The following is a 54,764-nucleotide window of genomic DNA, read 5'->3' on the forward strand; positions in this document are numbered from 1 at the left end:
TGAAATTGAGGTGATTGCCATTTTTGATTCGCGCAGGGACCCTGGAGAATTGAAGCTATAAAGGCAATGTTTCCTATGTCTGACATTCAGCTATCCGCACTAAATTGCATACTCTGAAGTAATCGACCACTGCTGGAATCGCGTTTTTCCGGAATTTGACCAGCGCGAGAACTTGTTGCCGCTGTTGGACAAGCTAAGGAGTGAGTGGTTGAATTAAAGAGGGAGGTGAAATTTTATCGTACCAGAACTACACTTCCATCATTTTGGTCGGGTTCTGACGGCAATCGAATACATGTGCAACATAAACACAACCGTGCAGTTTGTCAATCCAATAGATGATTTTGTGATGGTTGCAGACGAGGTATCTGAATTCTTGAGGCCGATGCGACAACAATGATTCACGCTGGCCCATGCGTGGGTTTTTCTCTAACAGCATGGACTTTTCAATCAGCTCATTGACTACTCCGTCTGCAACTGAACGATTGGCGGTAACATCATAATAGTCGAAAATATCTTTTAGTCGTTCTTCGGCAAAAGCTGTCCAGTAAACGGCTAACCCCATCGTTTAGCTTTCGATTTAAGCTGTTTGGCAGAAAGGTGTTTTCCTGTTTCTGCATCTTTCAAAGACTGGTCAATATCATCATTCAGTTGCTGCTCGCTCATTGGCTTCAGGTTTTGCTCGTAGCCTAAGGCCTTCTTCTCCCTCAACAATGCCTCAAGTGCTGAAATGAGTTCTTCATTTTGAAGACGAAGAAACTCCTGAACAAAATTTATTTTTCGGGTTTGAATATCCATACCGGCAGTTTAGTGTACTAAGGTAGTTAATTTCGATAAGGATTGAACTTCAAGTTGGTCATGTAGCTCTCAATTTCTACCCATTACCAGCGAAGCTCTGCTTCGTGGGCTCTTATTCCCAACGCTCACACTCCATCCCTTTTCCTACATTAGCACCAGCCTATGAACCGCAACGAGTCACTGCGCCGTTTGAGCGCCCGTACAGGTCCTTTTGATATCGCCATTATTGGCGGAGGCGCATCAGGTTTCGGGGTGGCACTGGAGGCCCTTGCACGCGGCCTCAGCGTGGTGCTGCTCGAAAAAAGCGACTTTGGCAAAGGCACCTCCAGCCGCTCTACCAAACTGCTGCACGGTGGGGTGCGTTACCTCGCCCAGGGCCAGATACGCCTGGTGTACGAAGCCCTCGGCGAGCGCGGACTGCTGCTCAAAGCTGCTCCCCACCTGAGTTCTGTTGTGCGCTTTGTGATACCCGTTTACAGCAACTACGAGCGGTTTAAATACACTGCCGGCCTCAAAGTGTACGACCTGATGTCCGGACGACTGCGCATTGGCCGCTCCCGGTTCGTAACCCGCGAAGATACCCTGCGCCGCCTTCCCAATGTGAAGGAAGAGGGTCTTCTGGGCGGCGTAATCTACCACGACGGTCAGTTTGACGACGCCCGCCTCCTGATCTCTATCGCACGCACCTGTTTCAACATGGGCGCCTGCCTCCTGAACCACGTCAGGGTGAAATCGCTCGTGAAAAACGCCAAAGGACGCATCACCGGACTTACGGCAAAAGACGAGCTCAGCAACGAAAAATACGAGATCAAGGCGCGTATGGTGGTGAATGCCACAGGGGTTTTTGCCGATAAAATCCTCCGCATGGATACGCCCGGGGCACCCCGCAGCATCAAAGCCAGCCAGGGCATACACCTGGTGCTGGATCAGGAATTCCTTGGCGGGCAGGACGCGCTGATGATTCCCGATACCAGTGACGGTCGCGTATTGTTTATCCTGCCCTGGAAAAACAAACTTATTGTGGGCACCACCGATACCCTGCGTGACAAGCCCAGCCTGGATCCCGACGCGCTTGAAGAGGAAATTGATTTTGTGTTGGATAATGCGGCACAGTTCCTCAAACGCAAACCCACACGCGCCGATGTACGATCGGTTTTTGCCGGCCTCCGACCCCTTGCGATGCCCAAGGAGGGTAGCACCAAAACCAAGGAAGTGTCGCGCAGCCATAAGGTCATCATTTCCAATAGCGGACTGGTAAGCATTGTGGGTGGCAAATGGACTACTTTCCGCAAAATGGGCGAAGACACCGTACTGGCATTCTCCAGGATAAGCGGAACTGCACTTCCTCCCCGCAGGTTCTTCCCCACGGCCTTTCACGGAGCAACACCCCACACCGACGACCCCCTGAATGCCTACGGGAGCGACGCCCCGGCTGTGAAAGCCCTGCAGGGCGAATCGGCTGAATGGGCCCAAAAGCTTCACCCTGACCACCTCTATACCGCCGCTGAAGTGGTATGGGCCATTCGCTACGAAATGGCCATGACCATTGAGGATGTGCTCTCGCGACGCATTCGGCTTCTGTTACTCGATGCCCGTGCCGCGATTGAAGCAGCGCCAACAGTAGCCACCATTCTCGCCAAAGAACTGGACAAAGACGCGCAGTGGGTTCAAACCGAACTGGAAGATTTTTACAAAATTGCGCGTAAATACCTCATCCAAAAACCATGAGCCAAAAGCCCACCTATATCCTCGCCCTCGACCAGGGAACCACCAGCTCGCGCGCATTGCTTATTGACCGTGCCGGACGCGTTCACAGCAGTGCTCAACGCGACTTTAAACAGCATTTCCCGAAAGGGGGCTGGGTGGAGCACGATGCCATGGAAATCTGGGCCACCCAAAGCGCCGTGATGACCGAAGCCCTTGCAGCAAAAAATGTAAACGGATCGCAGATTGCAGCCATCGGCATCACCAACCAGCGCGAAACCACCGTGCTGTGGAACCGCCTCACAGGCAAACCCCTGTACCGCGCCATTGTGTGGCAGGACCGCCGCACCGCTCCGCGCATTGCCGAACTGATAGCACAAGGTCATGAGGCCATGATCACGGACAAAACCGGACTGGTTCCCGATGCTTACTTCAGCGCCTCTAAACTGCAATGGCTGCTCGACCACGTAGAAGGCGCCCGGGACATGGCTGAACGCGGGGAACTGGCCTTTGGCACCATCGACACCTGGCTTGTGTGGAAACTCACCGCAGGTGCCGTTCACGTTACCGACGTAAGCAACGCCAGCCGTACCATGCTTTTCAACATGCACGAGCGATGCTGGGACACCGAATTGCTCGATCTCTTCGATATACCTGAATCGGTACTGCCTGAAGTGCGCTCCAGCAGCGAGGTTTACGGGCATACATCGGGGCAGTTGCTCTACGCCAAAATCCCCATTGCGGGCATTGCCGGCGACCAGCAAGCGGCCCTTTTCGGACAGTGCTGCTTTGAACCCGGAATGGCCAAAACCACTTACGGCACCGGCTGCTTTATGGTGATGAACACCGGCTACCAACCTGTGGTTTCCGATAACAAACTGCTCAGCACCGTGGCCTGGGAAATCAACGGCCAGATGACCTACGCGCTCGAAGGCAGTGTTTTTATCGGAGGAGCTGCTGTGCAATGGTTACGCGACAACTTGGGCTTTGTAGGTCATGCTTCCGAAACAGAGCGACTGGCCACCCAGCTGCCCGACAATGAAGGCGTGTATTTTGTGCCGGCCATGGCGGGTCTGGGCGCACCCCACTGGGACGCTAACGCGCGTGGGGCTTTTTTCGGAATCACCAGGGGCACCACCATCGCCCACATGACCCGCGCCACCCTGGAAGCCATTGCCTACCAGGTGCACGACGTGCTGCGCGCAATGGAGGCTGATAGGGGAGAAGCTTTGCGCGAAATGCGGGTGGACGGAGGAGCAGCCGGCAACAACTTCCTGATGCAATTTCAGGCCGATATGCTGCGCTGCACCGTGGCCCGTCCGGAGAACATTGAATCAACAGCCCTGGGCGCTGCCTTCCTTGCCGGACTTGCCGTGGGATATTGGGAGGATTTGGATACCCTGAAAAAAATCTGGCAAAGCGATCACAACTTTGAAGCGACCATGAACCGGGAGCAATCCGATGAATACCTCCGCTTCTGGCACAAAGCTGTGGAGCGGGCTAAAAACTGGTGCGAATGATATGGATACACTTGTAGCTGAATTTGTAGGAACTTCCCTGCTCCTGGCCATGGGTTGCGGCGTGGTGGCCAATGTGGTGCTCACGGGCACCAAAGGGCATCAGGGCGGTTGGATTGTCATCACTACCGGATGGGCGTTGGGCGTGTTTATCGGCGTGGTAGTCGCCGGCCCCTACAGCGGTGCGCACCTCAATCCCGCCGTGAGCATTGCCCTGGCTGCCGTTGGCTACTTTGATTGGAGCATGGTGCCCGGATACGTGGGTGCACAAATCCTAGGCGCCATGTTCGGCTGCGGACTGGCGTGGCTGATGTACCGCGACCATTTCAACATCACCCCAGAATCGGAGCTCAAATTTGCGCCCTTCGCCACCCGACCGGCCATTCGCAATCTGCCCTCCAATTTTTACTCCGAAGCCCTGGGCACATCGGTGCTGATTATCGTAATTCTTTACGCCACAGAGCCCGCCCTTGCCGACGGAACACCCATAGGCCTCGGCGCCCTGGGAGCACTTCCGGTGGCGCTGCTGGTTTGGGTGATTGGTCTGGCGCTGGGCGGTACCACGGGTTATGCCATCAATCCGGCCCGCGATCTGGGTCCGCGACTGATGCACCAAATCCTCCCCATCAAGGGCAAGGGCACGAGCGACTGGAGCTATGCTTGGGTTCCGATTTTGGGGCCCATTGCAGGAGCGCTGATTGCAGCCGGCATATTCATGTTGCTGAGCGCCGGGAGTATGGTGTGATGAAATGAGTCATGAGCCGATTACGCCCTCTAATCGGCTCATATATGGTGTATATCTGAGCCGAATAATGCGTACATTTGGCTCATGCTTTACAACTGGCAGCTACCTGATTGGCCTGATTTCTCTTACAATGAGGACGAAATTATGGGCAATGTTCTCGCGTACACCGAGCGTATGGGAAGGGTGAGTGGCATGGTGAACGCACTTTCTGATGAAGTTGAAGCGGAGGTGGTTATTGCAGCCCTCCTTGCAGAAGTCGTGAAGACATCAGAAATAGAGGGGGAATACCTCAGTCGGGAAGACGTGATGTCGTCCATACGAAACAACCTCGGCATCAACGCCACTCAGCAAATTGTGAGAGACAAGAGAGCCAATGGAATTGTGAAGATGATGCTTCATGTGCAGAAATCGTTTACGCAGCCCTTGAGCGAATCGGAACTGTTTGCATGGCACTACTTGCTGATGGAAGGCAATCAGTACATCAAGGCAGGGGCATGGCGCTCATCTGCCGATCCCATGCAGGTAGTTTCGGGTGCTGCCGGAAGGGAAAAGGTGCATTTTGAAGCTCCACCGTCAGCGAGCGTGCCGAAAGAGATGAAAAAATTCATCCGCTGGTTCAACGATACGGCACCAGGTGGACAGTCGGCCATCGCGTTTGCGCCGGTACGGTCTGCCCTGGCGCACCTGTATTTTGAAAGCATTCACCCGTTTGAGGATGGTAACGGAAGGATTGGGCGTGCACTGTCAGAAAAAGTACTCTCTCAGCACGCGGGTCGGCCGGTGATACTGAGTCTTTCACAGGTTATTGAATCCAACAAAAAGGCTTACTACGCTGCATTGAAAAACGGACAACAATCGAATGAAGTGAGTGCCTGGCTTCGCTATTTTACCGGTGTCATCAAGGACGCACAGCACGCCGCCGAAGAGCAGATTGCATTTGTGATCAAGAAAACCCGCTTTTTTGACGAACACCGTGAAGCCCTTGAACCGCGCCAGCTCAAAGCGCTCAAAAAGATGTTGGACCAAGGACCTGATGGCTTTGAAGGAGGAATGAGTGCCGGGAAATACTCGGGCATCACGGGCGTATCTAAAGCCACCGCCACCCGCGACCTTCAGGAACTGGTAGAAAAAGGAATCCTCGTTCCGTCCGGTGAAGGCAGAAGCCGAAGGTATTTGTTGGTGATTTGAGTTGTGGAGTGATCGACAACCAAGCTCTACCCCTCCACCTTCACGCTTTTCACATTGTCGCTTACCACCCGCTCAATCAGCATTTGCCGGGGGTCGAGTGCCGCTTTTGCCGGAAGACCTTCAACCGTCATTACATAGCGCGCCGGACTTTGGGTAAGACGCACCCGTTTCCATGCCATGAGGTTCTTTTCCTCCTTGTCGCTGTACACACCAATATCAATCCACTCGTGCAGGGGTTGTTCTGTTTCGTTTCCGAGACTGTCGGCATACAATTTACGCGCTTCAAGTTGAAAGGTAACTTCGTAAAGATCGCCGGAAAGCTTGCGCGCAGTAGCTTCTTTCAAACGAAGGTCGTACAGCGTGATTTGCTTGATCCAATCCTCAACAAGGTACGAAAGAGAATCCGCCACACGGGGCTCAAGGTGACGCAGATAATCGAGCGAGCTCGGGTAAGGCGGCTCTGCGTAGGCATATTCTTCCAAAAATGTTCGGAGCGACGCATTTACGCTGTCTTCGCCAATGTAATCCTGTAAAGAATACAGAATCACAGCACCTTTTCCGTAGTGAATATAGTCCTGATTTTCTACCTTGTACAAGGGCAATTCTTTCACAGCCTCCCCGCTCCGGCCCCTCAGGTAGCGATCATAATTGTATTTGAGGAATTTTTTCATGCGCATGTCGTCACCCTGCAAATCTTTCTTCATCACCATTAAGCTGCTGTACTCTGCAAAACTTTCCGTAAGCATGGTACCTCCTTGCATTTTGGCCGGTATTTCCTGGTGTGCCCACCATTGGTGCGCCATTTCGTGCGCAATAACAGCATCCACGATGTTGTTATCGGTTTCATCTTCGAGGTTGATGATGAAACCCAAACTCTCTGAATAAGGCATGGTTCCCGGAAAAGCCTGTGCAAAACCTGCGTAACGCGGAAACTCCACGATGCGCGCCTGTTTGTGGTAATAGGGCCCGAAATGTTCCTCGAAATACTCAAAGCTTCGCCGAACGGCATCAATCATCATGGCCACATTTACATGGTGCGCGTGGTGATAGTACACCTCAATATCAATGTCGCGGTACTTTTCGCGGGCCACCTCGTAGCGGGCACTCATAAAGCTGTAGAAGTTCTGAGATGGTTGATCGAGTTCGTAGTGAAAGTAACGGCGGTCTCCTCCGCTCCATTCCTTTACCAATGACCCCGGAGCCACGGCAATCTGGTCAGAGCTTGTACTGATTACAGAGCTCACATTTACCCAATCGGCCAGACCATCTGTCAGGTAATTGCTCATACATACATGGCCGCAAGGATACTGCAGCGGAGGCATGCGGTCGCGCTCGGGCAGTCCGTATTTCTTCCGGTCGTTTTTACCACTCAACTCCGCTCCTTCGCTGTAGCCCATGGTGGGGAGAATCTCAAAATTATTGAGAAAAGTTCCATTGCGAACGATGTTGGTATTACCCCTTGTGTTTTGAAACCCTTTGGTGATGTAGGCAGTTTTGATGATCATTCTCAGGCTGTCGCCCGGCTGCAGTGCTTGATTAAGCGCGTAAATCTGAAAACCAAGCTCTTCGTCGTTCAACACAAGGTCGGCATTCGGAATGAGTATTTCATTCTTCCACTGCTGATTCAAATTGAAGTACAGCGAATCAATGGGATGATTGGTTTTGTTCAGAAATTGCGCTTCCGCCTCCACATATACATCACGTTTTTCGGGAAAAATGTCAATGTTGTAATGAATGTCTGTGAGCACCGGCAAGTGCCTGTCTTTGTACTGCCTGTATTTCTTTTCGTATTCTACAGACTCCAGCTTGAGCTGCTTGCCACTTTTGTAAGGGTTCAGCACAATGGTATTGTAGTACACCCAACCTGCCACCAGCAACCAGCAAACCCCAACAACTGCAAACGCACGTTTTGCTCCCCCTGTGAAGCTACTTTTTGCCACGAGCCATTTTTCGCGCATACTGCTCACCACGCTGCGGGGCCAGAAGAATCCGGCAATAAAAATCAGCAACACAGCAAACAACACCCAGTAGGCATTGAACCACAAGGTTCCGACCAGCCCCGGACCAAAGCGATTCATGTCTGAATAGAAAATACCCGGTGATTCGCCCGGCAAGAGCATATTACTCTGCCATTCCAAAACACTCATCACAATACTCCAAACCGTAATAAAAAGCAGTCCGATAAAATAACCCACATAACGATTGTTGAGCAGGGTTTGGATGACCACAAAAAGCGCCGCCAGGATGATGTAACCGGGAAGATCATTAACCAGAAAATACACAAGGTACACGTCCAGCTCAATGCGGGTATAACCCCTCAGCAATTGTGAAAGCATCCCTACTAAAATGAATGCAAATTGCAGAAGCACCGCAACACTCACGAGGCTTGCCACCTTTGCAAAAATGCTCACAAAGCTGTGATGCGGGGTGGCATTGATTACTTCGTGAATGTGGCTCATACGGTCGCGCCATACGAGTTCGCCGCTGAAGAAAATAACCACAATAAGGAGAAAGATTCCGGTAGAGCCGTTGATGTCGTCAATGATTTCGTAGGTAACGGGGTAGGTTTGCAGGCCGTAGTATTCATATCCTTGTACCAGGCTGATGACCAACAATAAAATCCCAAAAAGCGCCACTATTTTGAACACCACACTTTTTACAATACTGCGCAGGTTGGCCATGAAAAAGCTGGTGAATTGCAAACGATTAAGCTTGCTGTTAAACTGCGAAAGCACCGTGGGTTTGTCGATCGCAACTTTTTCGTAGTGTGCTACTTCCTGTATTTTAATTTTGCTTTTTCGGCTAAAACGAAGTTTTTCCTGAAAGCGAAAACTCCAGTAGCTTAAAACCGAAATGACAATGCCAAGCGCAAGCCAAAACAAGCGGTTGTAGAGAATGATTCCCTCAAGCGCAGGGCTCAGCGTATTGCGCTCGGCGGGGGTCCAGTACTGCGAATAAACGCTGTAGGTTCTTACCCCGAAGGTATCGGTGATAGCTGCAAGGGTCTTGTTGTCAATATCACTGAGAAGTGTGCCCGATGCGAAGTAAGCCACAATGATGGCCAGCGCACCTACAAAACTGATGATGGTGTTTTTAAACTTATGGGCCAGAAAAAAGATGATGCTTCCGGCAAAAAACATGTTGGGAAGCACAAAGTAGAAGTAGTTGCTGAGCAGGTTGGAAACGTAGAACGGCCCCATTCTTTCGCTGTCCATCCATCCTGCCAACGGACCGATGACACTTCCGAGCCACGCTCCCACAAAAACTCCCAGCAAAGGCAAGGTGCTGAGTAACCAGGCCCCAAGAAATCGCCCCCAAAAAAAGCCGGCTTTGCCAATGGGCAGATGAAAGAGAATCTCATTGAACTGGTTGTTGTGGTCTCGCAAGGCCGCATTGTTGAAAAAGGCTGCCGCGAACAACAGTCCCAAAATGCCCATAATGAGCGTAAACTGGGTCAATACATCGGGGGCGTTGCGGTGCACGTTTCCGATGGCGCCGCCAATCTGCACATTATCACTTGCCACCGCGCCAAAAGCAAACAGGGCAACCATACCGAAAAAGACATAGAGCATCGGGCTTTTAAAGGCCGAGCGCATCTCGAGTTTGAAAAATTCGCTAAACATCTTCGTGGCAGATTCAGGCCGTTACGGCGGGGTTGATTTTCACGAAAAACACATCTTCGAGGTTGGGCTCAACAGACGTGAAACCATCTCCAGGGTGGCTGTCGCTCAACACGTGTATGTGCGGACGACCACCTACCATTTTGTCGCTTATCACGTGGTGCGTGGTTCTGTAGGCATCCACTTCTCCTCGCTCAAGTGCCTTCATCCAAACTTTTCCGCGAAGCTCTTCGAGTACCGAAACCGGGCTACCGCTGTACACTATGCGCCCGAGGTTCATGATGGCCATGGCAGAGCAAAGTTCGCGCACATCATCCACAATGTGGGTACTCAAAATCACCACCACTTCGCGACCTACATCGGCCAGAAGGTTGTGAAAACGGTTGCGCTCTCCGGGGTCGAGGCCGGCGGTGGGCTCATCCACAATAATCAGACGCGGATTGCCAATCAGGGCCTGCGCAATTCCAACCCGCTGTTTCATTCCACCGGAGAAACCTTTTACGCTTTTATTGCGCTGCTCATAAAGATTTACTTTCTGCAAAAGGTACTGCACCAACTCTTTGCGCTCCTTTTTGGCGGCAATACCCTTGAGAATGGCCACGTGATCGAGCAATTGCTCGGCGGTGATGCGCGGATACACGCCAAATTCCTGGGGTAAGTAGCCCAGCACCTTGCGCACCTCGGCAGGTTGTTTCAGAATGTTTATATCGTCTAAAAATGCACTGCCGCTATCGGCCTCCTGCAGCGTTGCCAGCGTTCGCATAAGGCTTGATTTACCGGCGCCGTTTGGCCCCAGCAGGCCAAACATACCATTGCTGATTTCAAGGCTTACATCGTCGAGGGCTTTTACCCCGTTGGGATAGGTTTTGGATAGATTTTCAATGCGCAAAAGAGCCATAAGGGTTGGTTTAAGGTGTCACAATGTAGATGTAAGACGAGGAGAAGTGCCGTTTTACTACACCAAAGGCATAGAATACTGATTAGTGGTGGGGTAGGGTCCACAGTGAGGCATTCGATAGAAAATCATCCTCAAGACACTACAATAGCCACACAATTGTGACTTTAATAAAAAAAATCCGCACGAAGATTTAGTTTCAACCTCCTGCTTGAAAATGAGATGGAGGGTAGTTTGGTGATTAACCACATTGAATTACGAGATTAAACCATCGGGGTACTCTGGCCCGGTAATCTCCTCGTTTTATTCAACAAGCAAAGGCGCTCCTTGCGCGACATGGGCCCGGAAACCGTGGTGGCAGAATTGGGTTAGGGCAAATGGCGACAGGAAAAATTGCAGGATAAGCGGGAAGAACGCTAGCTTCAAGGAGACACCTACCCATATGGGTGATTGGCATGTCCCTTGGCGGCACCACGGGTTATGCCATCAATCCGGCCCGCGACATTGGCCCGCGACTGATGCACCAAATCCTCCCCATCAAGGGCAAGGGCAGCAGCGACTAGAGCTATACGTGGGTTCCGATTTTGGGGCCCAATGCAAGAGCGTTGATTGCAGCCGGCATATTCATGTTGCTGAGCGCGGGGAGTATGGTGTGATGAAATGAGCCATGAGCCGATTACGCCCTCTAACTGGCTAATGATTGAGTTGTATTTGAGTCGATTCAAGTTTAAATTTGGCTCACGAGCCACAACTGGTCATGCCGAGAAAAACGGAAAGCTTTATCCACCGGCGTCGTAGGCATCATCCAGATTCCGGTTGCGGTTTCCGAAACGAAACACCAATCCTCCAGACAAATCACCCTGTACAATCTGGCTGCTCGCTCCTACTCCTACCCCACAACCACTCGCTGAATCGCAGAAAATACCCGCATTACCGTACTGCAAAGGTGCCAGAATACCCACCGAAACACGCAAACCAATCATCTCCGTAAAAAAGTAGTTAAAACCCCCGCGCATGGTAACGGCAGGTCGGATTTCACTGTTTATAGCGGTGGACAAAGGCGTGATTACTCCTATTCCGAGTGCAATCTGCCCGAAGGGATTAAAACCTATTCCATTGTCTCGGCCTCGCGAAACACCCAGTAAAAAGTACTCAATGTTGGCATCGAAAAGACGCTCCCGACCAAACAGCCCGCTCTGCACAAAGTCGATGGTAGATGACTGCCGTGAATATGCAACCAGCAACGCCGAGCCACCTACGCGGTAGCGAAAATCAGCAGAGAATGCGCCCGAATCCTCTACCTTGAGCTTTCCAAACTGATTGTCCACGCGCACAGGCAAGCTGCCTCCAAAGCGATAGCCATAGCTCACTCCTAGTTCCATTTGTGACATTCCAAGCTGTGCGATGAGGGTAAAAATAAGGCCCGCAAAAATGGTCTTTGTATGTTTCATTGTAGCTTTATTTACGAAGCCAATCCAGGCCGATTTTAATACTCCAGAAAGAGGTGGTAAGCAATCCACTACCTTCGGGCAGGTAATGGTATCCACCAGCAATGTGCAAGCCGAGATCATCGCTCAGTGCAATACGAACGCCGAGCTCAGGATTCAGGGCAAATTGCCAGCCTTTTTCACCCACCGAATAAAGGCCAATATCTTCCTGCTGATTTTGATAAGCCACACCAGCACCCAATCTCAGAAAAGGAATCACATCTCCATCGCCGGCAAGATTGTACTGGTTGACAGTTTGAATCGTCAGTATATTAGTGTAGCTCACCATATTGGCGGTGATCGCGCTTGCACCATCGGTTCGGGTAATGCGTCCGAAGTCATGTTCAAAATAGCTCCATCCTATTGCACCACCAAATGAATAGCGATCAGTAATTTGCTTACGTGCCTGATACTGAACATTCCAGAATCCCACGCTGGGCGCAAAATCATGAAACGCTCCATCAGAAAAAGCCAACCCGTAATTGAACTCAGAGTGCCACTGCGACGACGCACTCAAGCTCAGTAGCACCCCCAGTGCAGTTAAAAAACGCTTTGCCATACCTACTTTTTAAGAACTTGTGATTGACTGAACATTTGGCTTAAATTCACTTCAAGACGCGTTGCAATAGAAGCGTCGGAGCCTTGGAGAAAGCCGTTTACCACTCCTTTCCAGGCCACGGGAATTTCCTCTGCCAGGTTGTTTGCGTTGTTCGGATCAGAGAGCGTAACAAAGAGGGTTCCGGTTCGGAAATCGCTGCAAGCCATTGAAGGCGGGTAATACCAACCCCAGCCGCCACCCCAGCCACCGGGGTAATAATCCCATCCTCCCCAATAGCCCCAGCCGCAATCCCAGCAGGGCATAAAGCAAGAAGAGTACTCGGTAGCACTGATCATGGGAAGCATGACCAGGTCTGCGAGCTGCGAAGAGTCAGGCGAAACCCGCTCCCAGCCCAGGTTGATCATGTGTCGCGAGAGCGCCTCAAGAATCAAGTCGTCAAACTTGTGCAGATTGTTATCAGGTTCTCCTTCGCCGATCACAAGCACTGAGTCGGGCAGGGCGAATGTGCTCTTCACCGAAAAGTTGTAATTCACATCATAAGAAGTGTATACAAGATCAAAATCATCTACAAAGTCGTTGGGTGCAGGGCGACATGCTACAAGGCTCAAAAGAACGAAAGCGAAGGCTCCGAAGCGCAAAACCGGGTTCAGTGGCATCATGGTTAAATTAGAATTCGACATAAAACCTATTAGGTTGGCTGATGGTTCAGGTTGCAAATATGTTTTTTTTTCGTGAAATGACCTCATAGTAAATGTCTCCGTTTTCAATAGACATTTATCCCAAATTATGCAATAGGAGGAGCGAGTAGCTCCGAACTACTTGCATGAGTTGCCCCGAAAGCTTTCGCACCAATTGACCTGCCTGCCTTCAAGAACTTATGACGGCACGCGGGAAAAATCTCTACTCAGCCCCGGGCATTGATGGTATTACCGATCTGGACGCAGCACTTGTGCTTGATGTACTGCTCTAATGCGTAACCGAGGCCGAGGGCAGGCGTGCGGCTACCTGCTGTTTTCAAAGCTAAAGACCCGAGCACGGGTAGCTTGATGAAATCTTCAGCAATGAAATCCCTGCCGTCCTGATTTCAACCCATGAAACCTTGAAAAAAAGGTTAATTATCTTACTTTTAGCCTTGAAATAAGAATCACTATGCTGAAAAATGTATTGAAACTCAAATATGAATTCCAGAACAAGGAGGAGATCATACTGCGAGATTTCCTGGCACTTGAGCGCACCCGGCTGGCCAATGAACGCACCTTGCTAACCTATCTTAGAACATCACTGTACATGGTACTCGGTGGTCTGGGTATACTACAATTGCGCGACTTTGAAAACATCCGATGGCTGGGTTTTGTGGCTTTGGGATTGAGCGTAGTCTTTGTTGCCATTGGGGTTGTTCGTTTTTACAATCTGAAGCAGGGGTTGCGTGAGTACTACCAAACCACCGGAAGACCTCAGCCCTAAACCAATATAGCCTACTGATGAGTACCGAAACCCTTATTGTTTTCATTGTACTCTTGCTCACCCTTGTAGCATTTATCTGGGGGCGCTTTCGTCACGACATCGTTGCCATCAGCAGTTTACTTATACTCATCGTCACCGGCAATATTGAACCTGAACGCGCTTTTGAGGGTTTCGCGCATCCTGCTGTAATTACCGTGGCAGCCGTGTTGATAGTAAGCGCCGGATTAAAGCACTCAGGACTTATTGATGTGATCGGGAAACTTCTTACACGCATTGGAGACAAACCCACTCTACAGGTAGCAGCCTTGTGCGCGATGGTTTGTGTGGCCTCCGCCTTTATGAACAATGTGGGTGCACTTGCCGTGCTCATGCCCGTGGCCATACACATGGCCCGTAAAAGCGGGCGTCCACCATCGCTTCTACTGATGCCTCTTGCCTTCAGTTCATTGCTGGGTGGCATGATTACGCTCATCGGTACACCGCCTAACATTATCATTGCTGCTTACCGCGGAGATGAAGCGGGGAAATCTTTCTCCATGTTTGACTTTGCGCCAGTTGGGATGGGTTTGGCCATTGTCGGACTACTTTTTATTGTGCTCATTGGATGGCGGCTCATACCCCGAAGAGAGGGTGCGGGCAAAAACCAGCTCAGCTTTGAAATTGACGATTATATCACCGAAGTGCGGGTTACCAAAGACTCAAAAATTCTTGGTCTGAACGTGAACGAATTAAACGATACGAGCAAAAGCGAAGTAATATTGCTGGGGTTTATTAGAGACAATCGGCTGATGCACGCACCCAGTAAGTGGAACAAACTACGCGAAGGCGACATTCTGATTATTGAAGCCGATTCGGATGAGCTGAAGAAGTTTGTAAACGATTCGGGTACAGAAATGGTGGGCACCGATTTGCTGAGAAAAGATGCGGAGGGATCTGACGAACTGCGCGCTTTTGAGGTGGTGGTGATGAACGATTCACCCATTGTAGATCGCACAGCTTCGGGCCTTCAGTTGCGCGAACGATACGGGGTAAACCTGCTCGCACTTGCACGCAGCAACATCCAGCGACGCAAACGCATTGACCATATGCAATTCAAGCCCGGTGATGTACTGCTTATACAAGGCTATGCACAAGGTATTGATGAAACAGTTGCTGAAATGGGTTGTTTGCCCCTGGCGGATCGCAACTTTACCATCGGTAAAAAGCAGAATATCATCCTTGGCGTAGGTATTTTTGCAGCAGCCATCGCCACAGTATTGCTGGGTTGGCTGAATGTTGAAATCGCCTTTATGGGTGCGGCGCTCGGAATGGTTCTAACACGTGTTCTTCCCATACGACATATCTATACGAGTGTAGACTGGCCGGTGATTGTTTTGCTCGGAGCGATGATTCCCGTAGGTGCGGCACTGGAAGACAGCGGAGGGGCAGAATACATTGCCTCGCTGATGCTGGATGTAGGACATCAACTCCCGACCTGGGGATCCATCGCTGCTCTGCTCGTCACTACCATGTTGCTGAGCAATGTCATCAACAACGCCGCCACTGCTGTGCTGATGGCGCCCATAGCCATCGGTTTGGCGTCGGGGCTCAACCTCAGCAGTGATGCCTTTCTCATGACTATTGCCATTGGTGCATCGGCCACCTTTCTCACTCCCATCGGGCACCAAAGCAATACCTTGATTATGGGCCCCGGGGGCTACAAATTCCGGGATTTTCTCAATATGGGCATCCCGATGACCATCCTCGTCGCAGCACTGGCGGTTCCGCTCATTATGTATTTCTGGCCAGCTAATCTCTGACCCATATACTCACCGACACCGAATTGGATATTTTTTAACGTCCCGGCCTTTCATGCCCCTATCGCAACAAAAAGCGATCATATTTCTGAGGCACTTGCGCTTTCACCTCTAATTCTGTTCCAGTTACCGGATGCACAAAACGAAGCATTTCTGAATGCAGGAAAAGCCCCTTTCCTCGGAGGGTAGATTCGCCTGCGTACCGAAGATCACCCAACACAGGGCAACCCAATGAAGCCATGTGAATCCGCAATTGGTGTCGTCTGCCCGTATAGGGAACCAGACGCAGCAAATGAAGCTGCCCAAATCGCTTGGAATCTAATGAATACACAACCTCGTAGGCCGAATGGGCCGGTTTTTCGGCGATTGGGAGATGTATTTCGCCTTCGGGATTTATACTCCCGGCCACCACGGCCACGTAACGCTTTTCAATCTGCCGGTCCTCAAACATTTTATTCAGCGCTGCCAACGTCTTTTGCGTTTTGGCCACCAACAAGGCCCCGCTTGTGGGAAAGTCCAAACGGTGAACCGGCTCCGGGTGCAGCAGGGCATCCGGCATGGTGGATTGCGAAAGATTACCGGGCAGTGCGTTCTCCAGCGTACGACGTTGGTTTCCACTTACAGCGATTCCGGCGGGCTTCACAACGACCGCGAGGTATTCATCTTCGAAAAGCACCTCAAGCTTCAGCGCAAATTGCGGCTTGTTAACCACTTCCGGACGGCGTAGCTCAACGCTTTCACCACCATGAATCCAGCGACCGGTGTCTGCCACTTCACCATTTACAAGCACCCAACCGCGGTCAATGGCTTTTTTCATGCCCTTGCGCGAGGGTATGGCCTGAAACCAACCCGCACAGATATCCGAAAGCCTGCGTGGCTCAGCTAAGGGCGGCACATGGTATTGTTCTGGTTGAGGCAATGGTATTCTGCAATTTGATTGCGAAAGTTGCGCACTGGAGAGTAGTAGAATATGGAGGGCTTGGAGGTGGTGTAACAAAAAGCGTGTAAAAAGCAGCCGAATCTTCTGGTGGTTTTTCAAAGTTAAAGATTTTATTGGTGTGGTAAGTCCTGAAAGGAATCATGCCAGGAGTTTTTCACGCACTTTGACCATGCCTCAGAACTTTGTATTTTTGACATGATTTGTCAAAAAACAAGAAAACGTGTCTGCACACAAGAACATAGAGAGCTTTGGTGAAACCATCAGAAGGCTGCGCAAGGAACGGCGTCTACCCTTGAGAGCGGTGGCTACCGGGTTGGGAATTGACCAGGCGGTGTTGAGCAAGATTGAGCGCGGACAGCGGCGTGCAACCAGAGATCAGGTAAACGCTCTTGCTGACTTTTTCGAAGTCAACCGGAAAGATTTAGCCACGTTGTGGCTTACGGACAAACTGGTGTATGATTTGGCTGAAGAAGATCTCGGGCCTGAAGTACTGCAATTGGCAGCGGAGAAAATGGCCGTTTATGTACAGAGCAAGGGCAGTTTGGCCGGACTAACATCGGATATAGTCAAGGTATTGCGAAAAGATGGAAGGGTTGCAAAGGCTTGGATATACGGCTCAACCGCTACCCTTCAAGCCAAACCGGAAAGCGACGTGGACATCATTGTAGAATTGAACGATGCGAAAAAATACTCGATGTTCGACTTGCTCGATATTGCTCACATCATCGAGCAAAAAATCAACAGGAAAGTTGATCTGGCTGAAAAAGGCCAGTTGAAAGATTTTGCATTCAAGACGGCAAGGCATCAACTTCAAAAAATCTATGGATAAGCCCACCCCCAAAGAAAGATTGGAGCATGTGCTGGAAGCTATTCGTCTTATCAGATTGTTTGTGGCCGACGTATCTGAAGAACAATTCCTGCAAGACGAAAAAGTGCAGAGCGCTGTGCAATACCAATTTCTGATTATTGGTGAAGCCATTAAGCACATTGACGAAGAAATGCTGGCTCGCTACGACTATCCATGGCACATCCCCCGCTCTTTCAGAAACTTTATCATTCACGTGTATCATGGCATCAAACTGGAGCGGGTGTACTACGCAGCGCATGACCTCGACCAACTGGTAAGTGTCATCAAGATGATGGTAAAGTCCGAGTACCGGTAATTAGAGGCAAAGTGCAACTGGCGCAATCACTTTTCCTAATTTCGGGGCTTAACACCCAAGTGCCAAAGCCATCATCAAAAAACTCCGTTTATGACCGTTGACACAACCCCACAACTCAATGAATCTCAAATTCGGGAGCTGATTGATAGGAGCGAACTGTTTGCGCTTCGCCGCCAGTTAATGGAACTTGACGCCCTGGAAGTAGCCCGACTGATTGACGAATTACCTGCGGAACTCGATGTGGTTGTATTCAGGCTGCTGCCCCGCGAAGAAGCTGCTGAGACCTTCCAGTTGATGGATGCCGACAAGCAGAAATCATTGATAGAGGAGCTGGCAACCAGGCAACAACTGCTGGCCAACCTGCTCAACGACCTGAATCCCGACGACCGCACCGCGCTGTTGGAGGAAATGCCCGCCGCTGTTACCCAGCGCCTTTTGCGCATGCTGGAGCCCGAAAACCGAAAAATAGCCACCCAACTTCTCGGGTATCCCGATGAGAGTATCGGTCGTCTGATGACCACCGATTTTGTGGCGGTAAGGCCCGATTTTACTATTCGTCAAACCCTGGAGCACATTCGCAAATTTGGCAAGGACAGCGAAACGCTCAACGTGATTTACGTGACCGACGAAAACTGGAAACTGCTCGACGACCTTCGGGTACGCGAAATCCTGCTGGCAAATCCTGAAGAACGCATTCAGGACTTGATGGACGAGAAATTTGTTGCACTCGAAGCCAGCGAAGATCAGGAAAACGCCATCCGCGTGTTTCGCGACTACGACCGCGTGGCCCTGCCTGTAACCGACTCACGCGGAATTCTGCTGGGTATTGTAACGGTGGACGACGTGCTCGATGTGGCCGAAGAAGAAGCCACCGAAGACTTTCACCGCTTTGGCTCGATGGCAGCAGGAGTGTTGAACCCCTTAAAAAGCAGGATTTTTGAGATTTATCGCAAACGCGTATTCTGGCTCTCCGTGCTGGTGTTTATGAACGTGTTTTCCGGTGCGGCGATTGCATCTTTTGAGGAAACCATAGCAGCCATGGTATCACTGGTTTTTTTTCTGCCTTTACTTATTGACAGCGGCGGAAACGCAGGAGCCCAATCGGCCACCCTTATTATTCGCGCCCTTGCTACCGGTGAGGTAGAAATGAAGCACTGGTTAAAACTCATGGGGCGCGAGTTGGTGGTTGCTTTGCTCCTGGGGCTTACGATGTCGGTGGCAGTGGCTTTGGTAGCGAGTTTTCGAGCTCCGGAAATCATTCTGGTGGTGAGTCTTACCATGGTGTCTATTGTGATTACCGGTAGTTTGATTGGGCTCACCCTGCCTTTTGTTTTCACCCGCTTTGGAGTAGATCCTGCTACGGCCAGCGCTCCGCTGATTACCTCGCTGGCGGATATCAGTGGTGTGATTATCTACTTTTCGATGGCCACATGGTTGCTGGCGAAGTAGTGCACAAAAAACCCCCCGAAAGCAAGCCTCCGGGGGGTTGAAATGCTTCAATCACTGATTAATCACAATCTACTTCTCTCAAGAGATCCAGATGGATTCCGTAGAAGTTAAAGGCAGAAACAGTAACCATGAGCTGGTCGCCTTTGTACGTGTTGAATAAGCCTGGAGCAGGGTTGTTTGAGGGCGGTGTATTCATGTAACCCTGAATTTTTACAGATTCACTCTTTTCTGTATTCAACATAAAGCCTTCGTTGAGCGTAATGGTAATGGTTACCATACCACCCATAACCTCTGAGAGGTTAACAGTTCCGGCGTTGTGGTGCTGACCTGCATAAAGAATCACATCACCGGCCTCATAAGGCGTGTATGTAGCCCAGTTACCTTTTGGGCGGTAGCGGGGTCCATCGGCCCAGGCAGTCTCATCCTGGTAACAAGGGTCATCTTCATCATCACAAGGCACCAGATCATAGCAGAAGGTAAGGTTGCTGAGCCCGTAAGGCGTGCCCGTATTAGGGTTGATTGGCGCGGTAATGCCCGCGTCGCTGCTACCTCCTTCGGGATAGTAGTACACGTGAGCACTGGGGCCGCCCTTTACGATTACGGCCATGTCACCAATACACAGTTCACCATCGGGATCGGTATAGCTCCAGTTTACATGGATACCATCTGTCGACACGTCAAACCCGGCTGGCCACTCACCTTCAAAAACACCACCTTCGTAGTCAATTTTCCCGCTTGAGAGCGAATAATCACCCGCTTCTTCACACGTTACATTGCCTCCGGGATTCTCTCCGGTGATCACTACAGGAGGAAGTGCCATCGATTTGGCAACAGGAGTCGAAACACCACTCTGAGGATTCAGAACTTCGTCTCGATCTTTAGAACAAGCAACAGCTATGGCAGCCATTGCGAAAAACAAAACCGCTTTTTTCATTTTCAATTGAATTAGTTAGAATTTTAATTAGCCCAACTCTTCGATAAAAAGAGATAATACAAAGATCAGTAAAAGTATTTGTTCGACGAATGGCTTTAATTAGGTTTTTAAATGACCAAAATCAACACGTTCAAGTCCAATTCTTCAAAAGCTGCATGAATACTATAAAAGTAGAAAATACTATTTACCACACATGAGGAAAAAACTCTAAAAATCAGGTGAAAACACTCCCAATATGTCATTAAACTTGAGAGATTATTGCTGAAATCCGGAACATAACGAGATACACCTTCGCTTTCGAATACTTTTGGCAAACAAAGCTTGATGTCGATTGTAATTTTGCGGTATGTTCAAAATAGCTTGGTCACCCATCTATCATCACCCGCTTCCCGACGGGCACAAATTCCCGATGGAGAAATACAGCCTGCTTCCCGAGCAGTTGGTGTATGAAGGAACCGTGTCTGAAAGGAGCTTCTTTACCCCGGAAAGGGTAGCTGAAAAAGACCTCTTGCGGGTACACGACGAAAACTACTGGCACCGGCTGAAGAACCTTGAACTCACCGCTCAGGAGCAGCGCCGCTCCGGTTTTCCGCACTCACACCAACTGATTGAGCGCGAGCAATGCATTATGCAAGGCACCTTGCAAGCTGCCCGTTTTGCCATGGAATTCGGCGCGGCCGCCAATATTGCCGGAGGAACGCACCACGCCTACACCAACCGCGCAGAGGGCTTTTGCCTGTTGAATGACATCGCCATTGCGGCCAGATTTCTGCTCGATCAGCAGCTGGCCACAAAGGTATTGGTGGTAGATCTGGATGTGCACCAGGGAAATGGCACCGCTGAGATTTTTCGCAATGAATCCACAGTTTTCACCTTCAGCATGCACGGGCGCGACAACTACCCGCTGCACAAAGAACAAAGCGATTTGGACGTTCACTTGCCCAAAGGCATTCAGGACGATGCCTACCTCAAGCTCCTTCGTCAACACCTGCCCCGTATTATGGACTCCTTTCAACCCGACTTTGTGTTTTACCAATGTGGCGTGGATGTGCTGGCCTCTGACAAACTGGGTCATCTCGGATTGACCATACAGGGCTGCCGCCAACGTGACGCAGAAGTCATTTCGCGCTGCCATCAACATAACTTACCGCTGGTGATCAGCATGGGAGGAGGCTACAGCGAGCGGATTGCCGATATTGTAGAAGCTCATGCAAATACCTATCGGCTGATTGCCGAAACATACTTTTGAGAACAGGCTAAAAGTCTGCGCGAAGGGTGATAAACATGTTGCGTCCGGGAGCTACCAAGCCCGAGCTGTATGGCCGGTAGCGCTGATCGGTGATGTTCTCTACTCCGGCTGTTACTGAGAACTTTTCGAGTAAGCGAATCATTGCCTTAAAATTCAAGGTGTACCACCCCGGGGAGTAGGGATTACCATTGTTATCGGTGGCGTAAATAAAGGGTTTTTGCCGCTCTTCCTCGTTGAGGTTTTCAAAACTCACCTGGGCGCTATACACCGCGTAGAGCTGCATCATCAGCTTTTCCTTTCTAAAGGTAAGTCGTGTAATTCCAAAGGCTGGCGCGGCGTGTCGCGAGCGCGAAACATCACCATTTTCCATTTCTTCCTCACCCCGCTGGAAGTTGTAATTCGAAGTAAGACTGAAACCTCCCGGAAGCTTGAATTCCGCACCCGCATTAAACCCGAAAACGGTACCGAAGGCCGCATTTTGAATGGCAAAAACCTGACTCATTTCGCCGTTGAACACGATGCTGTCCTGCCCGTTTACCTGAAATGCCCTGCGCACCATCGCATTGTCGAGGTAGGTGTAAAATGCGGTGAAATCGAGTTTGAGCACATCGCCAAAAATTCGCGAAACATTCAGCTCGGCATTGTAAGCGTATTCTGCCGTGAGGTTGGTGTTGGGAACGATGACTTGTCCGGCGGTGAAATCAAAAATCTTCCCGATGTCATCTACATTGGGAGCCCGAAAACCCGAGCTGAGGTTGGCGCTGATTTTCCACTGATCGGTAGGTCTGTACACAGCGCCAATGCTTCCGTTGGTGGCGCCATTTTGAAGTCTTGAACTGGTAAAGTCAAAAGGGAAAAACTCAAGGTGACGGGTAAAGTCAGAGCGAATGTTAAAGCCATTTACCCTGGCACCGGCCTGCATCAGAAATTTTTCTGAAAGAGGGTACTGGTAATTGAGGTAGGCGGCGTAGCTGCTCCATTGCGAATCCGGATAGCGGTCGGGAACAGCCATGGGGTTACCGTTGCGTATATCCACGGCCGACGCTGTTGACTGCACATCATTCAACACATATTCCACCCCGTAGAATAGTTGGTGCTTGTTGATTTTCTTCTCAAAATCCAGGTTTACGGAGTAGGCCTGAACTTCTTCCAGTTGTGTGCGCAAGCGGTGATGGTTGAAGCGTCGGTCAATCCGGCTTTCCTCAAAATACTGGTGTGCCAGTCGCAGGCTCATACCGTCGTACAGAAACGTGGGTTGCGTGTGCGATACGTGCAGGTTGTTCATCATCCATACCTGAGGTCCGTAATTCCACACAGCCGAGCGCGGTAAACCGTTACCGGTGGTTTCAATGAGCCGGTCGTATCGCGGAAAGCCGGAGGTTTCTGAATAATGAAAGCCGTACTGAAAATCCCAGTGCTCGTTGGGCTTGAAACGGATTTTTTGCATCATGTTGACTTGTGAGTAGCCCGAAGGCGACTGCACCAGAGGGTCGGGATTCTGCACCACGCGATCAACGCTGTCAATGCGCTGTACGGTGTAGTGCTTGAGGTACTCCTCGGGGCCGTGACGCCCCATTCTCAGGTCACCAAATTCAGAGTACGTAAAGCTCGTAACCGACGCCCATTTTTTCCAGCCTACATTCACGTCGAAATGATGGGTGGACTCATTATTGGCCGATGAAAAGCGGCTCAGGGCTTTTCCCTTCACGAGGACTTTGTCGTTGGTTGAGAATTGCGGCGCAAGGGTGGCAAAGGCCATTACCCCTCCAATGGCATCGCTGCCGTACATGATGGAACCCGGGCCAAAGAGCACTTCGGTGTTTTCGATGGCAAGCGGATCGAGTGAAATAACGTTTTGGAGATTGCCCGACCTGAAAATAGCCGTGTTCATTCGCACGCCATCCACGGTGTACAGCAGTCTGTTGGCCGAAAAGCCCCGAATCATCGGGCTTCCTCCTCCTTGCTGGCTTTTCTGGATAAATACTTCGCCCGATGAACCGAGCAAATCGGCGGCGGTTTGCGGATTGTAGAGGGCAACATCCCGCGCTGTAATGGATGTTATACGCGACGGAACGTTTTGCGCAGGCTGGCTCCACCGGGTTGCCGACACCACTACCTCGTCAAACTGCCTGACCGTGGACTTCAACAGAATCTCTCCGCCTACCTCATTAAGTGCAGTATAGTTGGTGATTTCCGTTCTGTAGCCCAATCGCCTCACCACAATTTGCCGCGTGCCGCGAAAAGCCGAAATATCAACTTCTCCTTTGGCGTTGGTGGTTTCCAATACCAGAGGAGCATCACTCATCAGGGTCACCATCTCCAAAGGCTCTTCCGTTTCGCTGTCCAGAACCTTAATGATCTGGCCGTGAACATGGGACCAGACGCCCCCCATCCCCAAAAACAAGAGCATCAAAACAAGTCTAATCCTGCGCAGATTGAGCACTTCATTAGGTATGAAAGTCAACACAGAGAGAAACACACTTAACGGGAAAGTTTTCAAGAGAGGAAAATCAGCGTATTCAAAAGCAAAAACCGTGCTGAAAAACCCTCGTGAACACTTGGTTCTGTTGTGTGTTGTATAACTATCTTTGTTACACACTTCAAAAAACATTACCATGGCACAAATCACACTCAAAGGAAACAGCATAAACACCATTGGCAACCTACCGCAAAAAGGACAAACCCTGCCTGATTTTCAGCTGGTGCGTAAAGACCTGTCGTCAGTTTCGGCAGCCGACTTCAAGGGCAAGAGAGTCGTTTTAAATATTTTCCCGAGCATTGATACCGGCGTTTGTGCCACGTCAGTGCGCAAATTCAACGAAAAGGCAGCACATCTCAACAACACGGCCGTGCTATGTGTGTCACGCGACTTACCCTTTGCCCAGGCGCGATTTTGCGGCGCAGAAGGAATTGAAAACGCAGAGACCTTGTCTGATTTCCGCACCGGTGAATTCGGCAAAGCCTTCGGCGTGGAAATGACGGATGGCCCCCTTCAGAATCTTCACTCCAGAGCGGTTGTTGTTGCCGACGAAAATGGTGTGATACTGCATACTGAACAGGTAAACGACATTGTAGAAGAACCCGATTACGATGCAGCGCTGGCTGTTTTGAAATAAGCTGGAGACAGGGCGCGTACCCAGCAGTGCATAGGCAATTCAGGTATGGCAAAACCAATGGCCTGGCAGTCTTTGCGCTTTTAACGCACCATCGTCACATCGCCCTTCACTTCATGCCTTGTGCCGTCGAGCTGAAAAACCTCGAGGTAGTAACCAAACACGCCTGCGTTCAACTCGCGGCCATTCTTGGTGCCGTCCCAGCCTTTGCTTTGATCGGTGGTAGAAAACATCTCTTCGCCGTAGCGATTGTACACCACAAAATTCATCCGGGTGATGTTGCTGCCGCGCACAAACAGCACGTCGTTTACACCATCGCCATTGGGTGAAAACGAGTTGGGGATTCCAAAACCAAAAGACTCCTCTACAAAAACGGTAACGGTATCAGACGATTGACAACCTCCTGACTGTTCATAAAACACCACAAAAGTGGTGGTTTCGTTGAGTGGATAGGTGGTGGTTGCCGGGCACGAAAAGCAGGTTACATCTTCAAAAGGCTGCCAGATAAAGTTGCCGGTTCCGTTGCCGGCAATGGCGCTCAGCGTGGTTGTAGTTCCCTGGATGATGGTTTGATCGGGCCCTGCGTTTACGTTGGGCGGATTGACCACGGTAATTTGCTGGGTGATGCTGGTGCTGCTGCCGTTGGCGTTGGCTACGGTAAGGGTAACGTTGTAGATGCCTGTTTGATCGAGGTAGCAGATATCGGTTGGGCTGAATTCCTGAGAAATGGAGGTGGCCGCACCTTCAAAGGTCCAGAAGTACTCAACGGCGTTGCTGCTTGTGTTGGTAAAATCGTAGCATTGCCCAAGGCAAACGATGGGTGTATAATCAAAGTTGGCAATGGGGCCGCAGCCTTCTACAACGGCAACCATTTCTGGAAAAGTCTCTGTGAAAGTTAAGCCATCGAGGGTTACTTCCAGAATCACATCATAGGTACCTGGCTCCTGATAACACACATTACCCGGGTTTTGAGCGGTTGATGTGGCCGGCGCTCCTCCGGGAAACGTCCATAGCCAGCTCACTTCTTCGGCGTTGGCTATTACACCATCATCCGAGAGATTGGTGTAGGTCAGGCAATCACCATCGCATGCAGTGGGCGTTGAAACTGAAATATCCAGTTCGGGAACAAGAATAATCTCCTCAGGATTACGAATAAACTGGAGCGTTATAATGTCGTTTCCGGGAAATCCAATGTATTCACCTTTCGTATAGGATGCAACGTAGTGATTGAAGTCCTGTGAGTACCAAACTATGATCGTGTCCACAAAGGTGATGGCCGCTGGACCCAGGTCTATCACTTGTTCGTTCACCGTCCGCACTCTGACCACATCTTCGAGGGTAATGTGGGGAAGAATAAGCGTACCGTATCCATCGAATTCAAAGGTGCTCTGACCTGTTCTGGTGTCCTCCTCGCCGCTGGCATCATTGAAACCAGTCGCCAACCAGTTATCAGCTGCTACATCCCCAAAATTCATTGGAAAAGGGTAAGTCAATCGGGGTATAGAGTAATCTACCTTTCCAAAACCTTCAATAAACTGTCCCTCAAGCGCTACACCCTGTGCGCCCAAGGAGTAATAGTTCTCTCCTGTACTGAAACTGCCGTTTGAATATCCCTGTCCTCTTTCAACCCAGTTGCTATTGGGGTAGTCATTTGGAAACAAACCCTGAGAGACAGGAATGTACTCGTAGAGCAACTGAATGCCGTCTACATATTCTGAAAAATCCCAGACCAAATCGGCCCCGCCCCCGGTGATGGGAAGCGGCTCAGCCATATCGATGAAGCTCGTGTAATATACTTCATCACCAATAGACGGGTAATGATCCGCTAAAGAAAGCGTAAACTGAGCGTGGAGCGCATTGCCGCAAATCAATAATCCAGCGAGGAGTAGGTGTTTCATTTGGTTCATGACGCGCAAGATAGGCAGTTTCTGGTAATAGAGATTTTCCATCATCAAGCAAAAACGCGGCACCTTGCTCCTGTCAAAAAGCTTTCGCCACCTTGCTCGCAATTGTTTGGCTGACGAAAAAAAAGAAAAGAGGTTGCAATGATGCAGTCAACAACCTTGACCTAAAAACGGAAGAAGAAAAACACTGCGCCCTCTTCGGGTCGGCGTGTATCGCAGTGACCGATAATCTGCCGGCGCATGGTGAGTACGCGTCCGCTCTCAATGTAACCAATGGTGTTGCGCGCGTTGTTCATCACGCGTCCGTCTTCCACAAATCCGAGCGCGTTGCCGGCGGCATCCAACACCCGTCCTGTTTCAACCCTGCCCAGCACCTTGTGTTCTCTGTTCAGCACCTGGTTGCCATCAATGTACCCAATAACTTCGCCCGAATTCAGGCGAATTTCTCCGTTGTCGATGGTGGCCACAGCGTTTGAGCCGCCAAACATTACCTGTGCCTGAACTGATGTAAGCATCGATGTATAGAAACCGAGCACAATGACAAAGACTAATTTCATTTTTCAGAGTTTTTGTAACCAGCGGCATATACCATGCCACCACCCAGAGGGTGCAATGTACCAAATGCCAGAGCAACCGGCAAATCGCACAAAATACCAAACGGATGTCACGAACCGGCCAAAGTATAGAGCACAATTACCAAAACTATGTCATACAGCAATTTAGACCAATGGCGAAACCCAACATGCAAGCGCTATGACTTTCTGCCAATAGCAAATAGGTTAATCCCGGTTTGCTCAAAACGGATTTGCTCACAGCGCGAATTGAATGCCGATTCGAGAAAAAGCCGATGCATATCCTCTTCTGTCCGGTGAATGAGCTTCCAATCAAGCACGTAATCCATCAATGCACGCGTCTCATTGGCAGGGTGAAAATTCCCAAGAATTACTCGACCTCCTTTTTTCAGTTTTCCGTAAATGAAGTTGAGCAGATTAACAACAAACTTATCGTTGAAATAGTCTATTAATCCTATTGAATAAATAATATCCTGAGGTGGGAGGTTGAGCTCACTTCTACCCAATGCCAGATAGACCAGGTTTGCGTTGGTAAGCTTCAGGCAGTTCTTCAGGCGAGGAGTAGTACGGGCGGAAATATGAGCAAGCGCCTCAAAATCAATATCCACACATGTGCACTGGAGTTGATTAGGATCATTCATGTTGGCATAAACATCAAACAGCTCCGCAGCGGGGCCACAGGCCAGGCTGGTCACTCTTGTTAACTCACCATTGCGTTCTTTCAGTGTAGCGGTAATTTCTTCTACCATCAGTCCACGTCTGTTCTGTACCGCTTTGCCGGCCGACTGATCAAGAAAACATTGATCCAACAATTCACCCAAACGGCCAGAACCTGCAGGGCTGTTCTTGTAAATCTGATCGATTGTAAGGTAATCTCCGGCGTAACCGCGAGGCTTCGCGTACATTCTATCACCCAATTCCGACAACGTGAGATACGGTAACATAGCTTGCTGCACCCTGGCACCGATATGCGCCCGTTGGCTTAAGTTAAGTGTGCTTTTATCACCAATGAGTTGATTAAGCTCAGTTACAAAATTCGAGAAACCTTCTCTCAACTTCAGTGTTGTTGACTCTTTTACCCCGTTGTCCGACTTAATGGCTTCCTGATCAGCATGAAAAAACCCCTCTTGTAACGCATTAATCATTTGATAAATCCGTGATTCGCTATCACTGCAAAATTCTGTATCCGCGGCTTTCGATTGCAGGGATTGAACCAATGCGTTTGCTTTGCGAAGTCTGGTGGCCAGTGTTACTGCAAATGCTTTGTAAAAGGTTGATCTGGCACACTCATCTGTGTCGAGATGTTGGCTTAATACCTCAGCAGGTAATACGAGCAGCATGGTGTTTTCACGTGCACGCACATCTGCCGACGCCATTTGTCCGTCAATAAAGCTTACCTCTGAAAAACATTCTCCGGGTCCGAGCAGGGTAACCTCCTGGTGGGAACCCGGTAGTTTAACCTCCATTAAACCGTGAATTACCACGTACATAGCACCTGGTAGTTCGCCAGCCTTTACAACTAACTCACCTTGAATAAGCTGTTGCTCAATGGCATTACTCAACACCCACCCAATATCCTCTTTTCCTAGTTCACCGATAAAAGTAAGGGCTGAAAAAACCTGTTGCTGATTCATTTGTGTACATTCTTTCGCGACAAAAATAGTATTACTGCCACGCAATCGTAACGCCTATGTAATCAAAACATCAGCAGTCGACTATGAATGTTTTCCCCAAACGGCAAATGATTTTGGTTGTACCATTCAAAGAACCGAAAAAACCCGGCTTCATTGTCGTTTTTAAAAGCCTCGAATGCCTCTGGATCACCGGCTCTGAACAAAAAATAGTTGTAGTACTGAAAGAGCCCTTGCTCCATCATCCGTGCGTGAAAGGGGAACAACACAAAGGGGTAAGTCTCCTGCTTGTTGTCCTCGCCCAGCATCCAGTGTTCTATAAATGCAGTGCGCAATTGATGGATTCCTTCAAGGTCAATACTACCGTCGTCATTGTAGTGAATACTTCCGATGGCCATGGAAAGCGACACCACACCCTCAAAAGGCAAACGGAAGAGTTTAGCCATTTCTTCGGCACTTGATTTTTTCAGGTTTTTGAGGTCCTCCAGCGATACGTTGATGGTAAAGCCCTTTTGGGTGAGATGGAGGGTTTGAGCAGTATCGCCTTTGTTTTCATGCACATCGTTGTACACTTCAAAAAGCAGCGCGCTGATTTCATTTACGCGCGGAGTATTGAACTCGAGGTTCAGAAAAATTTCTCCGTAAAGCAAGGCCCAGATGCGCTCTTGGGTACCGTCGAAAAATTTGGCAGCCCAGTAGTAGTTAGATGCGTGGAGCGGATCTGCGGCAATCCCTTGCTCCCAATAGTACAGAGCCTGCTCAAAATTGGCGTCTAGCTTTTCTACAACACCAAGTTCCAGGTAAAGACTCCCCGCGTTGGGGAATTTCTTAAGCCCTTTGTGATAGGTTTTACGCGCTTTGTCGCGATTACCCATAAGGCTGTATGTATTGCCCAGCATTTTATACTGGAGCGGGTCGGAGCCGTCGCGGCGCTGAACTTTTTTGAGGATTTTTTCGGCCCGGGCATAATCCTCCATAATGTAGTATGCCAACCCTATTTCATAGTCGTACAACCACTTGTTGAAAAGCTTTTTAGCGTCTTCCAGCAATTCGATGGCGCGAACAGGCTCGCCCTCTTCCATCAGGGCAATGGCCATTCGGGCAAGAGAATCTGCATGCATTTCGCGCTGGCTCTGGGCTATTGAACCCTCAGCAACAAGCAGAAAACAAACAAGTATGGCAAATGCACACCGCGGCATGTCTGCAAGGTACGAAATTGAGCGGAAGCGCTTCGCCTCAATCCAATATTGGTAGGTCTTGAGGTTCAGCTAAGCAAGCTAATGCCCGATATAAACGGTGATATTGGGATCCGTAACCATCGGCCGGGTTCTTCTCTGGCCTTCAAAATCCCAATCGTGATGGGTGTAAAGTGCAATGTTATCGGGCAATGGCACTCCGGTTTGAGCATCGTAGGTTACCCAATTGTCTTCGCTGGGGTAATATACCTCCAGCAGGTAATGCGGCGTGAGGTTCAACCCCATAAAGGTGCGAACTGTACGGCAAGGTACACCCAGATGCCGAAGGATGGCGGCCGGCAAATGGGTAAAGCCGATGCAATTGGCTACCCTGCTTTCATAGGCATCTGTGGCAGAGGGCAGCGCCGAGGGGTCTCCCCAGGAGAGTCGTCCGCCCGTGTAGCGAATGACCAGCCAAACCAACTCGTGTTGCAGATTAACCTGTGCCGATTTCAAGAGCGAGTCGGCAAGGTTGACGATGGTTGGATGGCTGCTGTTAATGTACCTCGAAGGACGCGTATACAGCGCAATCTGTTCGGGGACGTACGCAAGCGGATAAGAATCATCGGGCTTTGGAAGCTCGCTTTTTACCTCAATTCTGAAGTGAAGCACCGCACTGCTTTCGCGCTCAACATTCAGCCTGTAATTCAGTGATTGGTGGCTGTTGAAATCCATCAGCGAATCGGCGTGTTCCATCACAAAATGGCGTTTGATCCAGGTTGGCTCATTTGTCCGTGAGTGGTCAAAAAAATTCGGCTGGGCCAGCAGAACAGCCGGAAGGCTCAAAAATGCGACCACAGCAAGGTAGTGGCGCAGGGTCAAAATCACGCTTGTATTCAAATTGTTAATCCACATTTCTCACACATCTAATGGAGTTTCCTGAAGCTTTGGGTGTGCTTACCGTTGTAATGGCACCCTGCGGGGCAATTGAATAGTAGAAGTAGTAGGAGTCGTCTGAGGAATGTGGGGTGGATGTCCAGTATTGACTGGCGCGCCCCTGGCCGATGGTTCCACTCCATAGGTTTCTGAATCCAGCGAAGGCAGGCACAAAATCCACATCCGGATGAAGCAACACCTCACCGGCTGTATTCTGACCACCCACTGCCCGCAGCATCAGCACCCAGTCACGGCTGGTTGGAACACGCCATCCCGACGGACAAACCCCTCTTTCATCTTCTACTGCATAAGCATTGTAAAAAAGGCCGTACTCCTGATCGTGCGCCGCGTTGTTTTCATAGCTCGACAATGCTCCCGACCCGGCGTTGCGCCAATCCTCGGTATCGGGCAAATCAGGAATCGGGTCACCGTTGTTGTACACCCGCGTACGAAGATTTTGAACGAACCATTCCTGTTGATCAATCACCAGGGTTTGGTATTGGTTACCTGCCGCATCTGTTGCACCGGCACCATTTTGTATCTGATAACGTCCGCGGAGATTCATGGCTTTTTGTGCTGTTTTTTGAGCACCGGGCTTTTCTTTGATGCAACGCACAGAGTGCCCCAGGGTTTTACCGCCATACCCAATTTGAAACGAGCGGTTGTCGTACTCCGGAATAAACCAAATGGTAGCACGGGCACCTGTTGAGCGGTCGCGCTGACCTTCATCCTGCGACCACCAACATCCCATTTCACCAAAGTGCGAGTAGTTGCCATCCAGGTTTCTGTACCCACCTGCAATGGCTTCAAACCCCGTCCAGCCGGTTTCAAGCGAATCCGGGTATTTCCAAAAGCCATCGTGGTTGCTCTTTACCGCGTTAAAGGTTTCCCTGCTACCTCCAAAGTAATTGATGAATTCTCTCCACTCAGCCTCTGTAGGTACGCGCCAACCACAGGGACAAATATTGCGTTCATCTGACGCAGCAAACCAGTTGTACAATTTACCATAGTACAGGTTAATCTCTGCTCGCGATTCGTGGATATCCCTGGCCCGTGTGCTGCCTCCGTAGTACGCCCATGCCGCTACTCCAAGGTCTCCCCAGGGCTGTTCTTCCGGCCGGCTTTTAAAGGAGTTCATTCCACCTCTGGGCACAAAAAGAATAGAGTCGCCATTGCAGAACACGGCACTGCGGAGGTTCTCGGCCATCCATTCGTTACCGGCAAGCATAACCGTTTTGTATTGGTTTCCTTCGGCATCCTGCACCATTCCGAAAACAGGCGTATTTTTCAATTCAGCGCGCTCATTTTCTGGGTGCTGACCAAACACAGCGAACACACAGAGTGAAAGAAGAATGATTATACCACGTGCCTTCATACAGAGTTCATTAGGATGCAGGTACAGCCGGGCAACTCGAAACACAAGCCATCTGTAATCAACCTGACAAGGCCACGAATATAGGGAAACAACATAATGTGTGAGCTCCCCATCAAACTACAACACGCTCTTAACCCCCCAAAATGATGGTCAGGACTCGACCATCATTCGCTGATGCTCACTTTCATCATGACGTCCTCCTTGTTGCCGGCATAGAACTCTACTGCAAATGAATTTCCGGGAGCGCGGCGAACACGGTAGGGTCTGAATTGCTTTACCGACCGGCCTTGGCCGAATCCCTTGATAGGTGCATCCTGCATATCCAGGACATTGAGCTTTTCAACATTTCCATTGACGGGATCCACCCTGTAGGCCGCCAATTGCCCTTTGTTTTCTGCATTCTCAGTGTAGTAGGCAGGCACCACGTTAATGGGCACGCTCACATTGCGGTAGTTATCGAGAAAAACATAATAGTGATAATCATTGATTTTCAGGTGTTTGTACGACGTAGAAAACATGCCCGACTGAGGCCGCGCCTGACTCTTGCCCAGGGATTGCATCCATGCCACTTCGCCCTCAGCATCCAGCTTGCAAATAAAAATGTTCTCGTAATAGTACGTGTTGAACTGACGACCATTATTTCGGGTTACTGTTTTGGAATAGCTCGTCTCTCCGTGCATGTACACGCCCCCATCATCGTAAAACAAGACGTAATCGATATCAAGGTAAGGATAGTACACATTTTCTGTCCTTCCTTTGACATACTCTTTCTCATACTTTTTCGCATCCTTTTTGCTTCGGTGCATATTGATAATTTCAAGAGGAATTTCGTGAAACTTTTCGAAAACCACGTTTCCATCCAGATCTCTTGTTGAATAGAATACCCCATCTGCGTGGGCCGTTCCCTTGTTTACTCTGTAGGTTCCTGCCAGGTGAATCTTCTGGTCTTTCTCGATGCTAAAGCCGAGGTCTACAAGGGCTTTGTCGTGAGGGTCTATACCGAAACTTGTAACAGCACCTGAGGCCATATCCACCTTCATGATTTCGAGGTAATAGAGCAAATCACCGCTCTTCTTGTGAAAGTAATTATACGCACCATCCGACCATACCCTGTTGAGAATATACACATTATCCTCATGGTCAATTTCATATCCAATGATGGTTTGCTCTTTGATGTTTCGTTCCATCTGCACGTCGTTCTGTGCAACGAGATTCAGGTCTTTATCAAACAAATTCAGCCCGATTTGCAGGTAGGTGTTCTTTCTTGCCTCAGATTCAGACTTGTAGGCGTAATGGATGAGCAAATTATCTGAGGCGGACGAAAAGATGTATTTGAACTTATCTACCACTCCGGGTCTTTTGCCCCACATCAAGGTTCCTTCGAGCTTACCATCTATGGCAAGAAGTAGTTTTGGCTCACCCACCAGCACCAGGTTTTCGAGATCAATAGGCCGCACAAAGAGTTGTTCTATTCTGTTCTCTTTGCCCCACACCGAATAAAAGAAGTAGCGACGGCCACTAAAGCCGATCAGTTGTTCGAATGTGAAAACACCTTGAATGTCTGTTACTGTATTTTCAGCAACCAGAGCAGGGTTGTCACTCATGTCAAATTTCTGAAAGTGAATGCCTGAATCGTTCATTTTGATCGCGTAATTGTAACCATCCTGCTCAAAATAGATTTTACTCCCGTCAATTACCTCATAGGTAGAAGAAAAATCCACGCTAAAATCTGTAAAAACGGGTGGTGCGATCTGCGCTGTAAGCGAAATCGTTAGACTGAGGAAAACGGAGCTCAAAAATAGTTTCATGACTTTTGGTTAATGTTAAAAATTTGGTTTAGAACGGCAAAGTACAAAATATCCCAATAGCCTTTTTTTTTTGCAACCGCAGGAGTATTGGCTTCGAACCAACCGCCCGTCAGGTCTACCTTTCTCACAGTCTGGCAGGCCTGCATTGATTCGCACAATGCCGATTATTGCGCTGGGCAGCACTGAAGTGCAGAGCATCACTTTTAGATTACCTCGATGCAGCTTTGCGGCGTGCGATTCTTCGATTTCCAAAGCCGGATTTCTCCCCCCAAACAAAAAAAAGCCGCCTCGTAATCGAAGCGGCTTTTTGGGGTGGTGCCAGCTGGAATCGAACCAGCGACACAAGGATTTTCAGTCCTTTGCTCTACCAACTGAGCTATGGCACCTTTGAATCGGTCGGCAAAAATAGAAATTATTCTGATTGGCAAACGATATCTTTGCAGACAGATTTTTTTTCATGTCGGCAAACATCATCATTGACTGGGGCAACACCCTCGTAAAACTGGCACGTTTTGAGCAGGGAGGGCTCGTAGAACACATGCAGCTACCCGGTCCCTCATACAAGGTTATTTCCGACTGGATTGGGCATCCCGCGCGCTGCAAGATGCTGTTATGCACTGTTTCATCAAAAAGCAATGAGGTGGAGAAGCAGTTGCAACAGGAAGCGCTGTTTTTTCTGAAACTCTCTCATCAAACTCCCGTCCCGCTCCAGACGCGATACCTCACCCCCGAAACCCTTGGTTACGATCGGCTTGCTAATGCTGTGGCGGCCTGGCGGCTTAGGAAACCCGACCATCACGCCCTGGCCATTGACGCGGGCACATGTCTGAAATATGATTTTGTGCATTCCGAAAAAGGCTACCTGGGGGGCGCCATCTCGCCGGGCCTGCGCATGCGCTACCGCGCTTTGCACGATCAAACCGATGCTTTGCCCCTGCTTACCGAAGCTCAAAGGACTCCTTTAACCGGCCAAAGCACATATGAAAGCATGCATTCGGGCGTTGTTAACGGTATGCTGGCCGAGATTCGCCAAATCATTCGACAGTACCGCGCAGAATACCCCGAATGTTCTGTTTTTCTCACAGGCGGCGATGCATCCCTTTTTGAAGAGGAGCTAAAAAATCACATCTTTGCACACCCATTTTTAACGCTTACAGGCCTACATGACATACTCGAGTTCAATCAGAACCGCTAAGTCCGTATTTTTTCTGCTCGCCATCATGCTTTGTGGGCAGTGGGCCTGGGCACAAAGCACCTCTATTTCACCCTACTCCAGATTTGGTCTTGGTGAAATTCACGACGGAACCCAAACCGAGCAGTTCTCAATGGCGGGCCTGAGCATTCCCGTACTCGATCCTTTTGCATTCAATGCGGCCAACCCTGCCACTTATCATCACATAGCCAAGCCGATTTTTTCGGTAGGAATGCGATACCAGATCATGAGTCTGCACACTGAAAACCAGTCGCAGATGAACCAAAACCACGTCATCAATAATCTGGCGGTGGCGTTTCCCCTTGCCAACAAGCGCTGGGGGCTTGCAGCAGGTGTTATGCCATTCAGCTCAATGGGATACAGCATAGTAGATGAGAGTCCTATTCCGGAATCGAACGAATCTGCCCGAATGGAGTACACCGGGGTGGGTGGTTTGAGCAGGGCTTATCTCGGAAACTCCTATCGCCTGTTCGAAAAGGAAGACACGTTAGGAAACAAATCGAGTTTGTCTGTAGGTGCCAATGTGAGCTATATTTTTGGTAATCTGGACGAAACCAGAAAACTGATCTTCCCTTTTGGAGGATTTGGATACAACTTTCGCGCTCAAAACCGCATTCGCGTTGATGACCTCGGTTTTGATTTTGGATTGATGTACGCCTTCCACCTGCGCAAAATGACTGAAAAAGATCGGAGTTTTATCCGAATGAACATAGGACTTACCTACCGTTTACCGATAAACCTCAATACACGCGGCTCTATGCTCGCCGAGACCTTCACTGTTGGCGCGACCACCGGCGCAGAGAATGCCAAGGACACAGTATATTACAATGATTACGGCAGCGGAACCACCTATGTGCCTGCTTCTTATGGCGTGGGCGTAGGTCTCGATATGGTAAACCGCAAAAGCCAGAAATGGTTTTTTGGCCTGGAATACCGCACCGAATTGTGGTCTGAAAGCAGCAGGAACATTGGGGATGTAGTCTTTACAGATGAAATGGGCAACAGCCAACGGGTTGTTTTTGGTATGGACCTGATGCCCAACTACCGCGCAAGCCGGAAGGTGCTCGAAAAAACCCGCTACCGGATGGGTGTTCGATACGAACAATTGAGCTTAATCCTTCAGGATCAACAACTGGAGGCCTATGGCATAAGTTTTGGAGTTGGTATCCCGATTTCATTGAAAAGGCCGCAGACACCTTCAACCTTCAACATTGGAGTTGAAATGGGCCGCAGAGGAACCACCGCTGATAATTTGCTTCGCGAAGACTATGTGATGATTTCTTTCGGCCTTACCCTGATGCCACACTTTAGAAACAACTGGTTTGTACAGAGAAAATATGATTAACAAAGCAATAATAAGTACCATGAAAAATTTATTTCTAAGCATCTTAACCCTAATCATCGCCCTTCCGGTGATGGGTCAAAACTATGGCGACACCCCGGAAATTGAAGAAAAATGCAAGCAGTACCTTTCGCTCTATCGCGAGTACCGCAATCAAAAGCTCATTGACGACGCCATAAAGCCCTGGCGTCAGGCAGTAGAGATTTGCCCCGGAGCTGCAAAAACCCTCTACACCGACGGTGTGCGGTTTTATCGTCACATGATTGATAATTCCGCTGACGAAGCCGTTAAAGAGCAATACGTAGACAGCCTGATGTGGATTTACGACAAGCGCATAGAGCACTACGGCGAGGAAGGATTTGTGCTCGGTTTAAAAGGTGTGGACATGATGCGATACAGGCCGGATGAAGCCAAAGAGGCCGAAAAGGTACTTCGACGCTCTATTGCACTGCAGAAATTCGACACGGACGCTCAGGTGCTTTCAAAATTTTACCAAACCATTTACGAACTATACCGCCAGGGAGAAGCCGATCGCTCTGACCTGATGACAGAGTTTATGCCGGTTTTGAACTACATCGAGTACAACATCCAAAACCTGGAAGACTCCGCACAAGCCGACCGATATGTGAAGGCCCGCGAAAACCTCTATACCTTCTTCACAAAAATTGCCGACGACTGCGAGCAGGTGGTGCGCATCTTTGAAAAGAAACTCGCAGAAAACCCCAATGATATTGAAGAAAATGAAAAAGTGCTCAAGGTATTGAACGAGGCAGATTGTACCGACAGTGATTTCTTTGAGCAGGTTGCCACAGTGGTGTACCAAAACAGCCCTACCCACGATGCAGCATACAGCCTCGGGATGCGCAAGCTCAAAAACAAAGAATATGCTGACGCGAAGCGCTACTTTGACGAGGCTGCCCAGCTTTGCACCGAAGGCTGTACCCGACTTGAGACCTATTTGCTTCGCAGCGGGCAGGTGTCACTTATTCAGGGAGACAACAGAGGTGCGCGTGCGCTGGCCTCACGCATTTTGCAAAAGAACCCAAGAAGCGGCGAGGCCCTCATTCTGCACGGCGATGCCATTGCGGCCAGCAGTAAGGCATGTGATGACGGCAAGCTCGGCTCAAAAGCGGTGTTCTGGCTTGCGGTAGATTACTACAACCGCGCAAAAGCCGCTGACCCCTCGGTAGCAGCCAGAGCCGACCGTCAGATCAAAACCTACTCTCGCTACTTCCCCGACAGGGAAACCCTCTTCTTCCAAACCATTTCTGAAGGCTCTGTTTATGAGGTGGCATGCTTCGGAGAGACCACCAAGGCGAGAGCTCTGGTTCAATAAAACTGCGCAATGACGCATTCCACATTGCTACGATGGAGCAGCACAGCACTTGTTGTTGTGCTGCTTTTTTCGTGCAAAAATGAGTTGGAAAAAGTGATGGCCTTTGCCTCTGAGGATGAATGGCCTTTTCAAACTACCTACAATGCTACCTATACCTACACCGAAAAAGGTCAGGTGCTTAACAGGGTTATGGCCGGAGAGGTAAACCGCTTTGGTGCCGACACCGGGCGAACCGAATTCAGCAGCGGCTTTCTACTGATTTTTTACGATTCACTGCAGCAGGAAGAATCGCGTCTGCAATCATTGAGAGCCCTGCAATATCACCATCGCAATCTGATGATAGCTGAGGATTCCGTATTTTTCACCAATGAACAGGGCGAAACCCTCGAAACCAGTTTGCTGATTATGGATCGCGACAGCGGCCTGATTTATACCGACGAGCCTGTGAAAATAACCCGCGACGAAACCATTATTTTTGGTGATGGGCTGCGGGCAAACGAAACGTTTTCATGGTATCGCATTATTAACCCCCGCGGAGAATTTTACATGGATGATGAAGAAGATGACCTACCATAAGTTTATGACCGGCTTCTGGCTGGCTGCAACCATTATCAGTGCCATCATTGCCATATGGATGATTTCCGCCGAAGGATGGCAGGAAGGCTCCATGTACCTCATTTTTCCCGTGCTGGCCGGCATGGCCTACGGAGCGAGGAAGTTCATGGTGAAACGCATGGAGGGCCTGGATCAGAAACCATAGTATGGAATTACTCATTTTGCTCATTCTGCTTTCCATTACACTTTCTGCCTTTTTCAGCGGCATGGAAATAGCCTTTGTGTCGGCCAACAAACTTCAGATTGAGCTCGAAGTAAAAAAAGGCAGCTACGGTGCGCGCATAATTTCGGGTTTCATGAAAAATCCGGGCCGGTTTATCAGTTCTATGCTGGTAGGAAACAACATCACGCTGGTGGTGTATGGTATCCTGATGGGCCGTTTGGTTGTATGGCTAATTTTCCCTGGCGAAACAACCTCCGATGTGCTTGTGATGGTGCTGCAGACCATTATTTCTGCCCTGATCATTCTTGTTACAGGAGAGTTTCTGCCTAAGGCCCTGTTTCGTATCAACCCCAACGCAGCACTGACATTCTTTGCCCTTCCAGTTGCACTGTTTTATTATCTGCTCTACCTACCCTCAGTAGTTTTTACTTTTTTATCGGAAAAGCTGCTCAGCCTCTTCAGCATACAGATTCCAAGGCAGGAAGCAGTGTTCGGACGGGTCGATCTCGACGAATACGTAAAGAGCCTTAGCTCAGGACAAAAAGATGCCTCGCAACTAGAAAACGAGCTTGAAATCCTCAAAAATGCACTGGATTTCAGAAATATCAAAGCACGCGACTGCATGGTTCCCCGCCCTGAAATAGAGGCGCTCGAGGTCAATGAATCCATCAATACACTCCGGCTTAAATTCATTGAAACGGGCTATAGCAAGGTGCTCATTTATCGCGATTCCATTGATCATATCATCGGTTACGTGCACTGTAATGAACTGTTCAACAGCCCTCAATCCATCAAGAGCATTCTCATGCCCCTGTCTATCGTTCCTGAAACCATCACGGCCCGTGAAATTCTTCAGCTTTTTATTAAGCAGCGTCGCGGTCTGGCTGTGGTGGTAGATGAACACGGAGGTACTTCAGGCATGATTACCATGGAAGACATAGTGGAGGAGATTTTTGGCGAAATTGAGGATGAGCACGACCAGGAAGACCTTGTAGAAGAGAAAATCAGTGAACATGAATACCGGCTCTCGGCAAGGCTTGAAGTGGATTACCTGAATGAGAAATATCAACTTAACATTCCCGACCACGGCGATTACGACACACTTGCGGGATTCATTCTTAACCACATCGAAAACATACCCAAGCCACAAAGCCGTCACCGCATTCTGAATTTCGATATTTTGGTGACCAAAGTAAGCAGCACGCGCATCGAGGAAGTGCTCCTCAGGATAAAACGTGATTAGTACCTTTTTTTAGTTGATAGACTGTTGTATATTCGCAGCCCTAAAAAATAACTCCTTACAGAATGGCCGCAATTGGTAAAATCAGGCAGAATTCAGGACTTCTGCTTATTGTGATAGGTGGAGCAATGGTAGCTTTTGTGTTGAGCGATATGTTCAGCCAGGGCGGACGCGTACAACAGCAGTACGTGGGCGAAATTGACGGAACTTCCATCGACAGAATGGTTTACGAGCAGCGGGTTCAGAAAGAGCTCGAAAGCCGTAACAGTCTTGGACAGCCCACATCGCCCCAGGTTACTGAGTCGATCCGAAACACCGTTTGGAACAATATGATTCGTGAAATGGTGATGCGTCCGCAAATGCAAAAGGCCGGAGTTTTGGTTACTCCGGATGAATTCGACGACCTCACCCTTGGCGACAACATGCTGCCCGAATTTCGCAACGACCCCACCTTTGTAAACCCCGAAACGGGTGAGTTTGACCGCGACCTTGTTCGTCAGTATCTTGACTTTGTGCGCACAACCCCGCAGTACCGGGCCTACTGGGAGCTTCAACGCGAAAGAATCCTGAATCAGCGCATGTACGACAAGTACCACAATATGATCAAACGAGGTCTTGTAGCCAATCAGATTGATGCGCGCAACGAATACAACGCCGCGAAGCGAACAGCCAACATTCGCTACGTAATGAAGGAGTACGCATCTATTGACGATGCCGACGTGAACTTCACAGAAAGCGAGCTGAAATCTTATTTTAACGAGCGCAAAGGCGAGGCCCGCTTCAAGCAGGGTGAATCGCGCACCTTTGATTACATCCTGTTCAACGTGAAGCCCTCTGCCGACGATTCAGTGGCCATTCAGAACTACCTGCGCGAGATGATTCCCGACTTTGAGCAAACCCGCCGCGATTCTGTTTTTGTAATGAACAACAGCGATGCCCGTACTTACCAGGTGATTGTTCACAAACCCGGGATGATGGATGATGAAGCCCTCGATGCCATGATAATGGAGGCTGACTCTGGAAAAGTTGTGGGGCCCTACCTTCAAGGCAACAGTTATGTCATTTCAAAAGTATTGGGTGACGTTCAGGAAGAGCAGGCACGTGTGCGCCACATCCTCCTCAGCACCGACGGAAAAGACAAAGACGAGGTAAAAAGCCGTGCCGACAGCTTGTTGCGTGTGGTGAAGCGTCAGAAAAATTTCGAGGAAATGGTTACCCAATTCTCTGAAGATCCGGGGTCGGTAAGTACAGGCGGAGTGTACGAGTGGTTTAACCGCGAGCGCATGGTGCCCGAGTTTACAGCCGCCTCTTTCGACGAACCCGTGGGTGCCATTACCATTGCCGAAACGCAATACGGTTTTCACATTGTGGAGGTATTGGGTCAGCGCAAAGAAGACCAGCGCCGCATTGTTTCGCTCACCCGAAACATCGAACCATCCAACGAAAGCATGGAGGAAGCCTATCAAGAGGCCAACGCATTTTCACTGAACTACGACAGTCATAGCCGCTTTTTGGAAGGAGCAGAGAGTGCGGGTTACACTGTAGAAACTGCTACCGATATCAGCCGCCTCGCCAATATGGTAGGACAGATCAACAACCCAACTGACCTTGTGCGCTGGGCTTTTGGTGCGAAAGTAGGCCAGGTTTCAGAACCCATAGAGATTGACACCAAAATTGTAGTGGCTGTGCTCACCGGGAAGAAGGAAGAAGGTATCGCGTCATTTGAAGATGTGCGCGATGTGATTGAGGCCGAGGTTATCAAAAACAAAAAAGCCGAGATGCTCATCGCCGAAATGCAGGGCATCACTGACCTGAAAGAACTCGCAACGGCTGTTGGAGCCGGTCAGCGTACCGCGCAAAACATCAGTTTTTCCAACACCAACATCGGTGGGAGCAGCGAGCCTGCCGTGGTTGCTAAAGTGCTTACCCTCGAAAGCGGATTGGTTTCTGTGCCGCTGAAAGGCGAACGCGGTGTGTATGTGGTTGAGGTGGAAAACATCACCGAACCCATGGAAGTGGATTCTTTCGACTCGGAAATCCGCTCCCTCAACTCGCGCATGGCATCACGCGTAAACGCTGAAGTTTTCAACGCACTGAAAGAAAAAGCCAACGTGCGTGATGACAGGGCGAAGTTCTATTAATCCCGCTCCAACTCAAATACTAAACCCGGCCATTGCGCCGGGTTTTTTTGTGCTATCCCAACACATAGAGGCGCTCTGAGTCGAGCTTGAGGAAAATGAACAGCAGAATGGTAAAACCCCACATTGAGGAACCACCGTAGCTGATAAAAGGAAGCGGAATTCCGATTACAGGTGCCAAACCTATGGCCATACCTACGTTAATCAGCAAGTGCATAAAGATGATGCTGGCCACTGAATACCCATAGATACGTGTGAAAGTGGAACGCTGGCGCTCAGCAATAAAAATCAACCTCAAGATGAGCGCAGCAAAGAGAATAACCACTACCGACGTACCTATGAAACCCCATTCCTCGCCGATGGTGCAAAAAATAAAATCGGTGCTTTGCATGGGTACGTACTTGTAGCGCGTGAGAGTACCCTGCAAAAAGCCCTTGCCCGAAAACCCTCCCGACCCAATAGCCGTTTTGCTCTGATTTACATTGTACCCCGCTCCCAATGGATCTTCGGCCAGCCCGAGCAGAATCTTGATTCGTGTGCTTTGGTGAGGCTCAAGAATGTTCTCAACAAAATAATCTACCGAACCAATAAGCAGAATACTCCCCAAACAGGTAAGCACCAAAAACCAGGTGGCCCTTTTGCGAACACGCGGCATGGCAAAGCTCCTTACCATCCAAAGACCCACCAGCATCATGCCCGCTATGGCCCCCATCAGCACGTATTGACCCGTTACTTCAACATCCACCAACGGAACATTCACCACTCCTTCCTTAAAGAGCAGCGCTAAAACCGAAAGTGCTGCCGCGATAATTCCGAAAAACAGAATGTTACCCGATAATCCCTCGCGGTAAAGCACCAGCACAAAGGCGGCGTAAACAAGCACTGTTCCGGTATCAGGCTGAAGCATAATAAGCATGGCCGGAAAAAGAATGATTGCGGCCACGATAAACTTGGTTTCCAGTCGCTGCAGCCTGGTGGTACTTTGACTGAGCACATGGGCAAGCATCAGCGCAATCGTAAATTTTGAGAACTCCGAGGGTTGAATTCCAAAGCTCCCAAAGCCAAACCACGCCTTTGCTCCGTTTACTTCACGGCCAAAGATGAGCACCAATACCAAAAGTAACATCACCACCGCGTACATCAACCACGCGGTGCGCCTCATAAAGGAGCCTTCAATCAGAAGGATGATTTGCGCAATAATCAATGAGGAAACAATCCAGATAAACTGCTTGCCATACTCCTGCGAGGTGTCGAACATACTGGGGTGGTCGGGCTGCAATCCGGCTGCGTAGATATTGAGCCAACCAATAAGCAGCAGTGCCAGAAACAGCGCCACGCTCATCCAGTCAATTTCGGTCCATATGTTTTTCTGTGCGCGCAAATCAGTTGTTCAGGAGGTTGGCATCCAGCATTCGCTGTTCAATATGAGGCCTTGAGATGCTGTCGGTGAGGTACTTTTCTATCATCAGGCTGGTAATAGGGGCCGCCCAGGTGCTCCCAAATCCAACGTTTTCAACGTATACCGCCATGGCAATCTGCGGATTGTCTTTCGGGGCAAAGGCAATGAAAATGGAGTGGTCCTTACCGTGCGGGTTCTGGGCGGTTCCAGTTTTTCCGCACATCTCAATATCCCCAAATTTGGCTCCGCGTCCTGTTCCCCGCTCAATTACCTGATGCATCCCCTGTATGGTCTCTTCAAACCATTTGGGGTCAATGCCAGTGTGGTTTTTCACAGTGTAGGTGGAGTCAGTGATGGGCTCGCCGTCAATGGCTCTAATCACGTGGGGGGCATAGTACCAGCCTCGGTTGGCAATTACCGCGCACATATTGGCCATTTGCAACGGAGTCACACCCAATTCGCCCTGCCCAATAGCCAGCGAGATGATGGTGTGAGGCTTCCAGCGGTGCTGCCCGTAGTAGCGGTCGTAATAGGTAGAAGGCGGCACAAATCCACTCACTTCACTCGTGATGTCCACCCCAAGTTTTTGCCCCAAACCGAAGTTCAGCACATAGTCCCGCCAATGGTTGTATCCCGTTTCGGCGTTGGGATATTTGTCAATGATGCCCTTAAAAACGTGGCAGTAGTATGCATTGCAGGATGTTTCAATGCTGTAGTGAAAACCGGTGTGCGAATTGTGCGCATGACAGCCCAACCTGCGACTTCCATAATAGTAGCCCATATTGCAGGTGTAGTAGCTTCGCGTGGTAATGGTCTCCTCCTCCAGCCCAATCAAGGCATTGACGAGCTTAAAAGTAGAACCCGGGGGATACTGCGCCATCACGGCCCTGTTAAACAAGGGGTTGAGGGTGTCCTTGGCAAGTTTCTGGTAGTTTGCGCTTCGCACCCGCCCAACCAGCAGATTGGGGTTGTAAGACGGATTGGTAACCATGGCGAGTATTTCACCGGTGGCCGGTTCGATGGCCACAATACTTCCGCGCTTGTTTTTGAGAAGTGCCTCACCGTATTTCTGCAGCTCCAGATCAATGGAGGCGGTAAGATCTTTACCCGCGTAGGCCATGGTATCATAGCGGCCCTCCTTGTAACTGCCCTGTACACGATTGTGTACATCCACCACCACGAGTTTGGACCCACGTTTACCGCGCAGCGCTTTTTCATAGATGTTTTCCACTCCGTTGGCTCCGATGTAATCGCCCGGACGGTAGTAGGGGTCTTTTTCAATGTTCGCCCTGCTGGCTTCGCTTACATATCCCAGGAGGTGTGCGGCAATGCTGTCGGGGTAGCTGCGCAGGGTTCGCGACTGACTGTAAAACCCATTGAAATGATGCATCTGCTCCGCAATTCGGGCGTACTGGTCGGCGGGGATTTGCTTCTCAAAAATGGATGGCTTGTACAACGAGTATTTACGCGCCGTAGTCATTTTCTCTCTGAATTGCTGGCGCGTTACATCCACCACTTTGCAAAACAGGGCAGTATCCAGATTGCCCACATCCTTGGGTATCACCATTAAATCGTACACTGCGGTGTTGCCTACCATCAACTTTCCGAAGCGGTCGTATATAAGACCGCGCGCCGGATAGATGGTGATTTTGCGCTCGGAGATGTTGGCTGCCTTCGCCTTCCACTGCTCATCAACTACCTGAATAAAAAACAAGCGCACTATGAATACCAGCGCCACCACCACAATCATGGTTCCGATCACGTATTTGCGGTCGCTGTAGTCCATCCTTTACAAACGCCTTTTAAAGAAGAAAAGGTATTGCACCAGAATACAAAGCAACAGGGTAAAGAGTGCGCTACCCAGGGCGCGGGCAAACGTGTGAAAAAAGGAGCTGAACCTGAATACCTCGAGGAAGAACAACCAAAGGTGGTGCGCCAGTATGAGAATTCCCGCGTACGACACAAACCACTGCAAGCCGAGGTTGTCAATGCGTGGCTTGATGCCTATCTCGTAGCCATCACGCGGAGCAAAAAGAGCAAGAATACGGGCCCGCAAAATGCCCATTACCAAACAGGCTGAAATGTGCATGCCAAGGGTGTCCAGGAAAAGGTCAATTGAAGCACCGGTAAAAAAGCAGGCAACAAGCACCAGCCACACAGGAGCCTCAATAGGAAGCATCAAAATGCCTAGTACGTACAACATAGGTTGCACCTGACCGTTCCAGAGCCCAATAGAATTGAGAATCAACCCCTGAAAGAGAATCAGCGCCAGCAATCGTACTATGTTTTGCACTATCAGAGCCATCACCTAAGGGGTTTGTTCCAGTTCCAATTGTTCCTGTCTTAATGCGTTTTGAATCACATATACATGGCTCATATTTCGGTAGGGCTGGGCCAGTTTCATGCGTATTTGATGAAAGTTACTCCCCGGAATGTCTTCCACCTCGTCAATGGTTCCAACCAGAAGCCCCGGAGGGAAAATAGCCGATGCACCGCGGGTTACGATACTATCGCCAACGCTCACATCGGCGTGCTTGGCCATGTCTTCCACAAAAGCGTATCCGGGATCCTTGCCGTCCCAGCGCACAAGTCCAAAATGATTGCCACGGCTGGTTTGCACGCTCAGCTCAAACGAAACGTTTATAATAGGAATCACTGTAGAGTAATGCCGCGACGCATTCCGAACGATACCCACCACGCCTTGCTCGGTAACAACGCCCATATTAGGACTGATCCCGTCGAGTTTGCCTCGATTCAGGGTGAGGAAGTTCTTTTGCTTGGTGATACTTGAGTTAATGACCTGCGCCGGTACGTAGCGGTATTGAATAAGCATGAGGGTGTCGTCAACAATCATGTATTCGTTGTCCACGCGGCGGTAAGAGCTTCGTTGGCGGTTCAGTAGAATCTGGTTTTGCCGTGCGAGCTCCTGATTGTCCTGTTTAAGCTGAAAATACTGGCGCATACCGCTGCGCATTTGTTGCATCCCTGCCACATAATCGCGGGCTACCGTGTGCGCAACTGTACCGTGGTACACATTGGCCGAAAAAAGCAAGTAAAGTGCGAAAACCTGAAGCGTTAAAAACAGGAAGAAATCTTTGTAACGCAGGATGAACTGTATCAGGTTGCGCATCGAGTCACGGCCTTGCTTTCAGGGTTGTTTTAATCACGTATAAGAAACTGGAAACGGTCAATGTTTTTGAGCGCAATACCTGTACCGCGCGCTACCGCTCTGAGCGGGTCTTCGGCAATGTGCACTGGCAATTTTGTTTTGAGCGAAATACGCTTGTCCAATCCGCGAAGCAAAGAACCGCCTCCCGCGAGGTAAATCCCCGTGCGGTAAATATCGGCCGATAGCTCCGGTGGCGTCATTTCGAGCGCGCTGTGGATGGCCTCCTCAATTTTTGAGATGCTCTTGTCTAACGCATGTGCAACTTCCGAATACGAAACGTGAATTTCCTTGGGGATTCCGGTCATCAGGTCTCGGCCCCTTACGGCAAAGTCCTCCGGCGGATCATCAAGCTCGGTAAGAGCGGAGCCTACTTCAATCTTAATCTGCTCTGCGGTGCGCTCACCAATCAGAATGTTGTGCTGGCGCCGCATATACTCTTCAATGTCCTGGGTAAACTCGTCGCCCGCCACACGAATGTTTTTGTCGCACACAATTCCGCCAAGGGCAATAACAGCAATTTCGGAGGTTCCTCCGCCGATATCAATAATCATATTGCCCACGGGCTCTTCCACGTCAATGCCGATACCGATAGCAGCAGCCATGGGCTCGTGGATGAGGTACACTTCTTTGGCTCCGGCGTGTTCAGCAGAGTCGCGTACGGCGCGTTTCTCAACCTCGGTGATGCCCGAAGGGATACAAATCACCATTCGCAAAGACGGTGTAAAGAGCTGCCTACCCGGTTTAATCATCTTGATCATTCCGCGAATCATGGCTTCTGCTGCCTGAAAGTCAGCAATTACGCCGTCCTTTAACGGGCGGATCGTCTTGATGTTCTCGTGGGTTTTACCGTGCATTTGCTGCGCTTGCCGCCCGATTGCAATTATCTTGTCGGTGGCTCGGTCTTTTGCCACGATAGAAGGCTCATCTACTACAACTTTGTCGTTGTAGATGATGAGCGTGTTGGCGGTTCCGAGGTCGATGGCGATTTCCTGGGTAAAGAAATTGAATAGGCCCATGTGTTGCTGGATTGTGAAGTTCCTAAGGTAGGGTTTTAATACGTTGGAATGGACTTGGGGTTCGCGCTTTTTTCACCGTGCACTGTCAGTGTTTGAAATGACGTACCCCGGTCATGACCATGGCCATGTTGTGCGTGTCGCAGAAGGCCACCGAAAGTTCGTCTTTGATGCTTCCTCCTGGCTGAACCACAGCGCTTATACCTACGTCGTGGGCAATTTCCACACAGTCGGGAAAGGGGAAGAATGCATCTGAAGCCATCACTGCGCCTTGCAGGTCAAAACCGAAACTTTTTGCCTTGTGAATGGCCTGCCTGAGTGCATCCACGCGCGAAGTTTGCCCGGTTCCGCTGGCCAGTAACTGCCCGTTTTTGGCCAGTACGATGGTGTTGCTCTTGGTGTGCTTGGCAATTTTGTTGGCAAAGGCCAGGTCCTGCTGCTCGCGGCTGTCGGATGCTTTTTTCGTCTTGAGCTGAAAAGCGTCTGCCCCTTCCATCGAAGCGTCGCGGTCCTGCACCAACACCCCGTTGAGGGCAGATCGAAACTGTTTTACAGGCAGATCAAAGAGCTTTTGGCGGAGCAGGATGCGGTTCTTTTTACTTTGCAGTAGCTCCTGCGCCCCGGCTTCGAATGCGGGGGCAATCACCACCTCGCAAAACAATTCGTTTACAAGTTCAGCGGTAGCTATATCCATGGGCCGGTTGGCAATGAGAATACCTCCAAAGGCCGAAACAGGGTCGGCAGCGAGGGCAGCCGAATAGGCATCGCTCAAGGTGCTGCGCGTAGCCAAACCACAGGCGTTGTTGTGCTTGAGGATGGCAAAGGTGGGCTCACTGTCCGTAAACTCCAGCATCAGCGACACAGCCGCATCCACATCCAGCAGGTTGTTGTAGCTCAGTTGTTTTCCGTGAAGCTGGTCAAACATCGCGTTGAGGTCGCCAAAAAAGGCACCCTGCTGGTGGGGGTTCTCACCGTAGCGCAGAATGTGGCCATCGGCGCTTTGGTAGCTGAAACTCTCCCGGGAATCCTTGCCCAAATAAGAAGCGATGGCCGTATCATATCCCGAAGAAACCCGAAATGCGTGCGTGGCAAACTCAGCGCGGGTGGCATCGGGCACTGAGCCATTGTTTGCCTCGAGGCAATCCACAAGGGGTTGGTACTTTTCTTTAGAAGCCACAATCGTGGTATCTGCGTAGTTTTTGGCCGTAGCGCGAATCAGTGCTATTCCGCCAATATCAATTTTCTCAATAATATCCTCGTGCGATTTCCCCGCGGCTACGGTGTCTTCAAAAGGATAGAGATCCACCACAACCAGGTCAATGCTCTGCAGGTCGTATTGTTTCATCTGCTCCTGATCGCCCATATCATTTCTGCGGTTCAAAATCCCACCGAAAACTTTGGGATGCAGTGTTTTTACCCTCCCCCCCAAAATAGACGGGTAGCCGGTTAGCTTCTCCACAGGTGTTACCGGAACACCCAGATTTTCGATATAGGTTTGGGTGCCGCCCGTGCTGATAATTTCTACCTTCATCTGATGAAGGGTTTGCACAAGGGGTTCGAGGCCGGTTTTGTCAAATACGGAAATGAGGGCAGTGCTTATCTTTTTCAAGGAAATACGGGGTTTTGGAGGGCATGAAACAAAGGATGCAATTTTACGAAGATTAAGGCTAGATTACGGCCTTATTTGGCTCCTGTTGAAAAGTAACGGAAAATGTTCAAATCCACACATAAGCACCGAATGCCACTCGTACTTTTTGATCTGTCGGCGGACAAATGCCTCTTACCTTTGTTTTGCTCATTCTCCGCGTGAAGTACATCGCTATTTATATCAGGCTTTTTGCTGAAAGCGTGCAATTTGCACTCAGCGCTCTCGTGGTAAACAGGTTGCGAACCGTGTTGTCGCTTCTTGGAATCACCATCGGCATTTTTGCCATTATCTCGGTGTTTACGCTGGTTGATACCCTCGAAAATGACATTCGGGCGAGTATTGAAGACCTTGGCGATAACGTAGTGATGGTGCAAAAATGGCCCTTTGCCCCGGAGGAAGGTGATGAAGAATACGCCTGGTGGAAGTACTGGCGCCGCCCTGAGCCTAAAATGTCGGAAGCAGCCATGCTCGCAGACCGCATGGTACTGGCCAGCAACGTTGCATGGCAGTCCAAAATCAATCGCACCTTTGAGCGGGGCAGCAGTTTCGTGGAGAACGTGGAGGTGGCCATGGTTACCCATCCTTATGAGCAGGTTATCAATCTGAAAATTGAGCAGGGACGTTACTTCACGGAAATGGAATCGGCTTCCGGAAGAAACATCGTAATTCTCGGTGCCGAAGTAGCCGACAAGCTTTTTCCGGATGGGAATGCAATGGATCGCGACGTGAAAATTGGTGGTGCCAAGGCGCGGGTAATCGGTGTGTTTGAGCGCGAAGGGGAGAATATTCTGGGCTCGGGCTTTGACAATTCGGCATTGATACCGGCGCGATTCGGCAAAACCATGGTGGATAGCGATGCTCTCAGCGGTTCGCAATTGCTGGTAAAAGCCCGCGAAGGTGTAAGTAATACCCAATTGCGCGACGAGCTCACGGGGGTACTCAGGAGTATCCGACGTCAGCGCCCCACCGAAGAAAAGAGCTTTGCTGTGATTGAGCCTGATTTGCTCAGCGGATTGATTGATGATTTGATCGGGTTTATCAATGGCATCGGTTGGGTAATCGGTGGCTTCTCCATCCTGGTGGGCGGATTCAGTATCGCCAATATTATGTTCGTTTCGGTAAAAGAGCGCACCGGGCAAATTGGCATTCAAAAATCGCTGGGCGCGAAGAACAATTTTATCCTTACGCAGTTTTTGTCGGAATCGATTATTCTGAGCCTGATCGGCGGCGGGGTGGGCCTATTGGTGATCTACGCGGGTACCATCGTAGTGGGAGCCATACTCGACATGGACATAATTTTAAGCCTCAGCAATGTGATGATAGGCTTGGGGCTTTCTGTGGTGGTGGGATTGATTTCAGGATTGATTCCCGCCTGGATGGCAAGTCGCCTTGACCCCGTAGAGGCCATGCGCTCCAAGTAAAAAAGTTTGGCCTTTAAATTCCCGGAACTTCGAGGGGTTTGCGAACCGGCGCTGTGGGTGCAACTTCGTCGTAACCCATCTCCACCAGAAAGTTTTCCCAGTCATCCCATTGGCCCCGAATACGCTCCAATTCCACCCGATACACAGGAACATCGCCGCCAAGAGCTTTCAGACGCAATGCTTCAATGGAAAATGACGGAGTGTGGTAGCGCCATTTATACAAGTCGTTCTTCTCACAAAACATCGCTGCCGGAAGAGTGGGCCGCTCGATGGTGATACGCACTCTGTTCACCCATTCACCCTCTTCTCTATTTACTGGAAGGTCCACAACTTTTTGCAAAGCAACCATGCTGCCAGACATGTCTTCCTGTAAGGCCGCAGGATGAATATGAGCATCGCGACACGAATCCACGAGTATCTGATCCAGAGGGGAGTATGCAAAATGGCCGTCGGGTGAGGATTGATTCAGCAGCGCAAACATCCACAGCAAACTGGCAGAAGCGAACACTAAAAGCAAGGCAATTACTTTCCTGTGCATGGTTGTGAGGTTGGAGGTTTGTGAAATTGTTTAGTCATTGGCACACAACTGCTAAACCGACGCAGAGCACATTTGTTTAACATCTCAATTTGAGTGTTTCAAAGATAAAAAAATCCGGTTGGTTAAACAATGTGAAAACAGCCATTCGACCAACCGCGATTTAAAACGCATCAACCATCAATTCAGTGTGATGTTATAGTCAATACCGTTGTATGTTACCACTGCATTGTTGTTGCAGTTGCCGTTACCGTAGTCCAGATACATTGCCGCAGCACCTTCGGGAACGAGCTCCAGCGTACCTGCGGTTACCCACGGACAAACAATTTTCACTTCCAACGCCTGGGTAATGTTAATGGTGTACGGAATACCGTGTCGGGATACGCCCGCCCCGCTCCCGGTAATGTCATACACATCGTCAAAGGGGTTCCACCATGTATTGGCACCGGCCACCCACTCGCGATTGCGGATGCTCTGCCATGTGGAGGTCCAGTTGCCATTCGGGTGGGTGAGTGTAACACCGCTTTCAACAACCGAGTAATGCAGATTTCCGGCGCTGTTGTTTCCGAGGTTGGTCACCACGCGCGTACCTTCCAGTTGGTGGTCCATTACAAAGTAGTTTTCGAGGGTGCTTGTAATCGTGGTTCCTTCATTTTGATAAGGGCCTGAGATGGTGACGTGAATTTTACCCCGACGGGCTACGCCTGCGTCCGAAACACAATTGCTTTCGCCAAAATCAATAGTCACCGTAAAGGGCAAGGCGAGGGTATCAATGCTCACGGTGGCACATTCAGGCAGACCGTAATTGTTGCGCAAACCGGGCTCAGATTTTCCTACGCGGTCAACCACTGAGAAGGCATCTTCATAAAAAGCAAGGGTCATTGCCATATCGCGAACCGCCGAGAAGTCGGGTTCATCATCTTCATCCTTCTGACAGGATACAAGGCCGATAGCAAACAGTGCAAGCATGCCTAAAATCATACAATGACTGGGCAGAAATGGATTTTTCATGATTCACAGGTTCACCCCCGCGCATCAAACATCAAACCAATTTTAACATGCGTTAACAAGTATAACAAAGATTAACGCCAAAGCGTGAAAAAAAACTAAATTACAGATGTATGTCGATGATAATCAATGTAAATTGCTTAAAATCGTAGAAACCCCAAAAATTAAATGTTATGCCAATAGAAATCTTATCGAAAGTAGTAAACGGAATCAAAGGGGGTGTAGAAGCAACCCTTAAAGGAAGTGCCGACGTGGGTAGTTCTGTTGCCAACGCGGTACGCGATGTTACAGTTACCACGCTCAAAGGTGTGGGTGAATTGGCCGTGAAAGGAATTCAGCTTCCGGCATCTATTGTTGCCGGAGCGATACACGGTGTGGCAGCCATCGGCGCTACGGTAGTTCGCTCCGTTAAAGGTATTGTAGAAGGTACCATTCAGGGAGCCATGAAAGCCGGAGTTTCGCAGGAAGATGCGGTAAAAGGATCGGTTAAGCAGGCCATCCTGTCAGCCCGCGATCTTGGTGCGGATGTAGGTGGTGTGGCTGTTGAGGCCGTAAAGGGTGCTGTAAGCGGCGTGAAGCAGGTTGGAGGCGACACTGTCTCGGCTACAGGCCATGCTGTAAGCGCTGCGCTCGATGCCGCCAAAGAAATTGGTAGCGAAGCGCTCAGCTCGGTGCAGAAAGCACTCGACGAAAGCGTTGAAGGTGCCAAAAGCGTGTTGAAGGAAGTGAAAAGCTAGGCTTTTCTCTTTCACGATTTTCGGGGAAACTCTATCGGGTTTCCCCTTTTTTTATGTTCACTGAACCGCACCGCTGCTCTGTGAATGCACGCGGTCATACACCCTAACTACAAAAGCCTGCGCATGGCGCTCGTCCGCTTCGTGCCGTTCTTCGTGTACCATTGTCCACGCGTACTTGTCCCAATCAGGAAAAAAGGTGTCGGCCTCCGGGGCATCCTCTACGTGGGTAATGTACAGTCGGTTTACCCTGCCACTGGCCATGGCTTCCGCGTACACCTTGCCGCCTCCGATGATGAAAATTTCCTCCGAATTGTGCCCGGCTGCCAGTTTAATTGCGTCGTTGAGGTTGCTTACAATCAGTGCTCCGGGGGCCTTGTAGCCGGCGTTTCTGGTGAGTACAATGTTGAGCCTGCCGGGCAGGGGGCGGAATGCCTCCGGAATGGATTCGTAATTGCGTCTGCCGGTAATCACGGGGTGGCCCATGGTGGTGTCGCGAAAAAACTTCATATCGAGCGGCAATCGCCACAGCAACCTGTTGTCTTTACCGATGGCTCTGTTTCGGCCGATGGCTGCGATGACAGAGATTTTCATCAAACGGATACTTCAGCCTTGATGTGCGGATGCGGGTCGTAGTTCACCAGCTCAAAGTCTTCGAAACGGAAACTGAACAGGTCTTTCACCTCAGGATTCATTTTCATTTGCGGCAGCGGACGGCAATCGCGCGAGAGTTGTTCGTGGGCCTGCTCCAGGTGGTTGTTGTAAAGGTGAACATCGCCAAAGGTGTGCACAAACTCGCCGGGTTCCAGGTCGCAAACCTGCGCAACCATCAGCGTTAAGAGCGCATAGGAGGCAATGTTAAAAGGTACACCCAGAAAAGTGTCGGCGCTGCGCTGGTAGAGCTGACAGCTCAGTTTGCCATCCGCTACGTAAAACTGAAAGAGGCAATGACAGGGAGGCAGGGCCATTTCGTCAATCAGGGCAGGGTTCCAGGCAGACACAATGTGACGACGGCTGTCGGGATTGTTTTTGATGCCCTCCACAAGGCGGGCAATCTGGTCAACGTGTCCGCCGTTGGGGGCCGGCCAGGAGCGCCATTGGTAGCCGTAAACCGGACCTAATTCGCCGTTTTCGTCGGCCCATTCATCCCAGATGCGCACGCCGTTTTCCTTGAGATAGGCAATGTTGGTTTCGCCTTTCAAAAACCAGAGCAGCTCGTGAATAATGGAGCGCAGGTGCAGTTTTTTGGTGGTCAGTACCGGAAAACCGTCTTGCAGGTTAAAGCGCATCTGGTATCCGAAACAACTCAGGGTTCCGGTGCCTGTGCGGTCACTTTTTGGGGTTCCGTTTTCGAGGATATGCCGGAGCAGGCCGTGGTATTGTTCCATGTGTGCGCGTGTTTGCACAAAGGTAGAAAGCACAGCGGGTAGGATGGCATTGTGTTGAAAAATATTGAAAAGTAGGGGGTGGGCTCAGCGCTTGTGCCTTTACTATGCTTGATGATTGGAAATCTGTTATTTCGACCGAAACAACGCCGCAGGGATTGCGGAGTGGTCTGCTTCGACATGCGTCTGGCCCGAGGGCACAGAAGCCAACCGCAACCGTTCACCACTCAATTAGCAACTAAACCACAAAAGGCGAAGTTGACAACCCTTTTCTGGATTTTACCACATCTATGAACTCACTTTGCATGTGATCAGGCTAAAGACATTTTTTCGCAACTTTTACTCGCCAAATTCTATTTACGCGACGAAATCACGGTAAAAAATAA

Annotated in this window: 46 protein-coding genes, 1 tRNA gene and 2 pseudogenes; 21 read left to right on the plus strand and 28 right to left on the minus strand. The window is 49.9% G+C overall.

The genetic code is table 11. The features are described from left to right. Nucleotides 1-247: 247 nt before the first annotated feature. Nucleotides 248-562, minus strand: coding sequence for a type II toxin-antitoxin system RelE/ParE family toxin (locus EA392_03085; protein TVR40686.1), 315 nt, complete (start codon nucleotides 560-562; stop codon nucleotides 248-250). Further along, nucleotides 553-795, minus strand: coding sequence for a hypothetical protein (locus EA392_03090; protein TVR40687.1), 243 nt, complete (start codon nucleotides 793-795; stop codon nucleotides 553-555). Before EA392_03090 ends, EA392_03085 begins: the two co-directional genes overlap by 10 nt. A 162-nt stretch (nucleotides 796-957) precedes the next feature. Here EA392_03090 and EA392_03095 point away from each other — a divergent pair, with 162 nt between their 5' ends. The 4 genes from EA392_03095 (at nucleotide 958) to EA392_03110 (ending at nucleotide 5,949) form a co-directional block, all read left to right on the plus strand. Continuing rightward, on the plus strand, nucleotides 958-2,523 hold the full coding sequence (locus EA392_03095) for a glycerol-3-phosphate dehydrogenase/oxidase (protein ID TVR40688.1): 1,566 nt from the start codon (nucleotides 958-960) through the stop codon (nucleotides 2,521-2,523). Continuing rightward, nucleotides 2,520-4,019 (plus strand): glycerol kinase, encoded by a 1,500-nt coding sequence (gene glpK, locus EA392_03100; GenBank protein TVR40689.1) that lies wholly within the window; start codon nucleotides 2,520-2,522, stop codon nucleotides 4,017-4,019. Before EA392_03095 ends, glpK begins: the two co-directional genes overlap by 4 nt. A gap of 1 nt (nucleotide 4,020) precedes the next feature. Further along, nucleotides 4,021-4,761: an aquaporin family protein gene (locus EA392_03105; GenBank protein ID TVR40690.1), complete on the plus strand. Its 741-nt coding sequence runs from the start codon at nucleotides 4,021-4,023 to the stop codon at nucleotides 4,759-4,761. Between the two features lie 84 nt (nucleotides 4,762-4,845). Further along, on the plus strand, nucleotides 4,846-5,949 hold the full coding sequence (locus tag EA392_03110; protein ID TVR40691.1) for a Fic family protein: 1,104 nt from the start codon (nucleotides 4,846-4,848) through the stop codon (nucleotides 5,947-5,949). A gap of 26 nt (nucleotides 5,950-5,975) precedes the next feature. Here EA392_03110 and EA392_03115 read toward each other — a convergent pair whose 3' ends face one another. Beyond that, nucleotides 5,976-9,572, minus strand: a complete 3,597-nt coding sequence (locus tag EA392_03115; GenBank protein ID TVR40692.1) for a hypothetical protein — start codon at nucleotides 9,570-9,572, stop codon at nucleotides 5,976-5,978. A 13-nt stretch (nucleotides 9,573-9,585) separates the two neighbouring features. Further along, complete coding sequence (locus EA392_03120) at nucleotides 9,586-10,467, minus strand: ABC transporter ATP-binding protein (protein TVR40693.1); 882 nt, start codon at nucleotides 10,465-10,467, stop codon at nucleotides 9,586-9,588. A gap of 452 nt (nucleotides 10,468-10,919) precedes the next feature. On the opposite strand from EA392_03120, the pseudogene EA392_03125 reads away from it, so the two are divergent. Next, nucleotides 10,920-11,120: pseudogene (locus EA392_03125) on the plus strand (hypothetical protein). Nucleotides 11,121-11,243: 123 nt separating this feature from the next. Here EA392_03125 and EA392_03130 read toward each other — a convergent pair. Genes EA392_03130 through EA392_03140 form a run of 3 tightly spaced genes read right to left on the minus strand, consistent with a single transcriptional unit; the run spans nucleotide 11,244 to nucleotide 13,256 of the window. Then, complete coding sequence (locus EA392_03130; GenBank protein TVR40694.1) at nucleotides 11,244-11,915, minus strand: hypothetical protein; 672 nt, start codon at nucleotides 11,913-11,915, stop codon at nucleotides 11,244-11,246. 7 nt (nucleotides 11,916-11,922) lie between these two features. Continuing rightward, nucleotides 11,923-12,510, minus strand: coding sequence for a hypothetical protein (locus EA392_03135; GenBank protein ID TVR40695.1), 588 nt, complete (start codon nucleotides 12,508-12,510; stop codon nucleotides 11,923-11,925). Nucleotides 12,511-12,512: 2 nt separating this feature from the next. Continuing rightward, a complete protein-coding gene (locus EA392_03140; protein TVR40696.1) occupies nucleotides 12,513-13,256 on the minus strand; it encodes a DUF4136 domain-containing protein in 744 nt (247 codons plus the stop codon). 403 nt (nucleotides 13,257-13,659) lie between these two features. Here EA392_03140 and EA392_03145 point away from each other — a divergent pair, with 403 nt between their 5' ends. Next, the gene (locus tag EA392_03145; protein ID TVR40697.1) at nucleotides 13,660-13,974 is read left to right on the plus strand and encodes a DUF202 domain-containing protein; all 315 of its coding nucleotides are present in this window, start codon (nucleotides 13,660-13,662) and stop codon (nucleotides 13,972-13,974) included. Nucleotides 13,975-13,991: 17 nt separating this feature from the next. Further along, the gene (locus tag EA392_03150) at nucleotides 13,992-15,773 is read left to right on the plus strand and encodes an SLC13 family permease (protein TVR40698.1); all 1,782 of its coding nucleotides are present in this window, start codon (nucleotides 13,992-13,994) and stop codon (nucleotides 15,771-15,773) included. Between the two features lie 58 nt (nucleotides 15,774-15,831). On the opposite strand, the gene EA392_03155 is transcribed toward EA392_03150, so the two are convergent. Further along, nucleotides 15,832-16,587: an RluA family pseudouridine synthase gene (locus tag EA392_03155; GenBank protein TVR40728.1), complete on the minus strand. Its 756-nt coding sequence runs from the start codon at nucleotides 16,585-16,587 to the stop codon at nucleotides 15,832-15,834. 382 nt (nucleotides 16,588-16,969) lie between these two features. Here EA392_03155 and EA392_03160 point away from each other — a divergent pair. From EA392_03160 to mgtE, 3 genes and pseudogenes are all read left to right on the plus strand, one after another. Continuing rightward, nucleotides 16,970-17,224: pseudogene (locus EA392_03160) on the plus strand (XRE family transcriptional regulator). A 307-nt stretch (nucleotides 17,225-17,531) separates the two neighbouring features. Next, the gene (locus EA392_03165) at nucleotides 17,532-17,873 is read left to right on the plus strand and encodes a DUF86 domain-containing protein (protein ID TVR40699.1); all 342 of its coding nucleotides are present in this window, start codon (nucleotides 17,532-17,534) and stop codon (nucleotides 17,871-17,873) included. Nucleotides 17,874-17,963: 90 nt separating this feature from the next. Continuing rightward, nucleotides 17,964-19,322 carry a magnesium transporter gene (gene mgtE, locus EA392_03170; protein ID TVR40700.1) on the plus strand — a complete coding sequence of 453 codons (1,359 nt, stop codon included), beginning with the start codon at nucleotides 17,964-17,966 and terminating at the stop codon, nucleotides 19,320-19,322. Nucleotides 19,323-19,380: 58 nt separating this feature from the next. Here the strand turns inward: mgtE and EA392_03175 are convergent, their stop codons facing one another. Next, nucleotides 19,381-20,256, minus strand: coding sequence for a hypothetical protein (locus EA392_03175; GenBank protein ID TVR40701.1), 876 nt, complete (start codon nucleotides 20,254-20,256; stop codon nucleotides 19,381-19,383). Between the two features lie 346 nt (nucleotides 20,257-20,602). Here EA392_03175 and EA392_03180 point away from each other — a divergent pair, with 346 nt between their 5' ends. Beyond that, nucleotides 20,603-21,505, plus strand: coding sequence for a histone deacetylase (locus EA392_03180; protein ID TVR40702.1), 903 nt, complete (start codon nucleotides 20,603-20,605; stop codon nucleotides 21,503-21,505). A gap of 7 nt (nucleotides 21,506-21,512) precedes the next feature. Here EA392_03180 and EA392_03185 read toward each other — a convergent pair whose 3' ends face one another. Next, nucleotides 21,513-23,915, minus strand: a complete 2,403-nt coding sequence (locus EA392_03185; GenBank protein TVR40729.1) for a TonB-dependent receptor — start codon at nucleotides 23,913-23,915, stop codon at nucleotides 21,513-21,515. A 205-nt stretch (nucleotides 23,916-24,120) separates the two neighbouring features. Between EA392_03185 and EA392_03190 the strand changes: the two genes are divergently transcribed. Beyond that, the gene (locus tag EA392_03190; protein TVR40703.1) at nucleotides 24,121-24,621 is read left to right on the plus strand and encodes a thiol peroxidase; all 501 of its coding nucleotides are present in this window, start codon (nucleotides 24,121-24,123) and stop codon (nucleotides 24,619-24,621) included. Between the two features lie 80 nt (nucleotides 24,622-24,701). Here the strand turns inward: EA392_03190 and EA392_03195 are convergent, their stop codons facing one another. The 8 genes from EA392_03195 to EA392_03230 all read right to left on the minus strand — a co-directional run bounded on the left by EA392_03195 (nucleotide 24,702) and on the right by EA392_03230 (nucleotide 34,405). Then, nucleotides 24,702-26,570 carry a PKD domain-containing protein gene (locus tag EA392_03195; protein TVR40704.1) on the minus strand — a complete coding sequence of 623 codons (1,869 nt, stop codon included), beginning with the start codon at nucleotides 26,568-26,570 and terminating at the stop codon, nucleotides 24,702-24,704. A gap of 116 nt (nucleotides 26,571-26,686) precedes the next feature. Continuing rightward, entirely contained in the window at nucleotides 26,687-27,037 is a 351-nt protein-coding gene (locus tag EA392_03200) for a hypothetical protein (protein ID TVR40705.1), read from the minus strand. A 236-nt stretch (nucleotides 27,038-27,273) separates the two neighbouring features. Further along, nucleotides 27,274-28,728 carry a hypothetical protein gene (locus tag EA392_03205; GenBank protein ID TVR40706.1) on the minus strand — a complete coding sequence of 485 codons (1,455 nt, stop codon included), beginning with the start codon at nucleotides 28,726-28,728 and terminating at the stop codon, nucleotides 27,274-27,276. Nucleotides 28,729-28,790: 62 nt separating this feature from the next. After that, nucleotides 28,791-29,924, minus strand: coding sequence for a hypothetical protein (locus EA392_03210; GenBank protein TVR40707.1), 1,134 nt, complete (start codon nucleotides 29,922-29,924; stop codon nucleotides 28,791-28,793). A 78-nt stretch (nucleotides 29,925-30,002) separates the two neighbouring features. Beyond that, nucleotides 30,003-30,815: a transglutaminase family protein gene (locus tag EA392_03215; GenBank protein ID TVR40708.1), complete on the minus strand. Its 813-nt coding sequence runs from the start codon at nucleotides 30,813-30,815 to the stop codon at nucleotides 30,003-30,005. Further along, nucleotides 30,805-32,256 carry a hypothetical protein gene (locus EA392_03220; protein TVR40709.1) on the minus strand — a complete coding sequence of 484 codons (1,452 nt, stop codon included), beginning with the start codon at nucleotides 32,254-32,256 and terminating at the stop codon, nucleotides 30,805-30,807. Before EA392_03220 ends, EA392_03215 begins: the two co-directional genes overlap by 11 nt. A 119-nt stretch (nucleotides 32,257-32,375) precedes the next feature. Beyond that, nucleotides 32,376-34,019, minus strand: coding sequence for a hypothetical protein (locus tag EA392_03225; GenBank protein TVR40710.1), 1,644 nt, complete (start codon nucleotides 34,017-34,019; stop codon nucleotides 32,376-32,378). Nucleotides 34,020-34,329: 310 nt separating this feature from the next. Next, nucleotides 34,330-34,405: transfer RNA gene (locus tag EA392_03230), tRNA-Phe, on the minus strand. Nucleotides 34,406-34,440: 35 nt separating this feature from the next. Here EA392_03230 and EA392_03235 point away from each other — a divergent pair. The 7 genes from EA392_03235 (at nucleotide 34,441) to EA392_03265 (ending at nucleotide 42,069) form a co-directional block, all read left to right on the plus strand. Further along, nucleotides 34,441-35,214, plus strand: a complete 774-nt coding sequence (locus EA392_03235; GenBank protein TVR40711.1) for a type III pantothenate kinase — start codon at nucleotides 34,441-34,443, stop codon at nucleotides 35,212-35,214. After that, entirely contained in the window at nucleotides 35,183-36,577 is a 1,395-nt protein-coding gene (locus tag EA392_03240; protein TVR40712.1) for a hypothetical protein, read from the plus strand. The genes EA392_03235 and EA392_03240 overlap by 32 nt, the downstream gene beginning before the upstream one ends. Next, nucleotides 36,570-37,910 (plus strand): hypothetical protein, encoded by a 1,341-nt coding sequence (locus EA392_03245; GenBank protein ID TVR40713.1) that lies wholly within the window; start codon nucleotides 36,570-36,572, stop codon nucleotides 37,908-37,910. Before EA392_03240 ends, EA392_03245 begins: the two co-directional genes overlap by 8 nt. A gap of 9 nt (nucleotides 37,911-37,919) precedes the next feature. Continuing rightward, nucleotides 37,920-38,486, plus strand: coding sequence for an LPS export ABC transporter periplasmic protein LptC (lptC, locus tag EA392_03250; protein ID TVR40714.1), 567 nt, complete (start codon nucleotides 37,920-37,922; stop codon nucleotides 38,484-38,486). Further along, a complete protein-coding gene (locus EA392_03255; GenBank protein TVR40715.1) occupies nucleotides 38,473-38,670 on the plus strand; it encodes a hypothetical protein in 198 nt (65 codons plus the stop codon). The genes lptC and EA392_03255 overlap by 14 nt, the downstream gene beginning before the upstream one ends. Nucleotide 38,671: 1 nt before the next feature. Next, entirely contained in the window at nucleotides 38,672-39,931 is a 1,260-nt protein-coding gene (locus EA392_03260; protein TVR40716.1) for an HlyC/CorC family transporter, read from the plus strand. A gap of 62 nt (nucleotides 39,932-39,993) precedes the next feature. Continuing rightward, nucleotides 39,994-42,069 (plus strand): hypothetical protein, encoded by a 2,076-nt coding sequence (locus EA392_03265; GenBank protein ID TVR40717.1) that lies wholly within the window; start codon nucleotides 39,994-39,996, stop codon nucleotides 42,067-42,069. 52 nt (nucleotides 42,070-42,121) lie between these two features. Here the strand turns inward: EA392_03265 and rodA are convergent, their stop codons facing one another. The 6 genes from rodA to purH form a co-directional block, all read right to left on the minus strand. Continuing rightward, nucleotides 42,122-43,408 (minus strand): rod shape-determining protein RodA, encoded by a 1,287-nt coding sequence (gene rodA, locus EA392_03270; GenBank protein TVR40718.1) that lies wholly within the window; start codon nucleotides 43,406-43,408, stop codon nucleotides 42,122-42,124. A 40-nt stretch (nucleotides 43,409-43,448) separates the two neighbouring features. Then, nucleotides 43,449-45,251 carry a penicillin-binding protein 2 gene (gene mrdA / locus EA392_03275; protein ID TVR40719.1) on the minus strand — a complete coding sequence of 601 codons (1,803 nt, stop codon included), beginning with the start codon at nucleotides 45,249-45,251 and terminating at the stop codon, nucleotides 43,449-43,451. A 3-nt stretch (nucleotides 45,252-45,254) separates the two neighbouring features. Continuing rightward, nucleotides 45,255-45,770 carry a rod shape-determining protein MreD gene (locus tag EA392_03280; protein TVR40720.1) on the minus strand — a complete coding sequence of 172 codons (516 nt, stop codon included), beginning with the start codon at nucleotides 45,768-45,770 and terminating at the stop codon, nucleotides 45,255-45,257. A gap of 3 nt (nucleotides 45,771-45,773) precedes the next feature. Beyond that, nucleotides 45,774-46,595, minus strand: a complete 822-nt coding sequence (gene mreC, locus EA392_03285; protein TVR40721.1) for a rod shape-determining protein MreC — start codon at nucleotides 46,593-46,595, stop codon at nucleotides 45,774-45,776. Between the two features lie 29 nt (nucleotides 46,596-46,624). After that, complete coding sequence (locus EA392_03290) at nucleotides 46,625-47,650, minus strand: rod shape-determining protein (GenBank protein TVR40722.1); 1,026 nt, start codon at nucleotides 47,648-47,650, stop codon at nucleotides 46,625-46,627. 85 nt (nucleotides 47,651-47,735) lie between these two features. Then, nucleotides 47,736-49,247 (minus strand): bifunctional phosphoribosylaminoimidazolecarboxamide formyltransferase/IMP cyclohydrolase PurH, encoded by a 1,512-nt coding sequence (purH, locus tag EA392_03295; GenBank protein ID TVR40730.1) that lies wholly within the window; start codon nucleotides 49,245-49,247, stop codon nucleotides 47,736-47,738. A 173-nt stretch (nucleotides 49,248-49,420) separates the two neighbouring features. Between purH and EA392_03300 the strand changes: the two genes are divergently transcribed. Further along, on the plus strand, nucleotides 49,421-50,716 hold the full coding sequence (locus EA392_03300) for an FtsX-like permease family protein (protein TVR40723.1): 1,296 nt from the start codon (nucleotides 49,421-49,423) through the stop codon (nucleotides 50,714-50,716). Between the two features lie 13 nt (nucleotides 50,717-50,729). On the opposite strand, the gene EA392_03305 is transcribed toward EA392_03300, so the two are convergent. Together EA392_03305 and EA392_03310 are read right to left on the minus strand one after the other, a co-directional pair. Beyond that, nucleotides 50,730-51,254, minus strand: a complete 525-nt coding sequence (locus EA392_03305) for a hypothetical protein (GenBank protein ID TVR40724.1) — start codon at nucleotides 51,252-51,254, stop codon at nucleotides 50,730-50,732. Between the two features lie 215 nt (nucleotides 51,255-51,469). Continuing rightward, nucleotides 51,470-51,529: a hypothetical protein gene (locus EA392_03310; GenBank protein ID TVR40731.1), complete on the minus strand. Its 60-nt coding sequence runs from the start codon at nucleotides 51,527-51,529 to the stop codon at nucleotides 51,470-51,472. A 903-nt stretch (nucleotides 51,530-52,432) separates the two neighbouring features. Between EA392_03310 and EA392_03315 the strand changes: the two genes are divergently transcribed. Continuing rightward, nucleotides 52,433-52,996 carry a hypothetical protein gene (locus EA392_03315; GenBank protein TVR40725.1) on the plus strand — a complete coding sequence of 188 codons (564 nt, stop codon included), beginning with the start codon at nucleotides 52,433-52,435 and terminating at the stop codon, nucleotides 52,994-52,996. Nucleotides 52,997-53,053: 57 nt separating this feature from the next. On the opposite strand, the gene EA392_03320 is transcribed toward EA392_03315, so the two are convergent. Both EA392_03320 and EA392_03325 read right to left on the minus strand, forming a co-directional pair. Continuing rightward, nucleotides 53,054-53,587 carry a dihydrofolate reductase gene (locus EA392_03320; protein TVR40726.1) on the minus strand — a complete coding sequence of 178 codons (534 nt, stop codon included), beginning with the start codon at nucleotides 53,585-53,587 and terminating at the stop codon, nucleotides 53,054-53,056. Beyond that, nucleotides 53,587-54,381, minus strand: a complete 795-nt coding sequence (locus tag EA392_03325; GenBank protein TVR40727.1) for a thymidylate synthase — start codon at nucleotides 54,379-54,381, stop codon at nucleotides 53,587-53,589. Before EA392_03325 ends, EA392_03320 begins: the two co-directional genes overlap by 1 nt. Nucleotides 54,382-54,764 lie beyond the last annotated feature (383 nt).

It is taken from the genome of Cryomorphaceae bacterium (assembly GCA_007695365.1).
Classification (GTDB): Bacteria; Bacteroidota; Bacteroidia; order Flavobacteriales_D; family SKUL01; genus SKUL01.

Excerpts from the sequence above, each read along its gene's own strand:
- EA392_03085 (TVR40686.1), bottom strand. The coding sequence starts at position 562 with ATGGGGTTAGCCGTTTACTGGACAGCTTTTGCCGAAGAACGACTAAAA.
- EA392_03090 (TVR40687.1), bottom strand. The coding sequence starts at position 795 with ATGGATATTCAAACCCGAAAAATAAATTTTGTTCAGGAGTTTCTTCGT.
- EA392_03095 (TVR40688.1), top strand. The coding sequence starts at position 958 with ATGAACCGCAACGAGTCACTGCGCCGTTTGAGCGCCCGTACAGGTCCT.
- glpK (TVR40689.1), top strand. The coding sequence starts at position 2,520 with ATGAGCCAAAAGCCCACCTATATCCTCGCCCTCGACCAGGGAACCACC.
- EA392_03105 (TVR40690.1), top strand. The coding sequence starts at position 4,021 with ATGGATACACTTGTAGCTGAATTTGTAGGAACTTCCCTGCTCCTGGCC.
- EA392_03110 (TVR40691.1), top strand. The coding sequence starts at position 4,846 with ATGCTTTACAACTGGCAGCTACCTGATTGGCCTGATTTCTCTTACAAT.
- EA392_03115 (TVR40692.1), bottom strand. The coding sequence starts at position 9,572 with ATGTTTAGCGAATTTTTCAAACTCGAGATGCGCTCGGCCTTTAAAAGC.
- EA392_03120 (TVR40693.1), bottom strand. The coding sequence starts at position 10,467 with ATGGCTCTTTTGCGCATTGAAAATCTATCCAAAACCTATCCCAACGGG.
- EA392_03130 (TVR40694.1), bottom strand. The coding sequence starts at position 11,915 with ATGAAACATACAAAGACCATTTTTGCGGGCCTTATTTTTACCCTCATC.
- EA392_03135 (TVR40695.1), bottom strand. The coding sequence starts at position 12,510 with ATGGCAAAGCGTTTTTTAACTGCACTGGGGGTGCTACTGAGCTTGAGT.
- EA392_03140 (TVR40696.1), bottom strand. The coding sequence starts at position 13,256 with ATGAGGTCATTTCACGAAAAAAAAACATATTTGCAACCTGAACCATCA.
- EA392_03145 (TVR40697.1), top strand. The coding sequence starts at position 13,660 with ATGCTGAAAAATGTATTGAAACTCAAATATGAATTCCAGAACAAGGAG.
- EA392_03150 (TVR40698.1), top strand. The coding sequence starts at position 13,992 with ATGAGTACCGAAACCCTTATTGTTTTCATTGTACTCTTGCTCACCCTT.
- EA392_03155 (TVR40728.1), bottom strand. The coding sequence starts at position 16,587 with ATGAAAAAAGCCATTGACCGCGGTTGGGTGCTTGTAAATGGTGAAGTG.
- EA392_03165 (TVR40699.1), top strand. The coding sequence starts at position 17,532 with ATGGATAAGCCCACCCCCAAAGAAAGATTGGAGCATGTGCTGGAAGCT.
- mgtE (TVR40700.1), top strand. The coding sequence starts at position 17,964 with ATGACCGTTGACACAACCCCACAACTCAATGAATCTCAAATTCGGGAG.
- EA392_03175 (TVR40701.1), bottom strand. The coding sequence starts at position 20,256 with ATGAAAAAAGCGGTTTTGTTTTTCGCAATGGCTGCCATAGCTGTTGCT.
- EA392_03180 (TVR40702.1), top strand. The coding sequence starts at position 20,603 with ATGTTCAAAATAGCTTGGTCACCCATCTATCATCACCCGCTTCCCGAC.
- EA392_03185 (TVR40729.1), bottom strand. The coding sequence starts at position 23,915 with ATGCTCTTGTTTTTGGGGATGGGGGGCGTCTGGTCCCATGTTCACGGC.
- EA392_03190 (TVR40703.1), top strand. The coding sequence starts at position 24,121 with ATGGCACAAATCACACTCAAAGGAAACAGCATAAACACCATTGGCAAC.
- EA392_03195 (TVR40704.1), bottom strand. The coding sequence starts at position 26,570 with ATGATGGAAAATCTCTATTACCAGAAACTGCCTATCTTGCGCGTCATG.
- EA392_03200 (TVR40705.1), bottom strand. The coding sequence starts at position 27,037 with ATGCTTACATCAGTTCAGGCACAGGTAATGTTTGGCGGCTCAAACGCT.
- EA392_03205 (TVR40706.1), bottom strand. The coding sequence starts at position 28,728 with ATGAATCAGCAACAGGTTTTTTCAGCCCTTACTTTTATCGGTGAACTA.
- EA392_03210 (TVR40707.1), bottom strand. The coding sequence starts at position 29,924 with ATGCCGCGGTGTGCATTTGCCATACTTGTTTGTTTTCTGCTTGTTGCT.
- EA392_03215 (TVR40708.1), bottom strand. The coding sequence starts at position 30,815 with ATGTGGATTAACAATTTGAATACAAGCGTGATTTTGACCCTGCGCCAC.
- EA392_03225 (TVR40710.1), bottom strand. The coding sequence starts at position 34,019 with ATGAAACTATTTTTGAGCTCCGTTTTCCTCAGTCTAACGATTTCGCTT.
- EA392_03240 (TVR40712.1), top strand. The coding sequence starts at position 35,183 with ATGACATACTCGAGTTCAATCAGAACCGCTAAGTCCGTATTTTTTCTG.
- EA392_03245 (TVR40713.1), top strand. The coding sequence starts at position 36,570 with ATGATTAACAAAGCAATAATAAGTACCATGAAAAATTTATTTCTAAGC.
- lptC (TVR40714.1), top strand. The coding sequence starts at position 37,920 with ATGACGCATTCCACATTGCTACGATGGAGCAGCACAGCACTTGTTGTT.
- EA392_03255 (TVR40715.1), top strand. The coding sequence starts at position 38,473 with ATGACCTACCATAAGTTTATGACCGGCTTCTGGCTGGCTGCAACCATT.
- EA392_03260 (TVR40716.1), top strand. The coding sequence starts at position 38,672 with ATGGAATTACTCATTTTGCTCATTCTGCTTTCCATTACACTTTCTGCC.
- EA392_03265 (TVR40717.1), top strand. The coding sequence starts at position 39,994 with ATGGCCGCAATTGGTAAAATCAGGCAGAATTCAGGACTTCTGCTTATT.
- rodA (TVR40718.1), bottom strand. The coding sequence starts at position 43,408 with ATGAGCGTGGCGCTGTTTCTGGCACTGCTGCTTATTGGTTGGCTCAAT.
- mrdA (TVR40719.1), bottom strand. The coding sequence starts at position 45,251 with ATGGACTACAGCGACCGCAAATACGTGATCGGAACCATGATTGTGGTG.
- EA392_03280 (TVR40720.1), bottom strand. The coding sequence starts at position 45,770 with ATGGCTCTGATAGTGCAAAACATAGTACGATTGCTGGCGCTGATTCTC.
- mreC (TVR40721.1), bottom strand. The coding sequence starts at position 46,595 with ATGCGCAACCTGATACAGTTCATCCTGCGTTACAAAGATTTCTTCCTG.
- EA392_03290 (TVR40722.1), bottom strand. The coding sequence starts at position 47,650 with ATGGGCCTATTCAATTTCTTTACCCAGGAAATCGCCATCGACCTCGGA.
- EA392_03300 (TVR40723.1), top strand. The coding sequence starts at position 49,421 with ATGCCTCTTACCTTTGTTTTGCTCATTCTCCGCGTGAAGTACATCGCT.
- EA392_03305 (TVR40724.1), bottom strand. The coding sequence starts at position 51,254 with ATGCACAGGAAAGTAATTGCCTTGCTTTTAGTGTTCGCTTCTGCCAGT.
- EA392_03315 (TVR40725.1), top strand. The coding sequence starts at position 52,433 with ATGCCAATAGAAATCTTATCGAAAGTAGTAAACGGAATCAAAGGGGGT.
- EA392_03320 (TVR40726.1), bottom strand. The coding sequence starts at position 53,587 with ATGAAAATCTCTGTCATCGCAGCCATCGGCCGAAACAGAGCCATCGGT.
- EA392_03325 (TVR40727.1), bottom strand. The coding sequence starts at position 54,381 with ATGGAACAATACCACGGCCTGCTCCGGCATATCCTCGAAAACGGAACC.